This window comes from Marinobacterium jannaschii DSM 6295 (genome assembly GCF_000620085.1).
In the GTDB taxonomy this organism is placed as follows: Bacteria; Pseudomonadota; Gammaproteobacteria; order Pseudomonadales; family Balneatricaceae; genus Pontibacterium; species Pontibacterium jannaschii.
Genome location: NZ_JHVJ01000019.1, coordinates 55922 through 113237, shown reverse-complemented (window position 1 = coordinate 113237; position 57316 = coordinate 55922). Strand labels below are relative to the sequence as shown.

Annotated in this window: 50 protein-coding genes (1 of these 50 only partly in view); 29 read left to right on the top strand and 21 right to left on the bottom strand. The window is 56.5% G+C overall.

Going from position 1 to position 57316, the window contains the following annotated elements:
• Nucleotide 1: 1 nt before the first annotated feature.
• From Q354_RS0111645 to Q354_RS0111635, 3 genes are all read right to left on the bottom strand, one after another.
• Entirely contained in the window at nt 2–571 is a 570-nt protein-coding gene (locus tag Q354_RS0111645; protein ID WP_245601037.1) for a P-loop NTPase family protein, read from the bottom strand.
• 71 nt (nt 572–642) lie between these two features.
• Nucleotides 643–1680, bottom strand: a complete 1038-nt coding sequence (locus Q354_RS0111640) for a TRAP transporter substrate-binding protein (protein ID WP_245601036.1) — start codon at nt 1678–1680, stop codon at nt 643–645.
• A gap of 321 nt (nt 1681–2001) precedes the next feature.
• Nucleotides 2002–2577 (bottom strand): hypothetical protein, encoded by a 576-nt coding sequence (locus tag Q354_RS0111635; protein ID WP_027857748.1) that lies wholly within the window; start codon nt 2575–2577, stop codon nt 2002–2004.
• Between the two features lie 512 nt (nt 2578–3089).
• Between Q354_RS0111635 and Q354_RS0111630 the strand changes: the two genes are divergently transcribed.
• The 6 genes from Q354_RS0111630 to Q354_RS0111605 all read left to right on the top strand — a co-directional run bounded on the left by Q354_RS0111630 (nt 3090) and on the right by Q354_RS0111605 (nt 7751).
• Nucleotides 3090–3665 carry a hypothetical protein gene (locus Q354_RS0111630; protein WP_027857747.1) on the top strand — a complete coding sequence of 192 codons (576 nt, stop codon included), beginning with the start codon at nt 3090–3092 and terminating at the stop codon, nt 3663–3665.
• Between the two features lie 81 nt (nt 3666–3746).
• Nucleotides 3747–4244 carry a MarR family winged helix-turn-helix transcriptional regulator gene (locus Q354_RS0111625; RefSeq protein WP_281174724.1) on the top strand — a complete coding sequence of 166 codons (498 nt, stop codon included), beginning with the start codon at nt 3747–3749 and terminating at the stop codon, nt 4242–4244.
• A gap of 102 nt (nt 4245–4346) precedes the next feature.
• Nucleotides 4347–4769 carry an organic hydroperoxide resistance protein gene (locus Q354_RS0111620; RefSeq protein ID WP_027857745.1) on the top strand — a complete coding sequence of 141 codons (423 nt, stop codon included), beginning with the start codon at nt 4347–4349 and terminating at the stop codon, nt 4767–4769.
• Nucleotides 4770–5118: 349 nt separating this feature from the next.
• Nucleotides 5119–5337 (top strand): hypothetical protein, encoded by a 219-nt coding sequence (locus tag Q354_RS28240; protein WP_156948302.1) that lies wholly within the window; start codon nt 5119–5121, stop codon nt 5335–5337.
• 157 nt (nt 5338–5494) lie between these two features.
• Nucleotides 5495–5719: a DUF2798 domain-containing protein gene (locus Q354_RS0111610; protein ID WP_036229606.1), complete on the top strand. Its 225-nt coding sequence runs from the start codon at nt 5495–5497 to the stop codon at nt 5717–5719.
• A 160-nt stretch (nt 5720–5879) separates the two neighbouring features.
• The gene (locus tag Q354_RS0111605; protein ID WP_027857742.1) at nt 5880–7751 is read left to right on the top strand and encodes a di-heme-cytochrome C peroxidase; all 1872 of its coding nucleotides are present in this window, start codon (nt 5880–5882) and stop codon (nt 7749–7751) included.
• A gap of 92 nt (nt 7752–7843) precedes the next feature.
• Here Q354_RS0111605 and Q354_RS0111600 read toward each other — a convergent pair whose 3' ends face one another.
• From Q354_RS0111600 to Q354_RS0111585, 3 genes are all read right to left on the bottom strand, one after another.
• Nucleotides 7844–8470 (bottom strand): trimeric intracellular cation channel family protein, encoded by a 627-nt coding sequence (locus Q354_RS0111600; protein ID WP_027857741.1) that lies wholly within the window; start codon nt 8468–8470, stop codon nt 7844–7846.
• A gap of 287 nt (nt 8471–8757) precedes the next feature.
• Nucleotides 8758–10875 (bottom strand): S8/S53 family peptidase, encoded by a 2118-nt coding sequence (locus Q354_RS0111595; RefSeq protein WP_027857740.1) that lies wholly within the window; start codon nt 10873–10875, stop codon nt 8758–8760.
• Between the two features lie 361 nt (nt 10876–11236).
• Nucleotides 11237–12010 carry a ferredoxin--NADP reductase gene (locus Q354_RS0111585; protein ID WP_027857738.1) on the bottom strand — a complete coding sequence of 258 codons (774 nt, stop codon included), beginning with the start codon at nt 12008–12010 and terminating at the stop codon, nt 11237–11239.
• A 144-nt stretch (nt 12011–12154) separates the two neighbouring features.
• Here Q354_RS0111585 and Q354_RS0111580 point away from each other — a divergent pair, with 144 nt between their 5' ends.
• Nucleotides 12155–13045, top strand: a complete 891-nt coding sequence (locus Q354_RS0111580) for a LysR family transcriptional regulator (RefSeq protein WP_027857737.1) — start codon at nt 12155–12157, stop codon at nt 13043–13045.
• An 81-nt stretch (nt 13046–13126) separates the two neighbouring features.
• On the opposite strand, the gene Q354_RS27400 is transcribed toward Q354_RS0111580, so the two are convergent.
• The 3 genes from Q354_RS27400 to Q354_RS0111565 form a co-directional block, all read right to left on the bottom strand.
• On the bottom strand, nt 13127–14425 hold the full coding sequence (locus tag Q354_RS27400; RefSeq protein ID WP_169828882.1) for a diguanylate cyclase: 1299 nt from the start codon (nt 14423–14425) through the stop codon (nt 13127–13129).
• A 288-nt stretch (nt 14426–14713) separates the two neighbouring features.
• Nucleotides 14714–15430 carry a YebC/PmpR family DNA-binding transcriptional regulator gene (locus Q354_RS0111570; RefSeq protein WP_027857736.1) on the bottom strand — a complete coding sequence of 239 codons (717 nt, stop codon included), beginning with the start codon at nt 15428–15430 and terminating at the stop codon, nt 14714–14716.
• Nucleotides 15431–15517: 87 nt separating this feature from the next.
• On the bottom strand, nt 15518–17500 hold the full coding sequence (locus Q354_RS0111565) for a HAMP domain-containing methyl-accepting chemotaxis protein (protein ID WP_169828881.1): 1983 nt from the start codon (nt 17498–17500) through the stop codon (nt 15518–15520).
• A gap of 310 nt (nt 17501–17810) precedes the next feature.
• On the opposite strand from Q354_RS0111565, the gene Q354_RS0111560 reads away from it, so the two are divergent.
• The 10 genes from Q354_RS0111560 to Q354_RS0111515 all read left to right on the top strand — a co-directional run bounded on the left by Q354_RS0111560 (nt 17811) and on the right by Q354_RS0111515 (nt 29894).
• Nucleotides 17811–19685 carry a DUF294 nucleotidyltransferase-like domain-containing protein gene (locus Q354_RS0111560; RefSeq protein ID WP_322786146.1) on the top strand — a complete coding sequence of 625 codons (1875 nt, stop codon included), beginning with the start codon at nt 17811–17813 and terminating at the stop codon, nt 19683–19685.
• 17 nt (nt 19686–19702) lie between these two features.
• Nucleotides 19703–20449 (top strand): 3'-5' exonuclease, encoded by a 747-nt coding sequence (locus Q354_RS0111555; RefSeq protein ID WP_027857733.1) that lies wholly within the window; start codon nt 19703–19705, stop codon nt 20447–20449.
• Nucleotides 20450–20746: 297 nt separating this feature from the next.
• Nucleotides 20747–22621, top strand: coding sequence for a methyl-accepting chemotaxis protein (locus Q354_RS0111550; RefSeq protein ID WP_027857732.1), 1875 nt, complete (start codon nt 20747–20749; stop codon nt 22619–22621).
• A 145-nt stretch (nt 22622–22766) separates the two neighbouring features.
• A complete protein-coding gene (locus Q354_RS25545) occupies nt 22767–23696 on the top strand; it encodes a pseudouridine synthase (protein ID WP_051560079.1) in 930 nt (309 codons plus the stop codon).
• A gap of 91 nt (nt 23697–23787) precedes the next feature.
• A complete protein-coding gene (locus Q354_RS0111540; protein WP_027857731.1) occupies nt 23788–24006 on the top strand; it encodes a pentapeptide repeat-containing protein in 219 nt (72 codons plus the stop codon).
• Nucleotides 24007–24171: 165 nt separating this feature from the next.
• The gene (locus Q354_RS0111535; protein WP_027857730.1) at nt 24172–25758 is read left to right on the top strand and encodes a methyl-accepting chemotaxis protein; all 1587 of its coding nucleotides are present in this window, start codon (nt 24172–24174) and stop codon (nt 25756–25758) included.
• A gap of 188 nt (nt 25759–25946) precedes the next feature.
• Nucleotides 25947–27119 (top strand): MFS transporter, encoded by a 1173-nt coding sequence (locus Q354_RS0111530; RefSeq protein WP_027857729.1) that lies wholly within the window; start codon nt 25947–25949, stop codon nt 27117–27119.
• Between the two features lie 351 nt (nt 27120–27470).
• Nucleotides 27471–28757 carry an NAD(P)/FAD-dependent oxidoreductase gene (locus tag Q354_RS0111525; protein WP_027857728.1) on the top strand — a complete coding sequence of 429 codons (1287 nt, stop codon included), beginning with the start codon at nt 27471–27473 and terminating at the stop codon, nt 28755–28757.
• Nucleotides 28758–28908: 151 nt separating this feature from the next.
• Nucleotides 28909–29382, top strand: a complete 474-nt coding sequence (locus Q354_RS0111520) for a peroxiredoxin (RefSeq protein WP_027857727.1) — start codon at nt 28909–28911, stop codon at nt 29380–29382.
• A gap of 158 nt (nt 29383–29540) precedes the next feature.
• Nucleotides 29541–29894, top strand: coding sequence for a potassium channel family protein (locus tag Q354_RS0111515; RefSeq protein ID WP_027857726.1), 354 nt, complete (start codon nt 29541–29543; stop codon nt 29892–29894).
• A gap of 58 nt (nt 29895–29952) precedes the next feature.
• On the opposite strand, the gene Q354_RS0111510 is transcribed toward Q354_RS0111515, so the two are convergent.
• Entirely contained in the window at nt 29953–30516 is a 564-nt protein-coding gene (locus tag Q354_RS0111510; RefSeq protein ID WP_027857725.1) for an OsmC family protein, read from the bottom strand.
• A gap of 130 nt (nt 30517–30646) precedes the next feature.
• Here Q354_RS0111510 and Q354_RS25540 point away from each other — a divergent pair, with 130 nt between their 5' ends.
• Together Q354_RS25540 and rnr are read left to right on the top strand one after the other, a co-directional pair.
• Nucleotides 30647–31657 (top strand): GlxA family transcriptional regulator, encoded by a 1011-nt coding sequence (locus Q354_RS25540; RefSeq protein WP_036229535.1) that lies wholly within the window; start codon nt 30647–30649, stop codon nt 31655–31657.
• Between the two features lie 465 nt (nt 31658–32122).
• A complete protein-coding gene (gene rnr / locus Q354_RS25535; RefSeq protein ID WP_051560078.1) occupies nt 32123–34438 on the top strand; it encodes a ribonuclease R in 2316 nt (771 codons plus the stop codon).
• A gap of 98 nt (nt 34439–34536) precedes the next feature.
• Here the strand turns inward: rnr and Q354_RS25530 are convergent, their stop codons facing one another.
• Together Q354_RS25530 and Q354_RS25525 are read right to left on the bottom strand one after the other, a co-directional pair.
• Nucleotides 34537–37686: an efflux RND transporter permease subunit gene (locus tag Q354_RS25530; protein ID WP_245601035.1), complete on the bottom strand. Its 3150-nt coding sequence runs from the start codon at nt 37684–37686 to the stop codon at nt 34537–34539.
• Nucleotides 37683–38864 (bottom strand): efflux RND transporter periplasmic adaptor subunit, encoded by a 1182-nt coding sequence (locus tag Q354_RS25525; RefSeq protein ID WP_051560077.1) that lies wholly within the window; start codon nt 38862–38864, stop codon nt 37683–37685. The genes Q354_RS25530 and Q354_RS25525 overlap by 4 nt, the downstream gene beginning before the upstream one ends.
• A 98-nt stretch (nt 38865–38962) precedes the next feature.
• Here Q354_RS25525 and Q354_RS0111485 point away from each other — a divergent pair, with 98 nt between their 5' ends.
• From Q354_RS0111485 to Q354_RS0111465, 5 genes are all read left to right on the top strand, one after another.
• Nucleotides 38963–39583, top strand: a complete 621-nt coding sequence (locus tag Q354_RS0111485; RefSeq protein ID WP_027857724.1) for a TetR/AcrR family transcriptional regulator — start codon at nt 38963–38965, stop codon at nt 39581–39583.
• Nucleotides 39584–39648: 65 nt separating this feature from the next.
• Nucleotides 39649–40536 carry a 4,5-DOPA-extradiol-dioxygenase gene (gene ygiD, locus Q354_RS0111480; RefSeq protein ID WP_211252246.1) on the top strand — a complete coding sequence of 296 codons (888 nt, stop codon included), beginning with the start codon at nt 39649–39651 and terminating at the stop codon, nt 40534–40536.
• Nucleotides 40537–40550: 14 nt separating this feature from the next.
• Complete coding sequence (locus tag Q354_RS0111475) at nt 40551–41258, top strand: ABC transporter ATP-binding protein (RefSeq protein WP_084332566.1); 708 nt, start codon at nt 40551–40553, stop codon at nt 41256–41258.
• Nucleotides 41258–43786, top strand: a complete 2529-nt coding sequence (locus tag Q354_RS0111470; protein ID WP_027857721.1) for an FtsX-like permease family protein — start codon at nt 41258–41260, stop codon at nt 43784–43786. The genes Q354_RS0111475 and Q354_RS0111470 overlap by 1 nt, the downstream gene beginning before the upstream one ends.
• Nucleotides 43777–44952: a lipocalin-like domain-containing protein gene (locus Q354_RS0111465; protein ID WP_051560076.1), complete on the top strand. Its 1176-nt coding sequence runs from the start codon at nt 43777–43779 to the stop codon at nt 44950–44952. Before Q354_RS0111470 ends, Q354_RS0111465 begins: the two co-directional genes overlap by 10 nt.
• Here Q354_RS0111465 and Q354_RS25520 read toward each other — a convergent pair.
• Nucleotides 44949–45173, bottom strand: coding sequence for a DUF1127 domain-containing protein (locus tag Q354_RS25520; RefSeq protein ID WP_084332571.1), 225 nt, complete (start codon nt 45171–45173; stop codon nt 44949–44951). The genes Q354_RS0111465 and Q354_RS25520 overlap by 4 nt on opposite strands.
• Before the next feature lie 131 nt (nt 45174–45304).
• Between Q354_RS25520 and Q354_RS0111455 the strand changes: the two genes are divergently transcribed.
• On the top strand, nt 45305–46255 hold the full coding sequence (locus tag Q354_RS0111455) for a LysR substrate-binding domain-containing protein (protein WP_027857719.1): 951 nt from the start codon (nt 45305–45307) through the stop codon (nt 46253–46255).
• 54 nt (nt 46256–46309) lie between these two features.
• Entirely contained in the window at nt 46310–46537 is a 228-nt protein-coding gene (locus tag Q354_RS0111450; protein ID WP_027857718.1) for a hypothetical protein, read from the top strand.
• Between the two features lie 53 nt (nt 46538–46590).
• On the opposite strand, the gene nhaA is transcribed toward Q354_RS0111450, so the two are convergent.
• The 6 genes from nhaA to Q354_RS27395 all read right to left on the bottom strand — a co-directional run bounded on the left by nhaA (nt 46591) and on the right by Q354_RS27395 (nt 52380).
• Nucleotides 46591–47817, bottom strand: coding sequence for a Na+/H+ antiporter NhaA (gene nhaA, locus Q354_RS0111445; protein ID WP_027857717.1), 1227 nt, complete (start codon nt 47815–47817; stop codon nt 46591–46593).
• A 120-nt stretch (nt 47818–47937) separates the two neighbouring features.
• Complete coding sequence (locus Q354_RS0111440) at nt 47938–49680, bottom strand: DEAD/DEAH box helicase (RefSeq protein WP_027857716.1); 1743 nt, start codon at nt 49678–49680, stop codon at nt 47938–47940.
• A 139-nt stretch (nt 49681–49819) separates the two neighbouring features.
• The gene (locus Q354_RS25515; RefSeq protein ID WP_051560075.1) at nt 49820–50647 is read right to left on the bottom strand and encodes a hypothetical protein; all 828 of its coding nucleotides are present in this window, start codon (nt 50645–50647) and stop codon (nt 49820–49822) included.
• Nucleotides 50648–50725: 78 nt separating this feature from the next.
• Nucleotides 50726–51031: a helix-turn-helix domain-containing protein gene (locus Q354_RS0111430; RefSeq protein WP_036229530.1), complete on the bottom strand. Its 306-nt coding sequence runs from the start codon at nt 51029–51031 to the stop codon at nt 50726–50728.
• Nucleotides 51032–51104: 73 nt separating this feature from the next.
• Nucleotides 51105–51653 carry a DUF2058 domain-containing protein gene (locus Q354_RS0111425; RefSeq protein ID WP_027857714.1) on the bottom strand — a complete coding sequence of 183 codons (549 nt, stop codon included), beginning with the start codon at nt 51651–51653 and terminating at the stop codon, nt 51105–51107.
• 103 nt (nt 51654–51756) lie between these two features.
• Nucleotides 51757–52380: a DUF1614 domain-containing protein gene (locus Q354_RS27395; RefSeq protein WP_051560074.1), complete on the bottom strand. Its 624-nt coding sequence runs from the start codon at nt 52378–52380 to the stop codon at nt 51757–51759.
• A gap of 164 nt (nt 52381–52544) precedes the next feature.
• Here Q354_RS27395 and Q354_RS0111415 point away from each other — a divergent pair, with 164 nt between their 5' ends.
• Together Q354_RS0111415 and Q354_RS0111410 are read left to right on the top strand one after the other, a co-directional pair.
• Nucleotides 52545–53900: an SEL1-like repeat protein gene (locus Q354_RS0111415; RefSeq protein ID WP_169828880.1), complete on the top strand. Its 1356-nt coding sequence runs from the start codon at nt 52545–52547 to the stop codon at nt 53898–53900.
• A gap of 86 nt (nt 53901–53986) precedes the next feature.
• A complete protein-coding gene (locus tag Q354_RS0111410; protein ID WP_027857712.1) occupies nt 53987–54970 on the top strand; it encodes a serine/threonine protein kinase in 984 nt (327 codons plus the stop codon).
• 11 nt (nt 54971–54981) lie between these two features.
• Here Q354_RS0111410 and Q354_RS0111405 read toward each other — a convergent pair whose 3' ends face one another.
• Both Q354_RS0111405 and Q354_RS0111400 read right to left on the bottom strand, forming a co-directional pair.
• Nucleotides 54982–55350 (bottom strand): YbaN family protein, encoded by a 369-nt coding sequence (locus Q354_RS0111405; protein ID WP_027857711.1) that lies wholly within the window; start codon nt 55348–55350, stop codon nt 54982–54984.
• A 52-nt stretch (nt 55351–55402) separates the two neighbouring features.
• The gene (locus tag Q354_RS0111400) at nt 55403–56836 is read right to left on the bottom strand and encodes a catalase (RefSeq protein WP_027857710.1); all 1434 of its coding nucleotides are present in this window, start codon (nt 56834–56836) and stop codon (nt 55403–55405) included.
• Nucleotides 56837–57043: 207 nt separating this feature from the next.
• Between Q354_RS0111400 and Q354_RS0111395 the strand changes: the two genes are divergently transcribed.
• Nucleotides 57044–57316 carry the start of a DNA topoisomerase III gene (locus tag Q354_RS0111395; protein WP_027857709.1) on the top strand. The gene runs 1716 nt beyond the window's last position, so 273 of the gene's 1989 nt are visible here — the first part of the coding sequence; its start codon is at nt 57044–57046; the stop codon falls past the right edge of the window.

The window sequence follows — 57316 nt, the reverse complement described above, 5'->3', positions numbered from 1 at the left end:
ATTAACTCGCGTTTACTGATACGTTAGATTTAAGATCCGATAGAAATTGGTATGCCTGCCTGGGAGAAGTAATCCTGATCCTTCTGATATGCTTATATTCAGGCGATTCCATCAGGTGAGAGTAACGTTCTCGGTTTCGCTTGTAGAATTTAAAGAACCAAAAAATAATCGATTTTCGAGATAGAAATGACCGCCTGAGTGTTTCGTAATTCTCGGTACCCGGCCACAACTCCTTGCCTTCAATCGTGCGTAAGATGGTTCTTTTAAGTAGCTGGAATAAGGTTCTGCTGTAGCTGTAGTCGAGCCAGATGATGGTATCCACTTTCTGCCACTTAAGCTCATTAGTGCGGTTATAGTTACCGTCTAAGACCCAGCGAACACCTGTAATAGCAGCTTCGAGTTTCTGTATAAACTCCTCTGTTTCCGGTTCTTGCCAGTGGCGCTTCCAGTAGAGCTGATCCATCTGAATATAGGGATAGCCCAGGCACTCAGCCAGCGTCTTCGAAAAGGTCGATTTACCACTTCCGGTTGTGCCTATTACGTTTATTCTTTGCATTGCTGACTGGCTCATTCCGTTTTAATACTCCCTGTATTTGTCGGAAGAGTAACAGACTTCATGGCAGCGGTTGTACTATATCCCTTTTATTCTTCACCTGTCTTCCGGGGTAAAAACGCATGGCGTTGCCAGATCTTATAATCGGTCCTGAAAGTTGCTAGATCCTGCCAGACTTTCCTGAAAAAAGGGTCCTTTGACTCTTCGCTGACCACCTGCTGCCAGGTATCTTCAAATAGCGCCAGCATCTGCGGGCTCCAGTAGAGGTTGGTGACGCCACGCTCGTTGACGTTCTTCTGCATCGCCTGATATTGGATCGCCTCGCCCTGGGCCAGGGTGTTGGTCATCGCAGCCCTGCACAGCGCTTCCAGCGTGGCTTGCTGACTGGGGTGCATGCTCTGCCAGCTATCCTGATTGACCAGCAGCTCGATGACGCTGGCCTGTTGGTGCCAGCCGGGGAAGTAGTTGTATTTGGCGATCTTATGGAAACCCAGCATCTGGTCGATGGCGGGTTGGGAAAATTCGGTGGCATCGATAGCACCGCGTTCCAGTGCCGGGAACACCTCTGGCCCGGGAATCAGTGATACCGAGGCACCGAGTTTGCTGAACACCTTACCGCCAAGGCCATAGAAACGCAGTTTCATACCTTTCAGATCCTCGGCGCTGTTAATCGGTCGCTTAAACCAGCCGCCACTTTCCGGCGCTAGCATCGCGCAGGGAATTACTTTTACTGCATAACCCGCTTGCTGGTACATCTCCTGATACAGCGCCCGACCGTTGCCATAGTAGAGCCAGGCCATAAACTCGCCGCTCTCCGGCCCGAAGGGAACTGAGGAGAAGATATTCGCCGCCGGAATCTTCCCGGCCCAGTAACCGGCGATGGAAAAACCGGCATTCACCTTGCCGGTCGATACGGCATCCAGTATCTCAAACGGCGGCACCAGCTTTCCCGGCTCATAGGTCTTTACCTTCAGCGAACCGTTACTGATCAGCGCCGCCTGATCCGCCACCCACAGCATCGAGCTTTTAACCGCGGGCAATGCAGAGGGGAAGGCGAGGGGGACTTTTAACAGCAGCGGCTTTATCTTTTCCGCTGCCTGCAGCGACGAGATGTTCAACGAGGTCATTAAGCTGATCCCAAAGACCAGCGTCTGGCGTAGTAGACTACTTCTCCGGCTCATCCTCTACTCCTTGATCGATCGGCTGCACTTCAAGGTAGATTAGGTGTGATTGAATGAGTTCGCCAAATCAAGCACGGAAAAGGGAGGTCAAGTACTGCTATAGCAGAGAGGGCTTTAAGCAGTGTTGGTCGCCTCCTTACAGGCGCCATAACGTATACCGAATAAACCGAGTACGAAAAAAGCAGCCAATTCGGCTGCCTAAATCAATACTGGAGCGGGAGGCGCTGTCAGGTAAATACCATCACTGTACAAATGGTTGACTCACTTTCAACTAATACCTAAGAACTCTGGAATGACTTTTATAGCGACTCCAATGGCAACCTTTTCCGCTGCATTTGCAGATTTTGGAAATATTGACTTAATGGCTTTTATGTATGAACTATCATCTGTTTTAATGCTGCTATTTTTAAATTCTCTATTTAAGTGTGAGAAAGATTTAGATGTTAGTCGATACTTTCCAGGGCTAACAACTTTGATTAGTCCTTCATCAGAAAGGAACTCAATTGTTCCGTTTAGAATGGATTGCTGTTTATCATTATCGGATTTTTTATTTTCTTCCAGTTTAGTAACTTTGTCTTTTATTGGGTGGAGTTCTTTGCTTATTTCGTCTTTTGTATCTGAAACGTCCTCTTCAAAACATTCTTGAAAGGCTTCGAATGCATCTAAATGAATTTTTAGACTTTTCTCTTCGTTTTTTAATTTTTTTAGACTTTCATGTTTGTCAAAGCGAAGGTATTCTTTAGTTATTTCACTTCGATCTAAGTTGCAAGGTACGGGAAAAGACTCGAATAATATGTCAAGTATTTGGGCTGTGTACAGACTGAATTGTTCTATGTTGTTCATGATTTATTATGTGTAATGTTTTAGTGTTCTAATTGGCTGGTTTGCTCATTTAAGACTGTTTCTTTGTGGAATTAAGTTTTATTCTCAATAATAAGTCAGTGTTTTTCCCTCCATGGGGAAATGAGTAATCATATTTCGATTTTGTGAAATACTATTATCTAGCGCAGTAATTCCTGTAAGCATGTCATCATGAAACGGTTTTAACCCAAACGCAATGTGTAAGATTAGATATTTATCAAAAAAATTATCAACTGCTTAGTTAAACAAGTGTTCGTTCTATTTAAATCAGTAATAGATGAATCTGCGATTTCCTGTTTTGTCCTGAGGATTAGGCGACGAGCCGCCTTCACTGCTAAAAGGCCGCACTTCTTGCTTGTAGCTAAAAGCTATCAGCTTTCCGCTTTCTATAAATCTCTTTTTTGAACCGCTTTCGGCCCTCCCTGTGACCTACGTGATGTCCATGCAACGCAAGTTAATAACATCGCAACCGTGCCCGGCACGAGGAGATCACCATGAACACCATCAAGTCCCTGACCCTGTCTGCCCTGTTTACCGCGATTACTTTTGGTTCTGTTGCTGCCCAGGCGCAGCCGGTGGATTACCGTCTGTATAGCCCGAATATTGAGGTGAGCCAGAAGTACAAGCTGAATAAGCACACCCATATCAACAAGAATAAATACAACTGGGTGAATAAGAATTACCGCTCTGACTACCGCCAGGACAACCTGAATGCCAACCTGCATATGTTGCAGAAACGCAACTACAGCAGTGGTGTCAGCCAGGGGGCGGCCAATGTCAGCGGCAATGTAGGCAACAATATGAACCAGAAGCAGGGCGCGACAACGGTGAGTACCCGCTCCACGGATGCGCTGCGCTACCGTCATGGTGGCCTGAATATCGGCTCGCCAAGTGGGGTTGGCAGCGGCGGCCCTAAGGGTAACTTCTTTATGGATCGCAGCCAGATCGGTGGCAACCAGTCCGGCCTGCAGGCGGGGGATAACACCAGTATCCAGGCCAATAACCAGCGTCAGCATGGTCAGGCCTATACCGGCAGCCTGGATTATCTGAGCAACAGTATTAAAAAGTAATGGCTCGCTAACCTGAAAAGTCCGGTAATAAGCCTCCGCTCGCGGAGGCTTTTCTCTGTCTGCTGCGGCTAATCGCTATTTATGCTTCGGCGCATTAAAATCGGTCTCTCCTACAGTGCAATCGAGTTCTGCCTTATGCGTCACCCGGACCCGCTGGCGTTAGATAACCAGCTTTGTTTCTCCCTCTATTCCACCTCGCTGGCGATGGTGCAGCTCTATAAACCATTGCTTGAGCCGCTCGGGCTGACCTATCCCCAGTATCTGGTGATGATGATTCTCTGGGAGCGGGATGGCCTGGGATTGAAGGATATCGGGGCGCGACTGGGACAGAAGTCCGGGGCGCTGACGCCGGTGATCAAGCGTCTGGAGCAGGATGGACGGGTGACCCGGGTACGCGACAGTGTCGACGAACGCGCTTTGCTGATCCGCCTGACCGAAGAGGGCAGGGCATTGCGTGAGCAGGCGCTGGGTGTAAATAATTGCCTGACAGACCAGATGCAGATTGATATGGAGGCGATGTTTGAGTTGAAGGACGAACTGGACCGGTTGCGAGAACGCCTACTTAAATTCCAAAGATAGATTGCGCAATAATAGTTATTGCTATAACTTGTTTGTGCGAGGCCCTGTGGGCCTTTTCTTTTAATTATATAGTTATTGCGATAACTAAATCTGGAGTGTGCCATGGATATCATCTATGCAGCTGAAGTAACCTCAACCGGCGGTCGTGACGGTCGTTCTGTTTCCTCTGACGACAAGCTGAATGTAGAGCTCAGTACGCCAAAAGAGCTGGGTGGTGCGGGCGGAGCGGGTACTAACCCGGAGCAGCTGTTTGCCGCGGGTTATTCTGCCTGCTTTATCGGTGCGATCCAGTTTGTCGCAGCGGCTGAGAAGGTCCGTCTTCCGGCGACACCGGTAGTGGATGCAGTGGTAGGCATTGGTGAAAATACAGGGGGCACGGGATTCAATATCGCGGTGGTGCTGAATATCGATCTTCCGCAGATAGAGCGGGCACAGGCTGAGGCACTAGTGGAAAAAGCGCACCGGGTTTGCCCCTATTCCAACGCCACCCGCGGCAATGTTGAGGTAACCCTGAAGCTGAAGTAAGCCGCTTCGCTATGCTCCGGCGCTATGAGGTAGGCTGCGGCGCTATGAGTCAAGATCCCGCAAAATTCGATGCTCTTGGTGTCAGGCTGCTCACCGGACACGCCGAAGCCAGATGTGCTGATCATGATGCGCTCTGCGCCGGGTATGAGCACGTGAGGGCCTCACTGAAGCGCTGCCAGCCTATGCTCTTTGTCTGGCCGCCGTACCTGAAATGCTTGCGGCACTTGCACGGGTGCTGTTTACGCCCATATACTGTATGAAAATACAGTATATGGGCAATGGGGATACTATGGCCATCAGGACAGTGCATCAGGTCATCAACAGAAAAGGCCTGGTTATCGGAGAGTATATGGATCTCAAGCTAGCCAAAGAGATGGATAACCGCACCGACGTGCTTTATTACGTCGCCGAGCTGATCGAAGCGCAGGGTGTGAAGGAGACTGAGGCTGAGAAGATCGCCGAGGCGCTGCTGGATGACGCTGTACGCGCTGAACTGGTGAACAGACTGAAATCGGTGAAAGACCTGCCGCCGGCGGATGCCTCTGATAAGGCGGTGACGGCGGATTAACATTGCCCGTCGCGGGACCGGGTGGTCGCGGGGCGTTGAAGGCGGATGCCGGCAGGCGTGGCTTTGCGGCAACAATAGATTGCGTTTTTTGCCCTGTCAGCCGACCGTAGGGCCGGTTAAGCTGGCCGATATCAGCAAATTCACTCCGGAGTCCGTTATGCCAATACGCCAACGTTTAATCCAGTCCGCACTGATGTCTCTGGTGCTTTGCGTGCTGATGACCTGCTGGATCACCTTTCTGAACCTGGGGATGAGCGCTGACTTCCTGGCCCGGTGGGGCAAGGCGTTCCTGCTGGCCTGGCCGGCGGCATTTGTCATCGCGTTCTCGATGGGGCCGGGGGTAATGAAACTGACCCAGCGGATTGAAAAGACGCTGGGCTGAAGCTGGGTTTACTAACGCTTTAAAGGCCGGCCAGCAGTAAAGGGGCGCCTGCGTTAGAAAAAATGCTGTCTGTCGATAAGAAAAAAGAACCAGATTTGAAACATTGGTTTAAAATAATGGGGTTGTTATTCCAATCTACAGACTTTGCACGGACAGCAAAATGACAAAAATAATACCCCTCGCTGCTGCGGTCACGGCTGCTTCGGCTCTCCTCGCCGGTTGCAGTGCTTTCAATTCTGACAATGAAAATCACAGCCATATTACCGATATAGCCCGAATCCAACCTGCCGGAGCGATCCCGCAGCGGGTCGGGCTGGATCAGGGCTGGAACGATGAAACCCGCTGGAACTTCTGGTTTACCAGTCAGGGCGCCCGGATTATCCCTTACAACTGGTTTACCTGGCTGGAACAGGCGGACAGCACCGAGTTGTTCCGTAGTACTGATCATATGGAATCCCTGCGTTACCTGCCGGTGGCGTCGGCGGCATCAAACCCTGCCGGCCTGCCGATCGGTTTTGCGCTGGATGAGGATGATAAGACCGGTGAGGCCTGGGTGGGCCTGACCTGTGCAGCCTGTCATACTAATCAGATTGATTACAACGGCACTAAGATGCTGATCGAAGGTGCGCCGACCCTGGGCAACTTCGTGCTGTTCTTCAGCCAGCTGGTTGATGCGCTGAATGCTACCAACATGGATGACGCCAAGTTCGAGCGATTTGCCCGCAATGTGCTGGGTAACGAGTACGATCCGGAGCGCGCCAGCGACCTGCGCCAGAACCTGGGCGAGATCGCCCTGGCATCCGCCGAGCGGCGCATGGTCAACGACCTGCCTGCGGGCTATGACTCTGATTTCACCAGCTACGCCCGCCTGGATGCCTTTGGCAATATCCAGAACGCCGGCAGCGCCTTTGCCCTGCATGACCTGAACAATCGCAATACACCGAATGCACCGGTGTCCTACCCGTTCCTGTGGGGGACTCACCAGTCTGATGTGGTGCAGTGGAACGCTTCGGCCCCGAATACACCGGTGGTCGGCCCGCTGGTGCGCAATATCGGTGAGGTGGTGGGGGTCTTTGGCGGCCTGAGTATCGAGGAAGCGCCGTTCTGGCAGCGTCTTTGGGGCAAGCAGACCCGCTATTCATCCAGTGTCGATATGATCGGCCTGGGCCATCTGGAGTCCTGGGTGAAAACCCTGCGCTCGCCAGCCTGGCCGCAGCAGTACCTGCCGGTGGTAGATGCGGTTAAAGCAGCCGAAGGTGCGGCACTTTACCAGCAGCAGTGCGCCTCCTGTCATCAGGTGATCCCGCGTGCCAAAGAGGGCGAGAAGTATATTGCGGTGAAGACGCCGGTGGCTGAGGTCGGTACCGATCCGGCAACGGCCTGGAATGCCGTTTACCATCAGGCTAAATCGCTGGTGCTGGAAGGGGAGAAGAGCAAGATCATCGCTGGCAGCAAGTTCGAGTCGACTACCGATGCCATCAGCATTCCGGTAAACGGGGTGATCGGCATGGTGCTTAAAGAGCCGGGTAAGGCGCTGAAAGCCGGTCTGATGCCGATGCGTGCGGGTGAGAAGGGCAACAAAACCCTGAAAAACCCGGCAGAGGATAAGAGCCTTGAACAGCACCTGAAGGATCATATCGAGGCACGGCAGCAACTGATTGCCGGAGAGGTTGCCAGCAGTGGTGCGGCGGGCAACAAGATCAATGGTCTCGACCTGACCGGACTGGTCTACAAGGCGCGTCCGCTTAACGGCATCTGGGCCACGGCACCTTTCCTGCACAACGGTTCTGTGCCGAGCCTGTGGCAGCTGCTGCAGAAACCGGAACAGCGCGTTACGGAGTTCTGGGTCGGCAGTCGTGAGCTGGACCCGGTGAATGTGGGCTTTGTGACGGCAGAGGGATTGTCTGAATTCCGTGTCACCGATGACACGGGCCGTATCCAGCCGGGTAACTCCAACCGTGGACATCGCTATGGCACCGATCTCAGCGATGCCCAGAAATGGGCGCTGGTGGAGTATATGAAGACGCTCTGATCGTGCTCGATCCGCTGTAACCGGTTAGCAGAAGCTAGTGCAAAAGAAGAACCCGGCCATCTGGCCGGGTTCTTCTTTATCGGTTGCAGGGGTCAGCCCTTCTTGTAGGGGTTCGGCAGCTTGATATTGAAGATGATCGCCAGCGCCCTTAACACAAAGGCCACCAGAAAGCCGCCGATCAGGTCATAGCTGTAGGGCAGGCCGGTGGTGCTGAGGGCGAAGTAGACCACAGATCCGGCCAGTGCCGTGGTGATATACAGCTCCTCATTCATCAATGTCAGGTTACTGCCACAGAGCACGTCACGGGCAATACCGCCGAAGGTGGCGGTCATGACTCCCATGCAGATCGCAATCAGCGGCGTTGTACCGAATTTCAGTGCGATCTCGGTACCGACCACGGCAAACAGGGCCAGGCCCACGGCATCCATCCAGATCAGTGCCCGCGTCCGTGATGCCAGTTTTGGCGCTATAAAGTAGGTGATCGCCGAGGCGCTCAGGCAGATAACGATCCATACCGGTTCGCGTATCCAGAATACCGGTACATTTCCCAGCAACACATCGCGCAGGGTGCCGCCGCCAAGCCCGGTTGCGGTGCCGATCAGCATAAAACCGAGGATATCCATTTTCTGGCGTGCCGCATCCAGTGCCCCCGAAATGGCGAATACCGCGACGGCAGACAATCCCATAATGTTCACCACAGCGGTGATATCGAATGGCATATATTTCTTTCCTAACACTCTTTTCAGAACATGATTCAGTTGCGGGGATTGTAGTAGAAACTGTTATGAAAAGGTCGGTTTTAGTGCAACAAATGGCTGGGAAAAGCCGTACGGAAGTGACAGGTCTGCTGCTATGCCTACCCGGCTACAGGCCCGGCCTGTCGTCGGGGCTTGCGGTTATCTTTTTACCCCGGATTCTGAGGACGATGCAGACCGCTCCGACAGCTTAATAGCCAATCCGCTGTGGCAGCCCGGTTGGGCTGCACTTAAGTCCGTCGACCCGGATATCAGGTGTCTGCACGTTTTGAGATAAGGTTTTCGATAACCGCGTGAAATGTTCGGGAATACTGCTTGCCGTACCTGTCCCGCAGTTCATCGATAAGCCGGTCCCTGGCTGCAATGCACTCCTTGGCGTCGGTTTCGGTGGCGAAGCAGCTGTTAACCTGGTCATAGAGAGCGCTTAGCCGGGTGCTGGTGGCGATGATCTGTTCCGCCTCGGTCGCCAGCATATCCACGTAAACCCAGGTTTGTCGGGCGCCACCGGTCACCAGATCGGAGCTCAGCAGGGTGTCGCTGAGCCAGCGAAAGCCGATGCGGGAGCGGGGGCGGCGGATCAGGGTTCCCTCCAACCCGGGATGCTGCGGCCCCGGCTTATAACTGATCGAAAGCATATCGTTTGCCTTGACCGGTCCCTCGCCAACCTCTTCTACCGACATGCCGTTTCGGTGCTTGCGGGCACTTTGCAACATCGCCTGATAGACCGCCTCGGTCTTTTTCCAGGATCGCCACTCCTCCTCGCTGAACTGGTCCCGCATGGCGTTTAACCACAGTGAGGCCGCCGCCGCTGCCTGAGGCGTGGTACTGGACGTTCCGGCGCCATTCTGACGGAAATAGGGTTGATCCGGACGGGTCGAAAGCGAATGCGTCACGTTCGGGCCGTAACCGCTGACGACATGGTTCTGCATGGCGTAGGCTGGGCCATAGCTGCCGCGCATGGACCAGTTGGCCACGTGCTCCGGGATCTGCAACAGATTCCAGTCCAGCATGCGTGTCCAGTCCGGTGAGCGGCCATAGCTGTTGCCGTCATGGGTAATACCGGCAACGCCCATCACCTGTGAGTAGCGCGCCGGGAAAACGATGGTGTTGCCGAGGATCTTCCAGCCGGTGATCGGTATCTGGAAGAAATCGCCGGTGGCGGCAAAAACAGCGACACCGCTGTTATAGGCTTTGTGAATGGCATTGCGCTGGGCGATGGAGGGCAGGCCGCCAGCGCTGATGGAGACCACATCGACTTGCTGCTGAACTGCGCAGTCGATAGCGGCAGTCATACGTTTTGGCAGCAGATGAATCACAGAGCGCTTGGCGATGCGATACGCCACCACCTTCGAAAGCGGGTCGCCACCGATGGGTTCTTTCACTATCTGGCCGGTTTCGGGGTCTCTGTAGCTCAGGTTGTCTCCGGCTAATACAGACAGCATTCGCTGGCCATGTCCGGCTTTGTCGGGTCGAGCCTTCATATAGGTGCCGAACTGGCCACAGCGCCCGCCATTACTGAAATCAATAGAATGGTATTCATCCAGGTTGCGGGGGCTGTATGCATCGCTACTGCTGTATCCGGTATCAAGATGGGCAATGGTGACGCTGGGTGTCTGGCCTTTTAACTGCTGGGCTACTTGCTTGCGGGCACGGGTGAGCTGGGTGAAGTTATCGCCTTTGTGCCACAACGGCGGGCCGCTGCTCCACACCTTGGAGGGCTGTTTGACTGAATGTCCTGTCACCGCCGGTTCTTCCTGCTCTGCCGCCTCCGATCCGCTTTGCTGTCGCTTTAGCTTAGCCAGATCGGTGTAGATGAAATCAGGTTCTACCAGTACCGGCCAGTCATCCTCCGGGCTGAGTTGTTGGGATATCGTTTCACGATAGGCATGGGCTTTATCCCAGGGATGAATGCTGAGGGCAGTCATCCTGTCTCCAGACTTTTCAACACCCTGTTCAGCGTGGCCGCTGAACAGCGCCTTGCTGGCATTCAGGTCATCGATGGTAAACCACTGGATTCTGGTCGCTACGGTGTTATCGGTAGATTTCTCAACGCGATTATCCGGCGCGGCGGCAAAGTCGTAGCCGGTTTCGATAAAGGGCGTGAAGATTTCATCCGGGCTGAACAGTTTATTGCCCGCGGAGGAGGCTTTAAGCTTTTGGCTGGCTTCTGCCGGTAATCCCAGGCTAAAGGTGGGGCGGAGCTTACCCTCGTTCTGCTCAGTTAACCTGACGGCATTATCTTCTGTGTCACCGGGGAAGCTGATCGGTTTCTCATCCGGCGTAGAAAAGAGGCTGCAGCCACTGAGGCTGATGCTGGCGCAGATCAGGCTGCTGCGAAAGACAGGGTGACTAAATAGGCGGCTGTTCATGGTTGGCAATCACTCCCTGATTGGGCTGTACGCTGCTGCATATGGCAAGGCGCGTTATAAAGGCCAAGGTTGGCGATATTCGTCCCGGTTATTAGTTGTTTTTATGACAGCTGTTTTTGTGATAACCGGGTTAAAATCTGTACAAATCTTGCCAGACTGGCTGAGTGAACGCACGGGGAAATCGACCGTGTTTTTACAACAGAGTAAATCTAAAGCCGGAATTGTGGCTGTATCCGTTCAGCCGATCCTTGCGGGCAATGCCCGGTCCGGTATCAGAAAAGGGGAGCAGCCAAGGGGAGACAGTTTGAGTGAGGAGCGGTTGGAGCCTGCGGGGACAGGCTCCGGGGTGAGGGCTTAAAGCTTAGCGTTCTACAAAAGCCCGCTCGATAACATAGTGACCAAAGTCACCCTGCCGGGCTTCGATAAAGCCCATATCATCGAGGATCTGGCAGGTATCTTTCAGCATGCTGGGGCTGCCGCAGATCATAAAACGATCCTCTTCCGGGTTCAGGGCGGGCAGGCCGAGGTCGTCGGTGAGTTTGCCGCTCTGCATCAGTTCGGTGATGCGTCCCTGGGTGTGGAACGGCTCTCTGGTGACGGTTGGATAATAGACCAGCTTGTCACTGACCAGGTCGCCGAAGTACTCGTTGTTAGGCAGGTGCTCACGGATGATCTCGGCGTAGGCCAGCTCGGACGTATAACGCACGCCGTGGGTCAGGATCACCTGATCGTACTGTTCGTAGATCTCGGGGTCTTTGATGATACTGAGAAACGGTGCCAGTCCGGTGCCGGTGCTGATCAGGTAGAGGCGCTTGCCCGGCAGCAGATGGTCATTAATCAGGGTGCCAGTGGGTTTGCGGCTGATCAGGATCTGGTCGCCCGGTTTGATCTGCTGCAGCTTTGAGGTCAGCGGGCCATCCGGCACCTTGATGCTGAAAAACTCCAGCTGATCTTCATAGTTGGCACTGGCGATACTGTAGGCACGCATCAGCTTTTTACCCTCATGCTCCAGCCCGATCATGGTGAAGTGTCCGTTCTTAAAACGAAAGCCCGGGTCGCGGCTGGTGGTAAAGCTGAACAGGGTATCATTCCAGTGGTGGACGCTGAGTACCTCTTCACTGCCGATATTTGCCATGGTGATCTCTCTGACTAAAAAATATACCTTATATTCTAAAAGGTAATAAAAAACTGAATATTTATTCCTTGGAAATGAGGTTAGTCCCGGTTAGCTTAGTGGTAAAGCTACTTATACAGATAAGCTTAATCGGAAATAGCGATTATGAAATATACCCTGAGGCAGTTGGAAGTCTTTCTGGCGGTTGCACATCACAGCAATATCACCCGGGCGGCCGAAAGCCTGGCAATGTCTCAGTCGGCTGCCAGCGGTGCCTTGCGTGATCTTGAGGCACAGTTTGATATCCGGCTGTTTGATCGGGTCGGTAAGCGTTTGCAGATTAATGAACTGGGACGATTGCTGCGCCCCAAGGCAATGGCACTGGTCGAGCAGGCGCGGCAGTTGCAGCAGGATATGACGCGGCATGATGGCGTGGGCGAGCTGCATATCGGTGCGACCCTGACCATCGGCAACTATCTGGCAGTTAACCTGATGGCCCGCTATATGGAGCGGTACCCGCAGGCAAAGCTGGATCTTCAGGTGGCTAACACTTCGGCAATTGTCTCGCGGGTGGCTAACTTTGAGCTGGATGTGGGGCTGATCGAAGGGGAGGTGCAGCATCCGGACCTTGAGATCATCCCCTGGCTGCAGGATGAACTGATGCTGTTTGCTGCGCCGGGTGATCCGCTGGCGGGGCGATGGCCGCTGAGTGACAGCGATCTGAAATCGGCCCGTTGGATCGTCCGGGAGCAGGGTTCTGGCACCCGGCAGGCATTTGACCGGGCGCTGCATGGCTTGCTGCCGGATCTGAATATCGTGCTGGAGCTGGAGCAGTCTGAGGCGATCAAGCGTGCGGTGGCGGCCGGGCTGGGAATTGGCTGTCTGTCTCATATTGCTCTGCGCGATGAGTTCCGGCGTGAGGCGCTGGTACCCCTGCGGGCCGGCGGGCGGGACTTCAGTCGCCAGCTGTATCTGATAGTAAATAAGCATAAATACCGCAGCGCCGGGATAAGCCGATGGCTTGAGCTGTGCCAGCAACTGGAGCAGGAAGACTGACGGTTAACGGTAAACCAGGCTACCAGCTCTCAGTTGCCATGTAGGGCTTCGGGACGTAAAAGCGGTGATTAGAGGTGGGTATCAGGCGGTCTGGCGGACTTCGTCCGGCTTAACGCTCTGGATACGGTTTCGCCCACTGTTCTTTGCTATATACAGGGCATGATCTGCAACGCGCACTATATCCTGCACGCGTCCTAAATCAGACTGACTACTGTGATAGAGTCCGACACTGACCGTGATGTTTATCGGGCTGCCTTCGAAATTAAAGTTGTGCTGTGCGATGGTTTTACGCAGCTTCTCGAGTATAAATAGCGCCTCACTATGTTTTACCCTGTTTAAGACCAGTACAAACTCTTCACCCCCGGCCCGGTAAAGGTGGTCGTACTCGCGTATGATCGCTGTCATGAGAGTGGCCAGCTCTTTCAATACATAATCGCCTGCCGGGTGACCAAAGGTATCATTGACCTCTTTGAACCAGTCAACATCAATGATGCTTAGCGCAAAAGGTACATGGTTTTTTTCGCTCGCTTCAATCAGACCCTCTACATCAGTTTCAAGAGTCAGTCTGTTCTTGAGCTTGGTTAATGGGTCGATCGTGGCGATTTCTTTCAGTTTTTTGTTGGCGATTTCCAGTTTGATCGTACGCAGCTCAACCATCTCTTCCAGGTTTTCCAGCGTACGTGCCTGAGCCTTCTGGGCGGATACGACAATTGCCACCATCGGCCTGAAAATAAGCAGGACTTCCAGTAACAGCGCGACCAAGGTGGCGATCCAAACAATCAGTTCCAGATCTTCGATTTTCTCTAGACGTTGTTCGCCCTCAACCTGATACTGCTTAACGACTGTATTCAGGTCCTGCAGCAGTTGTTCTGAAACGCTATCGATCCGTTTAAGGTAAGTACGCCTGGCGTCGTTATCGGTGATGCTCTGAATCTTTTGGGCAATATCCAGGTAACGGTTAACACGACCATAAAGATTCATCTCACCAAAATACATCTCACGCATTGGAATTGATAAATCGACAGTCATGCTGTCTGAGAGTATTCCCGAAGACAGCTGCCTGTTGGCTGTGCGCATATCGATGATATTTTGTTTCATCAGCGATATAGCTTCAGGCGGGAGGGGGCTTTCGGCCAGCTTTGCCTGGTGAAAGCGATGCGCATCCAATGCGACATGCTGGCTCAGCATACGTTGCCTCCCTGAAAGGTTAACAATGTAAGCCGTGGCTTCTGAATCTGATAGTGCAGACTGCAGTGTGTAATATGCGGACGTGGACAGAAGAGCGATAATCAGGATTGCAAGCAGGTAACGCCAGGTAGTGGAGTGATAAATACCTTGATCACTACTGTGTTTCAACTTCATGCCGCTTATATCCTGCAATATCTTAATTGGCGGGCATGTTAGCAGCCGCCTTTTTGAATGATATTGTTTTAAATCAGCTAAACAGGTTATTGAAAGTCTCCGCCGGTTCTGTTTTTAAAAGATCGGATGCCGTTATCCAGGTTTTTAACCTGCCTTTCTGCCTGATCTTCAGGCTATAGAGCTATGCCTGTTTATATCGTACAAACACAAAGAACCCAGCCGTTTGGCTGGGTTCTTTGTGTCTCGCCATGCCTATGAAAGGTATATGGCGTGCTATCCGGCGCTTATTCTGGCGCGGGTAACCTTTTACAGTTCGGCGTTATGATAAACGTTCTGGACATCGTCCAGGTCGTTCAGCATATCCATGAACTTCTCGAACATCGCCACGTCGTCGCCGGTCACCGGAGTCATGGTCTGTGGCAGGAACTGGATTTCGTCGACTTCGAAATCGATATCTGCGAACGCTTCCTGCAAGGCATTGCGGGTTTTGGCGTACTCGGTGTGCGGCGCAAAAACCGTCACATTGCCATCTTCGCATTCGATATCGGTGACATCGACATCGGCCATCATCAGTGCTTCCAGTACCGCTTCCTCGTCATCGCCTTTGAATACGAAGATAGCGCTGTGGTCGAACATATGCGCCACGCTGCCGGAGTTACCGATCTTGCTCTTGGTTTTGGTGAAGCAGTTGCGGACGTCACCAAAGGTACGGTTTGGGTTGTCGGTCAGGCAGTCAATGATCGCCATGCAGTTGCCCGGGCCGAAACCTTCGTAACGGGCGCGGGAAAAATCTTCACCGCCGCCGCCTTTGGCTTTGTCGATGGCTTTGTCGATGACATGGCCGGGAACCTGGTCTTTCTTGGCGCGATCGATCAGGCCGCGCAGGGCCAGGTTTCCGTCCGGTTCAACACCACCAGATTTTGCGCAGACGTAGATTTCACGGCTGTATTTACTGTACAGCTTGGCGTTAGCGTCTGACGTTTTCGCCATAGATTCTTTGCGGTTCTGGTAGGCTCTGCCCATTACGTTATCCCATCCTCAGTGAATAAGGCGGAAATTTTACAGCTAAGTAATTCCTCTGGGAACCGTGAATTAAGCCGCGATCTCGGGTCAGACGGTAAAGCGGCCGATCAGCTGCTGTTGCTGATGCGATATCTGCAGCAGCGTCCGGCTGTGTGCCGAAGCCTGCTCGGCCCCTTCCGACGTGGCACTGGACTCGGCATTGACCTGTTCCAGGGTGCGTGCCATCTCCTCCACCGCCTGGCTTTGCTGGCTGGTGGCCTCGGTGATCTGGGTGCTCATCTCCCGGATATTGCTGATCGCCTGTTTCATCTCGCCCAGGGCCTGACGTGAACTCTGGGCGGTGCTGACGCAGGTGGCGCTGTTGCCGACACTCTGCTGCATCACCGTCACCACTTCGGAGATACTCTTTTGCATATTCTCGACCATGCTCTGGATCTCAAAGGTGGAGTTCTGGGTGCGGCTGGCCAGTTCGCGGACTTCGTCGGCGACCACGGCAAAGCCGCGTCCCTGTTCTCCGGCGCGGGCGGCTTCAATCGCCGCGTTCAGGGCCAGCAGGTTGGTTTGTTCGGCAATACCGCCAATGGTCTCCAGAATGCTGCCAATCTGCTGGCTGTAATTGTTCAGCTGATCGCTCAGACTAACGGCCTGGCCGATCTCCCGCGCCTGTTGCTCGATGCTGCTCAGTGTCTGCGCAACGTGCGCGTCGGCATCGACACCGAGTTGTTCGCAATGGCGCACGGCATCCAGCGTTGTATGGGCAAACTGACTGACTTCGCGCACCATCGACTCCATCTGTTCAGAGGCGGTGGCGGTAATCGCCAGTTGTTCGCTCTGCTTGTTCATGGCGCTATGGGTCTGTTCGCTCTGTGAGGCATTGCTTTTTGCCACCTGGTCCAGCTGCTCAGAACCCTGATTGATCTCTTCCAGGATGTCGTGCAGGTTGGCGACCACATTGTTCAGGGCGCGGCCCAGTTCGCCGAATTCATCCTTACGGCTCTCATCAAAGCTGGTGCGCATATCTCCCTGGGCTACCCGTCCGAGCTTCTGCACCATAGCCGACAGGGGTTTATGGATGCTGCGTACGGTATAGATGGCGATCAGCAGTGCCAGAATAACGTTGGCGACCAGCAGCGCCAGAATCAGGTTCTGGGTGAGCTGGGAGCTGCCATCGCTGTCGACCTGAACCTGGCGCGCCTGGCTCAGGGTGGCGTCTATAAAGGATTCGGCCAGTTGACGGGCTTCGGTCTGGTACTGCAGGGTTTTAGTCAGCAGCTGGCTCTGTTGCTGGCCGCTGAGATAGGACTGCTTGATCAGGCTGACCATGCCGTTGTCGCTGTAGAGTTCGCTGACCAGGTCATCCACCAGTCGACTGATCCGGCGCGCGGCAGGGTCGACGGCGATCAGTGCTTTCAGGCTTTGCTGCAGTTGCCCCCGGCTTTCCAGCAGTGAGGCCTCCAGCTGTGGGAAGTCGAGATTCTGGCGGTAGTTGATCAGCTGGCTGCGGTGGCTGTTGGCGACCCGCATAAATGACCGGACCCGGGTGAGTCGTTCTGCATTCTGTTGCCTGCTGAGGTATTTCTGTCCCCAGGTGTTCAGGGTGTCGGTCTTGCGGCGGTAGCCGCTCTCCTTTTGACGCAGGCGTTCATCCAGCATCAGGCGGGACTGATGTAACTTCATCACCTGCTGGGCCGTTTCGGCAAAGGCGGTTTTGGTGCTCATGCTGTCGCTGAGTAGCTGCTGCTGCCGGGGTGTAAGCTGATACTGCTCTGCCAGCTGGTTAAGGCGTTCTCCAAACTGGTCGACCTGCAGGCTGAACTGCTGCTGCAGCCGCTGACGGGCCTTGGCATCATTGTCCTCAGCCATAAACCCCAGTAATGCAAGGTTGGCCTGTTGCAGGGTGATCATCTGCTTAAGGCTGCCGACGACGGTGGGCAGGGATTGTGTCGTGACCTGATCCAGCCCGGCCTTGATATGGCGGGCGCCCCAGATACCCCCGGAGCCGACCAGCAGTATGGAAAGCACCAGAAAAGCAAAACCCGCGGCGATTTTATGGGAGACCTTAAGCTGCATCTGCATACCCCTGTCTGTAAACTTCTTGTGACACTAAGCAATCCGTTTGACTGAAACAATACGAAACGCCGGGTTTTTCCCTGCTGGTACTATGGCTATTGGGGTTCTGGTGCCATCTGGGTGGGTGATGTTTTTATTGACCGTTTGTTTTGCCAGGGATGGGACAGGTCAGTGGCTATCGGTGGGAAGCCTGTTCAGGGCGTGATTGGCTAAGCAGTCCCCTTTGACTGCTTTAAACTGTTAAGGTTGCGCCCCTTATACCCGATTGCGGTGTTTCCTGCGGGATCGCCGTACCACTGTTGAGCAATAGATGAGAACCGCTATGGAAGCAGAGCAGATTGAGATTCTGGGATTTCTCAGCCAGTTTGAGCCCTTTAGCAATATGCCTGAGGAAACGCTGGAGAGTGTTGCCAGACAAATTGAAGTGTCCTACTACCGGGCGGGTTCCCAGATCTATGACTATGGCGACGAGATCCATGACCTGTGCATGATCCGCAGTGGTGCGGTCGAGGTATACCGCCGGAGCGGAAAGCTGCATGACCGGCTCAGTGAAGGTGATCTGTTCGGACAGATGGGCCTCTTGATGAAAAACCGCGTACCGCTGCCATCACGGGCGCTGGAAGATACTCTGATCTATTTTATCCCTGAAGCGGTGTTTACCGAGCTGTTTGAGGAATTTCCCTCCTTTGCCGACTTTGTCGAAGTGCAGGACCGCACCCGGCTGAGTAAGGTGGTTTCTGACAAGGAGGATATGAACGATCTCACCACGGCCAAAGTCACGACGCTGATTAACCGTGAGCCGGTGATGCTGGAAGCCACGGCGACCATCCAGCGCGCTGCCGAGATGATGACTACAGAGGGAGTCTCCTCGCTGCTGATCACCGATGCGGACAAGCCGCAGGACCGGGAAGAGGATCTGGTGATCGGTATCATTACCGACCGCGACCTGCGAACCCGGGTGCTGGCGATCGCCTTGCCGCTGGATACGCCGGTATCCGAAATTATGTCGTCGAACCTGGTCACACTGGATGACAACGCCTACGTTTTTGAGGCGATGTTAGCGATGCTGCGCTACAACCTGCATCACCTGCCGATACTGCGACATAACCGCCCGATCGGTGTTATCGCCCTGTCCGACATCGTGCGATACGAGTCCCAGAGCAGCCTGTACATGGTGAGCGGGATCTTCCGCGCACAGAATGTCGAAGAGCTCTCCGCCATGTCCGAGGAGGTGAAGTCCTGTTTCCAGCGCATGGTGCAGGAGGATGCCAACTCCCATATGATCGGCAGCGCGATGGCGGTGATCGGCCGCAGCTTTAAGCAGCGCCTGTGTGAACTGGCAGAGGAGCAGTTCGGTGAGCCGCCGGTGCCCTATTGCTTCCTGGCGCTGGGATCGATGGCACGGGACGAGCAGCTGATCGTGACCGATCAGGACAATGCGCTGATTCTGGACGATCAGTTCCGCCCAGAGCTGCACGACGAGTACTTCGTCAAACTTTCCGCTTTTGTCTCCGACGGCCTGGCGCAGTGTGGCTACAGCTACTGTAAGGGCGAGATTATGGCTACCAACCCGACCTGGCGTAAGACCCGCAGTGAATGGGAGCGCTGTTTCGCCGACTGGATCGACAATCCGGATGCCGAAGCGCTGCTGAATTGCTCGATCTTCTTCGATCTTGATGGCGTCTGGGGCGAAACCAGCTGGGCCGAGCAGCTCTATCGCTTTATCGTGTTGCGTGCCCGGGGCAATAAGCGCTTCCTGGCATGTCTCGCCCGTAACGCCCTCAACCGCACGCCGCCTCTGGGCTTCTTCAAGAATTTCGTGATGGAGCAGGATGGCCGCCACAACAACTCCATCAACCTGAAACGGCGGGGCACCGCTCCGCTGGCGGATGTGATCCGTGTCCATGCGCTGGCTGCCGGGTCGACCGCGCAAAACTCCTTTGAGCGCCTGAATGATGTGATTGAGGCGGATATCCTGCCTCATGGCCGGGGACCGGACCTGCGCGATGCGCTGGAGTTTATCTCGCTGGTACGCATCCGCCACCAGGCGCTGGATCTGGAGGAGGGGCGGGAGCCGGACAACAATATTGAGCCGGAGAATATGTCCGAGTTTGAACGCCGGAACCTGAAAGACGCTTTCCAGATCCTCAGTAACGCCCAGAAACTGCTGAAATTCCGCTACTAAGCACAGGGAGTCAAAAGATGTTCAGAGCCTTACTGAACCGTCGTAAAGACCGTCTGGCACTGGCAGGCGACCGGGATGACTGGCCCCGGGAATTTGCCCGGCTGGAGCAGGATGCGGTGGATTTCAGGCTGCGAAACTTCTACGAAGCGGGGGTGGTCGATGCCGATACGCCGCTGAAGGATGTGCCGTTTGTCGCCATGGATTTTGAAACCACCGGACTGAACCCGGCCCGGGACGATATTGTCAGCGTGGGGCTGGTGCCGTTCAGTCTCGACCGGATTCGTTGCCGGGAGTCGCGCCACTGGATCGTTAATCCACGTCAGCCGCTGGCTGAGCAGTCGGTAGTAATACACGGCATTACGCACTCAGATGTCAGCAATGCGCCGGACCTGATGCGTATTCTGGAACTGCTGCTGGAGTCGCTGGCCGGTAAGGTGGTGGTGGTGCATTACCGCCGTATCGAGCGGGAATTTCTCAATACTGCCATGCAGGCCCGGCTGGCAGAGGGGATCAGCTTTCCGGTGGTGGATACCATGGATCTGGAAGCCCGGCTGCATCGCACCGGCCGCTCTGGCTTTGTCGCCCGCTTAAAAGGCGATAAGCCGGTTTCGATCCGCCTGGCGGACAGCCGCACCCGCTATGGGCTGCCGTACTATCAGCCCCATCACGCCCTCACCGACGCGCTGGCAACTGCAGAGTTACTGCAGGCACAGATTGCCAACCGCTTCACTCCCGAAACCCCGATCAGCGAGATCTGGCGCTGACCGGGGCGGCCTGAAACCGGCTCGAAATCAATTCAACCCGGGCCATTGGTGGCGAGAGCAATGGCCTGAAGTTTGATACGGCTCAAAGTTCATCGTTACAGATTGTTAACACAGTTTTACAGGTTGTTTATACCCGTTGACAGTAAAGGGTACTAAAGTATAGTGGACGTGTGATTACCTTAAATTGGTAATACCAATTTACCAATAAAAGAGGCATCACAGGGACTCTGTAGCAGAGGCTGAATTTCAGCCTGACGGCTTCAGGTTTTATCCCCATACAAGAAAAAGAACAGTCAAATGCCGCAGTTAACTTTCAAGCAACGCCTGATACTGGTGGTGGTCATCACACTGGTGGGTATTCTCTCCTTAGGCGCCGTGGCGATCTCCAGCCTGGTGCAGCTTAATCACTCCGCCGAGCGGGTAGACCAGCTCAACGTCACCGTCGAAACCCTGTCTTCACTGCAACTGGCAATACTGAAGCAGGAAAGTAAGCTCAGCCGGCTTAAGCCTTCAGAACAGCAGGTGTTCCATCAGGCGCTTGATGAACTGGCGCGCAGTTACAGCGACAAGCTGGACAGGGTGATCGCCTATTCAGACGAAGAGCGCAGCTACCTCGAAGATATCAAACGTCAGTTCCATAGCCTGCAGGCAGCGCTGGGAGAGCAGCTGAAGCAGCGCGAAGCTCTGGGCCTGAATGAAGAGATGGGGCTGTTGAAAGTGCTGAACGCCAGAGCCGGCGAACTGAATGAGAAAATAGCTGGCTTCAGTAGCTTCCTGCGACCGTTGATTGAAGCGCGGCAGCAGGAAAAGGCCTTTCTGCTTACCCCGACGGCAAGCCAGCGTGAAGCGCTGATGGCCAAGTCCGATCGGGTCGCAGCAGTGGTTAAAGAGGCTGACTTTTACGATGCCTTCGGCGATGCCATAGAAGCCTGGCAGGCGGTGTTACGTCAGGTTGCTGAGACAGCGACCCGGGTCCAGGCCGGCGAGTTGGATCTGCTGGAGCAGGAGTATCAGTTTGAGGAACTGTCGACGCAGGCGACTGATTTTATCCGCCAGCAACTGGCAACCGCACGGGCGGAATCTGAATCCGATACGCTGCTGGCAAAGTGGACGCTGGTCGCGGTCTCGGTGGGGATGGCGCTGGGTGTTTCATTGATCCTGGCGCTGACCGGTATTGGTGCAGTCCGCAGCCTTGAGCGCATATCCCGCCAGATGTCTCAGGTGGCCTCCGGCAATCTGAGTGACCGGATCGCTGTCGGTAACAGTAAGGATGAATTCAGTGAGCTGGCTTCAACCACCAACGATATGACCGGCGAACTGCACCAGCTGATCGGCCAGGTGGTCGAAAGCCAGCAGGTGCTGCAGACTCAGTCCGGTGAGCTGGTGGCCTCGGTACAGACGATTGCCGATAACAATGCCCGGGTGTCCGATCAGTCAAATACTCTGGCGAGCGCTACGGAGCAGATCAGCGCCACGGCCGCCGATATCGCCGGCAACGTGGAAAGTATGCAACGTGATGCAGAAAGCGCTTACAGTGCAGCCCTGAGCGGCCGGGAGACGATATTGTCGGCGATGTCCAGCCTGACCAGCACCGCAGCGGTGGTAGAGCAGGCGACCGATCAGTTGGGTATGCTGCAGCAACACTCGCAGGAGATCGATAAGGTGATCGAGATGATCAATGACCTGGCCGATCAGACTAATCTGCTGGCGCTCAACGCTGCGATCGAAGCGGCCCGTGCCGGTGAGGCCGGACGCGGCTTCTCAGTGGTGGCGGATGAGGTTCGCACCCTGGCTGAGCGCACCGTCTCGGCGACGGCGGATATCACCCAGACCGTCCGGGCGATGCAGAAACAGACCCTGTCGGTGATCGACGTTATGGATGCCAGCAAGCAGAGCATCGATCAGGTGAAACAGCAGGGCGGTGAAGCCCAGCAGGCGGTACAGCAGATCGAAGACCAGACCAGCCGGGCTTCCGATACCAGCACCATGATCGTTACCGCCGTGGCTGAGGTGGCAGATACCACCCGTCAGATGGCGATCAGCATGGACGAGATTGCCAGTGGCGTCGAGCGTAACAGTGATGCCAGCCAGCTGATTGTCGAAGCCAGTGACAGCCTGCGCCTGCGTGCCGAGGCACTGGGTGAGATGAGTGCCCGCTTCCGACTGTCCTGATAATTCGGTTATCAGCTCAGCGCTATTACCAGCCCCGCCCGGAGATATCCGGGCGGGGTTTTTCGTTTTAGCTGGGGTATTATAGGCCGCGCCGGCAGCGCTTCTGTCTGCCGGCGGCCTGATCGAACTGCTGCCGGAACCTCCTATGGCTATTGCCCCTAAACCCTCCTATGTTGTTATTCCCGCCGACACGGCTGTCACCCTGACCGTGGTTGATTTCCTGATTGCACGCTTTGGCGCTATACCCGAAGCCGTGTGGCGCCAGCGGGTCAGTGATGGCAAGGTGCACTGGCGGGACGGCTCCAGGGTAACGGCGGCGTGCTGCTGCCGGCCGCAGCAGCGGGTTTGTTATTACCGTGAAGTAGAAACGGAACCGGACATCCCGTTTCAGGAGCAGATCCTGTTCGAGGATGAACATATTCTGGTGGCCGACAAACCCCACTTCCTGCCGGTGACACCCGGCGGCAACTATGTGCGCCAGTGTCTGCTGTACCGGCTGAAGGAGCGCACCGGTATTGATGCACTGCAGCCGATCCACCGGATTGACCGCGATACCGCCGGCGTGGTGGTATTCAGTAAGGTAGAAGCCGAGCGTGGGCAGTACCAGCGCATGTTTATCGATGGTGATGTGATGAAGAGGTACTTCGCTATTGCTGAAGTCCCGTCGGATGTCACTGAAGGGCGGCAGTGGCGGGTGGAAAACCGTATGGTGAAAGCGCAACAGAACTTTCGCATGCGTGTCACCGAAGGGGAGGTAAACGCCCGTTCGACCGTCGCCTGTGTTGCCACTGAAGCAGGCCTTGGCCTGTTTGACCTGAGTCCGTTGAGTGGCAAAACCCATCAGTTGCGGGTGCATATGAGTTGTTTGAATCTGGCGCTGCTTCATGACCGTTACTACCCGGACCTGCTGCCTAAGGCAGAACTGGATTTCGAGCACCCGATGCAGCTTCTCTCGCGCCATATCAGTTTTACCGATCCGGTTACCGGCGAATCCCGCCACTTCGATACGACCCGGGTACTGGCCGCAGGCTTTGCACAGCGACAGCGTGAGATTATCGCCTCAGAGACCGCCTGACAGATGGGAGCCGGGCGGCTGAAACTGCGACGGGAGCTGGCAAATTATCCGGTAAACACCTATTTTTAAACGAAAACAGGGAGATCAGACGATGAGCAGCATAGATCATACTGATATGAAGGAAACCCGTTTCGAGCAGGTCGACCTTAAGGCCAGTCAGTTCAATGCAGTCAGCCTCCGGCAAGCGGTCATCAGCCATTCCGACCTGAGCGGTCTGAGTATTACGGAGTGTGACCTGAGCGGCATGACCATCGACGGAATTGAGGTCGAGGAGCTGCTGAAGTTTTATACCCGTTACGCCGCAAAGTAGTACTTTTTTCGTAGCATGGATATCAAATGTCCGTTTGAAACAAGACTGATTTGTCTGCGTTGCTTGATGTAAATCAAAGGTTTGTATCGATGTTAAAGCCGGCCATTTTTTAATCAGTGTTTGATGCTATGGTCTTGGCTTAAGTGGTAGTCGAGACATGAAAACATGAAACGGAATTTGCCTGTTACACAACAAGAACAAGTCTATGCAGACAACAGCAACATCCTCTCCCGTACCGACCTGAAAGGTCGTATCACCTACGTCAACGAAGACTTTGAAAAAATCAGCGGTTTTGATAGCGAAGAACTGATTGGTCAGAGTCACAATATCGTCCGCCACCCGGATATGCCACCGGCAGCCTTTGCCGACCTCTGGCAGACCGTTCAATCAGGTGAATCCTGGATGGGAGTGGTTAAAAACCGTTGCAAGAATGGCGATCACTACTGGGTTGACGCATTTGTCACGCCGGTATCCCGCGGTGGTGAAGTGAAGGAGTTTCAGTCGGTGCGCAGCAAGCCGACGCCGGAAGTGGTGGCACGGGCTGAGGCGCTCTACGACCGCCTGGCGGATGGTAAGACTCCCCGCAGCCTGAACAAGCGCAGCTGGCCATTGCTGTGGAAAATCTCCGCTTTGTCGACACTGCTACCGTTGCTGGCCGCCGCGATCTTTCTGCTGACCGAGAGCCCACTTATCCAGGGATGTTTGTTGCTGTTACTGACCGTTCTGGCGGCTGCCGTCGGCTGGAAACTGCTGGAGCCGCTGGATAAGGTGGTCAAGCAATCCAGAAAGATATCGGACTCCCGCCTGGCGCGTTACGTCTATACCGGTCGCCACGATGAGGCGGGGCAGCTGCAGCTGGCGCTAAAGATGGCAAGTTCGGAGACTGCGGCACTGATCGGCAGTGTCGCAGATACATCGAAGGTGCTGGATGGCAATGTCGCCAGTATGAGTTCCTCGGTAGAACATTCACGCAACGGGGCCGAGCAGCAGTTTGCCGAGACCGACACTGTGGCTTCTGCGGTCAACGAGATGAGCAGCAGCATCCAGGATGTGGCCGCCAATGCACTGCAGGCTTCGGATGCGGCAGGTGACGGCCGCGAGCAGGTAGAGCAGGGTAAGCGCGAGGTTGATCTCAGTGTCGATGAGATCGGCTATCTGAAAACCGAACTGGACGCCGCCGGTAAGGTGATCGCAGCAGTCGAAGAAAACAGTAACAGCATCGCGACTATCGTCGATGTTATTCAGGATATCGCAGAGCAGACCAATCTGCTGGCGCTGAACGCGGCGATCGAGGCCGCCCGTGCCGGTGACAGTGGGCGGGGGTTTGCGGTAGTGGCGGATGAAGTGCGCACACTGGCGACCCGGACCCGCAACTCCACCGAAGAGATCAACGAGATGATCAGTCGCCTGCAGAAAGCCTCGGCCAAAGCTGTCGCCGCGATGGAAGCGGGGACAGAGCGGGCCGACAAGTGCCTGGCCCAGGGCACCCAGGCGGTGGATTCGCTTAACCGAATCAATCAGGCGATCCAGATTATCAGTGATATGAATACCCAGATTGCGGCCGCCGTAGAGCAGCAGAGCACCGTGGCCGAGGAGATCAACCGCAGTGTGGTCTCGATACGTACCATGTCCGAAGACTCACTGGAAGATGTTGAAAGCAGTGCCCGTGCCAGCATGGAAATGGGGGTTATGTCTTCCAGCCTGCGCGAACTCTCCGGGCACTTCTGGGAAGCTAATATCAACCGGCACTGAACCTCTTCAGCAAACTCCGTCAGGAGTCCCTTCAAAGCCGGCCTTGTGCCGGCTTTCTTTATTCTTAGCGGCTTTGCTTTCATTGCTGGCGGAGGTGCTCGACAGGCCCCCGGTCAGTGAGCGTAGAATAGCGCTTTACGGAGCTTTATTAGCTATCTCTTATTTTTGCTTTCTGCCGAGGAAAAGGAATGAATCGAAGTGTACTGCTGCTGGCGTTGTGTCAGGCGCTGCTGGTGACCGGCAATATCCTGCTGGTGGCAGTGAACGGACTGATTGGTAAGCAACTGGCGCCGTCCGAGGCACTGATCACCCTACCGGTAGCGTTTCAGTTTATCGGCCTGATGATGGCGACCATCCCGGCGTCGCTGATCATGAAAAAGACCGGCCGGCGCAAGGGCTTTTATCTGGGCAACAGTATCGGTATCGGTGGCGCGCTGTTAAGTGTCTTTGCCCTGACACTGGAGCATTTCTGGCTGTTCAGTATCGGTACCCTGTTGCTGGGTGTCGGGATCGGTTTTGGCACCCTGTATCGTTTTGCCGCGGTAGAGGCCTGTGAGCCGGGTCAGCAGGGTAAGGCGATCTCGCTGGTGATGGCCGGAGGGGTACTGGCGGCTTTCCTCGGGCCTCAGATGGCGATTCATAGCCGGGAATGGTTTCCTGATCAGTCGTTTGTCGGCGCTTTCTCGGCCCTGGTGGTGCTGTATTGCATCGCACTGGCACTGATTACGCTGGTGCGCTTTGAAGAAGCCGATCCTCAGGAGGCGGCGGGCCCGCAGCGACCGATGAAGGAGATCCTGCTACAGCCGACGTTTATCAGCGCGGTTGTGGCTGGCATGGTTGGTTATACCGTGATGGTGCTGCTGATGACCGCCACACCGCTGGCGATGGTCAATTGCGGTTTCAGTTTTGAAAGTGCAGCCATGGTGATCGAATGGCATGTGCTGGGGATGTTTGTGCCCTCTTTCTTTACCGGGCACCTGATCGCCCGCGTGGGTGTGCGGCCGGTGATTCAGGCCGGTGGAGTACTGATGCTGGCCTGTATTCTGATCAACCTCAATGGCATCAGTGAATGGCACTTCCGTTCGGCGTTGTTGCTGTTGGGCGTGGGCTGGAACTTTATGTTTATCGGCGCGACCCAGCTGGTGGTGGGGACTTACACACCGGCAGAGAAGGCCAAGACCCAGGCCGCAAATGAGTTCCTGGTTTTCAGTATGTCGACCCTGGCGGCGATGAGTGCCGGCTGGCTGGAAGCCGGGGGCGGCTGGGCCGCGACCAATGCACTGATGATTCCGGTGGTGCTGTGGGCGATGGCGACGGTGTGGTTTTTCCGCCAGCGTAAGCCGGTCGAAGTGACCGCCTGAGCCGCAATAACCGTTACTGCCTATCACCTGAAGCTGCAGTTTCAGGTGATAGGCTGAAGCGGGGGCATTGATGGATGGCTCTGCTGCGCCTCTCTGCCATATTCCCCAAGCCCGGCAATCGGTCACTTCGAAGCCCGGGCGTCAGTCAGACTATCCCGGTCACTCTGATCCAAAGTATGAGTTTAGATCATACGACTTGGCCTATTTTCTCAGTTTCATTCATCTCAGAAACGCCTATACTGGTGCCGTCTGCGACTATAGTCGCAGCCTTAATCAGAAAGACCTCAGGTGCTATGGGATTGCTCTTCGGTTGCAGGAGATCAATCCCATAACACTATTGAGGATTTAACCGTGCAGAAAATCGTGATTGTAGGAGGCGGGGCAGGTGGCCTTGAGCTGGCGAGTCAGCTGGGGCGCAAGCTGGGTAAAAAGAAGAAAGCCGAGATTATTCTGGTCGACCAGAATCCATCCCATATCTGGAAACCCCTGTTGCACGAAGTGGCAACCGGGTCGCTCGATACCAGTACTGACGGCGTGGTTTATCACGCCCATGCAGCGCGTCATGGCTACCGCTTTATTCTTGGCCGCTTCGAGCAGCTGGATGCGCAGCGCAAGGTGATCCGGCTGGCGCCGACGTTTGATGACCGTAACCAGCCGCTGCTGCCGGAACGGGAGCTCAACTACGATATGTTGGTATTGGGTATCGGCAGTGTCAGCAATGATTTTGGTACTCCAGGAGTGCAGGATCACTGTTACTTTCTGGATTCTCATGCCCAGGCGGAGCGTTTTCACCAGTCGCTGCTGAGCCAGTTTGTACGTATTGATCAGCATAGCGGCGGGGTGCTGAAGATCGCTATCGTAGGCGCTGGCGCTACCGGCGTAGAGCTGTCCGCCGAACTGCATCATGTGACGGACCTGCTGAAACGCTATGGTATGCCCAATATGACGCCGCAGCAGCTGAAGGTCACCCTGATTGAAGCCGGGCCGCGTATCCTTCCGGCATTACCGGTACGTATCTCTGACTCCGCCTGGCGGGAGCTGTCGCGGATGGGCGTCGAGGTGCGGGAAAATACCCGTATCAGCCGTGCCACCGACACGGGCTTTGTGACTGCAGAGGATCAGCTGATTGAGGCGGACCTGATGATCTGGGCCGCCGGTGTTAAAGCGCCCGATTATGTGAAGGAGCTGGGTGTTTTTGAGCTGAACCGTGCCAACCAGATTCTGGCGAAGCCAACACTGCAGAGCAGTGTCGATGAGGATATCTATGTACTGGGCGACTGCTGTGGCTTCCAGCAGGAAGACGGCAGCTGGGTACCGCCCCGGGCACAGTCTGCGCACCAGATGGCTTCACAGATTCAGGCCAATATCATCCGCCGCCTGAAGGGGCAGGCGCAGCAGCCTTTCAGTTACAAGGATCATGGTTCACTGGTCAGCCTCAGCCGGTTCAGTACCGTCGGCAGCCTGATGGGTAACCTGACCAGCAAGAGCATGTTTGTTGAGGGGCATCTGGCCCGCCTGATGTATATCTCACTCTATCGCATGCACCAGATTGCCATCCATGGCTGGGGCAAGGCGGCACTGATCTATGTCGCGGAGACCATCAACAAGGTGGTGCGCCCGAAGATGAAGCTGCACTGATCCGAGTGTCGGACCAGTATGGCGAAAGGCATGGCTCAGCCATGCCTTTTTCAGTTTAAGCCGGGTCAAACTGAACCCTTACGCAGGGCAGGTATTTGCCTGCAGAGACCGGTGCTACACTTAGCGGCACTAACAGATAGGGAGACACAAGATGATCAAGGTTGGCGATAAGATTCCGGCAGTAAAGCTTACTGTTGCAGCGGCATCGGGCCATGAGGCCCGGGCGGCGGACGAACTGTTTGCCGGTAAGAAAGTAGTTCTGTTTGCCCTGCCAGGTGCTTTCACCCCGACATGTTCAGCGGCTCACCTGCCGGGCTATGTGGTGGAAGCGGACAACTTCAAAGCCAAAGGCGTCGATATGATCGCCTGCCTGTCTGTCAACGATGCTTTCGTGATGCAGGCCTGGGGCGAGCAGCAGAACGCCGAGCATATCACTATGCTGGCTGACGGCGGCGCGGCCTTTACTAAGGCACTGGGACTGGAGATGGAGACCGGAGACTTCGGTGGCACCCGTTCCAAGCGCTATGCGATGGTGATCGAAAACGGTGAAGTGACGCTGCTGAATGTCGAAGAGCCAAAAACCTTCGAGGTTTCCAAGGCCGAAGTGATCCTGCAGGCGCTCTGAGCCGCCGCGATTGCACGACCCCTGAACCCTGCCTGTCGGCAGGGTTTTTTATGGCGCTGTAGCGTGCTGCTAAACTTAACCTCGCCCCTGAACTTATCGTCCAGAGCGCTATCGTCGTGCGCTTACGGGGCACCTGTGTCTGTAGCCGGAAAGAGTCTATGGCCTTTACCTTCACCTTTATTCAGTTGTTTGCCTGGGGCGTCTATCTGATTGCACCCTTGCTGGGCTTTTTCCTGCTGATTGTGCTTTCGCTTGGCCTGATTGTCGGAAGAATTGAAGGCTGGAGCCGTTTTGATGCACTTTACTGGGCTTTCATTACCGCGTTCACCGTAGGTTATGGTGATATGCGGCCATTGAAACGCTGGTCGCGGGTGTTGTCAGTGGTGATAGCCCTGCATGGCATCCTGCTGACGGGCCTGCTGGTGGCGGTGACGGTGCAAACCTCAACCAAGGCGTTTGAAATGCATATCGATCCGGCAGAACTGAAACGTATCGAGCAGCAGCTGCGCTGAGCACTGGCGGTCTGTGCCGGCCAGCGCGACCTGAAGCCGCCGCTGGCAGGCTGCCTGATCAGCGAATTGTCATGCTCAGTTCGACCGGCAGAGAGCGTGACACCATCTCGTATACCGGTGAGAAGCTGACGCATTCGCGCAGATCGGATTCGCTGGCGCCGGATTCTATCTCCATGTTGACTCTGATCTGGCTGTAGCCCTTGGGCACGTCGTCGCTCAGTCCGAGGAAGCCCCGCAGATCGAGATCGCCTTCAAGGCGGGTCGCTACGGATTTTACCTCCAGGCCCCGCGCGGCTGCGTGATAAACCATGCTGGTGGTCATACAGCCGACCAGGGCATGTAGCAGATACTCGACCGGATTCGCCCCCTTATCGGTGCCCAGCAGCATCGGCGGCTCATCGGCATCCAATACAAATGGCACACTACGGGAGCGGTCTGTGTCGCCGCAGCCATAGAACTCCTTGATGGCGGTGCGGTTGTGTCCACAGGTCAGCCACTGGTTATCGGCGCTGAAGCGGAACTTAGCCAGATCCGGCTGCTGTTTCACGGCTTCGACGGTGTTGATCAGGTCATCCACGTTCACGCCATTGAGGATGGTTGGGGTGGTTGCATGTTCTAACATTGTTCTGACCTCCGTACGGTGAATCGGTTGGCTTTGTTATTAAGCTGATCCTATTGTCCGGCGTGTTCTAAGCTGTTGTAAGAAGCATTCCTGCCACTATCGGGCCATTTGTGCCAGCGGAGGAGAGCGGATGAAGCAGAAGGCTATCAGGGTGTTATTTCTAGCAGTGCCTGAGACGGCAGGGTCCTCCCTATACGGCATGCTGGATGTGCTGGCTGCTGCCGGTAACGTCTGGCAGACCCTGGTCAGGAGCGAGCCGCTGCCAGCCCTGTTTACACCGCAGATTGTCTCGCTCGAACGTCAGGCGTTTAAATGCGGGAACAATATTCCGGTGTTGCCGGACCATTCCATCGCGGACTGTCCCGGCAGCGATATCCTGATTATTCCCGAACTCTGGCTGGGGCCTGACGAAAACCTGCATGGCCGCTATCCGCAGCTGATGCAGTTTATCCGCGATCAGTATGAGCAGGGCTGCTATCTCTACTCGGCCTGTTCCGGCTCGTTGCTGCTGGCTGAGAGTGGCTTGTTGAATGGCCGTCGCGCGACCTCTCACTGGGGGTATGAGCAGCTGTTTCGCGCCCAGTATCCGGATGTCGATTTTCAGCCGGAGCCGATCCTCTGTTTTGCCGATGACAGTGGCCGGGTGGTGACGGCCGGAGGCACCAGTTCATGGCATGATCTGGTGATCCATATTATCTCCCGACATGGCAGTCCGGCTGAGGCGATGCGGATCAGCAAGGTCTACCTGCTGAAGTGGCATGATGAGGGGCAGTTGCCTTATAAACCGCTGGTGAACCAGACCCTGCACAGCGATGCCCAGATCAGCGAAGCAGAGCGCTGGCTGGAAGAGCATTACCTGCGCCATGATGCTATCGACAGCTTGATCGGTTACCTCGATATTCCGGAGCGAACCCTGAAACGGCGTTTTAAGGCCATTACCGGAGAATCATTGCTCGAACGGATTCAGAACCTGCGGGTCGAAAATGCCAAGCGTGCGCTGGAAGGCTCCCACTGCTCCATTGATGAGATCTCGGCCGACAACGGCTATGAAGATGCCGGTTTCTTTCGTCGGCTGTTTAAACGTCTGACCGGATTATCGCCCAGCCAGTATCGCAAGATGTTTGGACGTGGCGATCGTTAGCCGGCGCAGCCCCGGCTGCCAAAAAGCCGCAACCCAGTCAATTGTTTGACTTGCTCCCGGAATCGCTATAGTCTGACTCGCAGCCCGAGAGAAAGGCTTTTACCCGCACGCTCCATTTCGTTGCATCACACCGATCCCCGTCCTGAAGTCTCTGAGTTCGAGTCTGTCTTTTTGCTTTTCCAGCTCCCCGGCATCTGGCTATTGTCATATTGAGGATGCATCCTATCAAGACTGCGCATCCTGACGATGGCACTGGTATTTCCGGGTTTGATATTTGTCGGAGAAAGCAGGGATTTATTCCGGGTGTTTAGTTTGAATTGAACACCCATTTGTTTTTTATTCATCCGGCTATCGCCGGGTGATGCCAGCCAGCAGCTGTTGCCGTGTTTTTCCGGGTCTGTCGCGACAGGCCAGTTTTCGGGTTATCGGATGTCATGTTCTTGGCGGCTTGTATAAGAAGATATCATGCGCAAAGCAGCAGTACCGTCATCTGACGCTTCAGATAAACCAACCTACAGTCATCCGATTCCGGACCGCGAATTCATTATGGGCCTGCTGGGCGACAGCGCCGAGCCGCTGAACCGCGAACAGCTTGCCCGAATGATGAAGCTTAACCTGGATGAGGAAAAAGAAGGCCTGCGCCGCCGCCTGCGGGCGATGGAGAGGGATGGCCAGATCGCCTATCAGCATCGTCAGGGTTTCACGCTGATCCGTGAGGATGAGCTGATCTCCGGCCGGGTGATCGGTCATCCGGATGGCTTCGGCTTCCTGGCAACTGACGAAGCGGGCGATGACCTTTTCCTGTCTGATAACCAGATGCTGACGCTGTTCGACGGCGACCGGGTTCAGGTGCGTGTCAGCGGTGTCGATCGCCGCGGGCGTCGCGAGGCCGCGCTGGTAAAAGTGCTGGAGCGAAACACCGCTCAGCTGGTTGGCCTGCTACAGGAAGAGGACAACGCCTTCTTCCTGCAGCCGGAGAACCGCAGGATCGCCCATGAGATCGATATCGATCGTGACGAACTGAATGGCGCTAAGCCGGGGCAGTACGTTGCTGTCGAGATTACTGAATACCCGAGCGCGCGCTACAACGCCGCAGGTCGTGTCGTTGAGTTGCTGGGCGATGCGATGGCTCCGGGGATGGAGATTGATGTCGCGATCCGCAGCCATGATATCCCGCATCGCTGGCCTGATGGCGTAGTCCGGTCGGCTGAAGAGATGGGGCATGAGGTGGCCGAAGCGGACAAGCAGCACCGTGCCGATCTGCGACACCTGCCGTTTGTCACCATCGACGGTGAAGATGCACGGGACTTCGATGACGCAGTGTACTGCGAAAGCGCGAAGGGCGGCGGCTGGAAACTGTTTGTTGCCATCGCCGATGTCTCTCATTATGTCCTGCCGGATAGCCTGCTCGATCAGGAGGCGCAGAAACGCGGTACCTCGGTGTACTTCCCGGGACGCGTAGTGCCGATGCTGCCAGAAGCGCTGTCCAACGGCCTGTGCTCACTGAATCCGAAGGTCGACCGCCTGGTGATGGTGTGTGAGATGGCGATCAGTGCCAGTGGCAAGATGACCGACTACAAGTTTTCCGAAGGGGTGATCCACTCCCATGCGCGCCTGACCTATAACCAGGTGAACGCGATGCTGAACGCACCGAAATCCACCACGGGTAAGAAGATGGCCCAGCGCCATCAGGCGATCATGGCGGATATCGAAACCCTGCATAAACTCTACGGCGCACTGAGCATTGCCCGAGGTAAGCGCGGATCGATCGATTTCGAGACCAAAGAGGTGACGTTCAAGTTCACCGAATGCCGCAAGATCGATCAGATTATGCCGGTAGTGCGTAACGATGCGCACAAGATGATCGAAGAGTTTATGCTCTGTGCCAACGTGGCGACGGCCCGCTTCCTGGAGAAACTGAAGCTGCCTGCACTGTTCCGTGTCCATGACGGCCCGCGTGATAAGAAACTCTCTAATCTGCGCGCCTTCCTCGGCGAGCGGGGGCTGACCCTGGGGGGCGGAGAGAAACCGGCCACCGCTGACTACGATCGCCTGATGAGCAGTATCGAAGGCCGTGACGATGCCGATATTATCCGTACCATGATGCTGCGCTCACTGAGCCAGGCAGAGTACAGTCCGGATAACCAGGGCCATTTTGGTCTGGCTTACTCCGCCTATGCTCACTTTACCTCACCGATCCGTCGCTATCCTGACCTGCTGGTACACCGTGCGATTCGTTCGGTGATCCGTAAGCGTGAAAGTGGCAATCCGCTACGCCGGGTACTGAAGCGTCTGACCGGTATCGGTGGTGATCCGGTTCAGCGCGTGAAAAGCGCCGCCCGACTCGATCCGGGTACCAGCTATCCGTACGATCTGGCGACGATGGCGAACTTTGCACAACACTGTTCTCAGGTGTCACGCCGTGCCGATAAGGCCAGCTGGGATGTGGAAGCCTGGCTCAAATGTGAGTTTATGCAGGGCTATGTCGGTGAAACCTTCAGCGGTACCGTCGCCAGCGTAGCTTCGTTTGGTCTCTTCATTGAGCTGGATGAGTCGCAGATCGAAGGTCTGGTGCATATCTCCACCCTGAAGGACGATTACTACAACTTTGATGCAGGCAAACAGCGCCTGATCGGAGAGCGCAGTAATGCAGGATTTGGCCTCGGCGACCGGGTAAAGGTACGCGTGGTACGGGTCGATATGGAACAGCGCAAGATCGAATTTGAGATGCTCGGATCTGGCGGCGGTCATAAGAAAAAGCGTAAGTCCCGCTCACGCTAGACCGCTGACAATGCCGCTTCACTGATGCCGGTAAGCGGTGCAGAGATAAAAAGGGCCTGCTGAAAAGCAGGCCCTTTTGCGTTTACAGGGCCGGATTGTCAGGCCGCGTGTTGCAGGGGCAGAGGCGCAGTATGACCCGGCAGCGCTTTGATCTCCTCTGCCTGGCCACTGAGTTCGAACGGGCGTCTGGCGCTCATCAGACGGAATGCGGCCGGTACAAAGTAGAAGGACAGCAGTGTTGTCATCAGAGTACCGCCGGCAATCGCTACTGCGAATGGCGGCCAGAATCCGCCCCCGGCCAGTATCAGCGGCAGAAAGCCGCCAACCGTGGTGATGGTGGTCGAACTGATATGGCGTGAGCAGCTGACAACCGCCGCTACGATGGCATCGCGATCGCCATAGATCGCCGCCGGATCAGCCTTAAGCTCGGCCAGAATCACAATCGCAGCATTGATGGCCAGCCCCATCAGGCCGAGCAGGCCGATAATCACGGTAAAGCCGAACGGATAGCTGAACAGGTAGACACTGAGCAGGCCCAGACCGACCGACTGGAAAGCCGCCAGGAAAATCAGCAGGCTCATGCGGAAAGAGTTGAACGACAGCACCACGGTGGTGACCAGCAGGGTCGCGATTACCCCAATACTGGCCAGCAGGTTACCCACCGCATTGTTACGTTTGGCAGACTCGCCGCCGAACTCCATGCTGTAGCCATTTGGCAGGCTAAAGCCAGCCGCTTCCAGCCGCTGCCTGAACCGGCTCAGTACGGCGGCCGGAAGTACCCCTGCCTCCAGGTATCCCTCCACGGTATTGATTCTTTCGCCGTCACGGCGGGGAATAGCACCGCGGCTGGGCTTCAGCTCCGGAGTGGCCAGCGCCATCAGCGGCAGGTTACGCTCTGCACCGGGCACGCTGATGCTGAGGTTAGCCAGGTCTTCCAGGTTCCGGCGCTGTTCATCGCCCACCCGCACCCGGATCGGAATGGATTCGGTCGACTCCAGTACCGATCCCTGTAATACCCCTTCCAGGCTGTGATTGAGCTGACTGGCGATACCCGTCAGGCTGAGGTCGCTGAGGCGGGCCTGAGCTTCGTCCACATTCAGCCATACCTTGGGCGTAGCCGGTTGCAGGGTGGCCCGGGTGTGAATGACCTGGGCGGTACCTGCCAGTACCCGGCGGGCCTCGGCACCCAGCTGTTTCAGCTGATCCAGGTTAGGACCATACAGGCGCAGTTCGATCGGGGCATTAAACGGCGGTCCCTGTTCCAGCTTGCGCACCAGAATCTGTGCTTCCGGCAGGGCATCGTCCAGCTGGGCCTGCAGTTGTGGAATCATCCGGTTGGCGGCCTGGAAGTCGCTGGCGGTGATCATGCCCTGGGCATAGCCCGGCGTATTGCGCTGGGTAGGGACCAGGTTGTAGTAGAACGAGGGGGCCGGGTTGCCGATAAACCAGCGAACATTATGAATCTCCTGCTGCTCGCGGAGGATCTCGCTGACCCTCTCGGTAGCCGCCCGGGTGTTTTCGATACCACTCTGGGGCGACATATAAAGCTCGATCTGGAACATATCCCGGTCTGAGGCGGGGAAGAACTGCTCAGTCAGTTTTCCTGCGGCCATAAAGCCGCTCAGGGGCAGGGCAAATACCAGCAGGATGCTGAGCAGCGGGTAGCGCAGGCTCAGTTTCAGTGAGTTGCTGAACAGCCGTGCCAGTTTCGGAAACTCGATGCCGCTGCGATACCAGTGTGTGTCAGCTTGGTTGCCGGGGTGCAGGAAACGGCCGGACAGGGCCGAGACGATCAGGTGCGAGACAAGGTAGGAGCCGAGCAGCGAAAAGATCACACTCAACGCGATACCGCCGACAAATTCGCCGGCAGGGCCAGGCATCAGCACGATCGGCATAAACGCCAGCACGGTGGTGATGGTCGATCCCAGCAGCGGCAGCCAGAGGTGGCGCAGGGAGTGCAGGATCGCTGTCGCGCTCGATTCTCCCTGGCGTTTACGCTGCTGGATTCCATCCGCCATGACGATGGCGTTATCCACCATAATACCCAGCGCCACCACCAGACCGGTGACAGACATCTGGTGGATCGGCAGGCCGAAGTAGTTCATGCAGCTGAGGGTGAACAGCATGGTCAGGGGCAGTGAGAGTGCGACGATCAGGGCGGCGCGCCAGCCCAGGGTAAACAGCAGTACCGCCGAGATCAGGGCGAAGCCCAGCAACAGGTTTTGCATCAGGTCCTGCAGGCGGGTTTCGGTGTAACGGTTCTGGTCGAACAGCACTTCCAGTGTTACGTTGGCGGGTAGCTCTGCCTCAAAGCGGCGCACCGCGTCAGTGACGTTCCGGCTCCACTGATCAATACGCAGGTCATTCAGCATCCGCGCGGCCACCACCACTGAGGTCGCGCCATCGACCACCGCGATCTCGCGTGCAGGCCAGCGCAGCTGATAGCTGATATCGGCGATATCTTCCAGCCGCAGCAGGGCCTGACTGTCGTTGTGCTGCAGCGGGATGCGACGGATACGGTCGAGCGAGTCCAGCTCCCCGGCGACTTCGATCTGCATCCGGCTTCCGGGGCTGTTCAGCTCCCCGGCACTGACCTTGGCATCAGCCTGGCCGATCAGGCCGGCGACAGTGGCGGCGCTGATCTGAAGCTGGCCGGCCAGGTCTGGCTCAAGCTGTACCCGGATCTCCTCCTCGGGTTCTCCATGCAGCTCGACAAAGTCCGTACCGGAAACCTGCTGCAGCCGCACTTTCAACTCTTCGGCATAGCGTCGCAACACCGCCATATCGGCCTCGCTTTCATGCTGCCATTTCACCGCGATCAGGGTAGTGAACGCATAGCCGTGGTCGTCATCCAGTGAAGGGGGGCGGGCACCGGCGGGCAGCTCGGGTTGCAGGTCATTCAGCAGGTCGCGAACGCGGGACCAGACCGGCGCGGTATCATAGATCTCGTCTTTCAGCTCGACTTTGACACTGCTGACGCCGGGCTTCGAAGTTGATGTGAGGTGCTTGATAGCCGCCAGTTTGCGTAACCTGGCTTCAATTTTCTCACTGACCAGCGCTTCAACACGCTCGGCACTGGCCCCGGGGAAGTGGGTGATAATACTGGCGTTGCGGTTGGTGATACGTGGATCTTCTGTTCGCGGCAAGGTGCTGAATGCACCCAGTCCGGCAACAATCAGTACTGCGATCATCAGGCTCAGCAGGCGGCCGTTGGTTACCAGGGCGCGGATCAGGCGGTTACTTTTCATGGCGCGACTCCCGGCAGGGTATTCAGTGCCAGCGGCGTTTCAGACGGAATTCTGACCTGCTGTCCCGGCACCAGGCGGTGCAGGCCGCTGGCAAGAATCATTTCACCGGCATCCAGTGCGCCGCTGACGTACACCTGGCTTTCGGTGGCGTGTAACACCCGTACATTGCGCTGCTCCAGCCGGTAGAGGGTTTCGTGACTGTTGAAAACCGCCGGGGTAAGGCGGTACACCGTCCACATACCACGGATGCCATCGGTAATCGCCGACAGGGGGATCCAGTATCCGGGCTGCTGAAAGGACTCGGTAAGATGCAGCTGAACCAGTTGGCCGTTAACGGCTGCGGCTTCCGGCGGCAGGGCGAAACGCACCTGCACGGTGCGGGTGACCGGATCGATCTCCGGACTCTGTCCGAGAATATTCAGTGGCAGCGGCTGACCAGCCAGCTTCAGGTAACTGTCCTCCCGGTTCAGGGCGTCCAGCATGCGGATAGGAACACCGACTTCCACCTCAGCGCTGCCCTGTTGTAACAGCTGGAAAACGGAGGCTCCGGCATTGACGACGACCCCCTGATCAATGAAGCGCTGGCTGATACGGCCGTCAAACGGTGCCAGCAGGCGGGTTTTATCGAGACGACTCTGGTTGGCGTCCAGCGCGGCCAGAGTGCGCAGACGGCTGGCGAGCTGTACCTTGCGCTCGGCCTGCAGTTCGTCCAGCTGCTGGTCTGAGCTGAAACCGCGCTTTTTCAGCGAGCGGATACGCTTCAGGTTGTTATCGGTCAGTTCCAGTCGCGCATTGACCTCGCGTAGCTGTGCCCTGAGTTCCTTGCGCTCGATCTGCAGCAGGCTGTCATCCTGTGTGGCAAGCAGGCTGCCCTGGCTGACCCGGTCGCCCTCGTCGACAAGCAGCTTGTTCAGTTTTCCCGCCTGCTCAAACCCCAGGGCTGCGTTTTGTTTTACCTGCACCCGGCCGGTGAGGCGGCGCTTCACCTGATAGTGCTGCTGTTGTTCCAGCCGCAACGGTTCTGCCATATGGTGGTACACTGACGCGGCTGCATCAGCTTGCTGGGCGCCATTTACCTGGTCGCAGCCACTGATGGTAAGCGTTGAAATTAACAGCAGAGCAAAAGGCAGGGCGTATGAGGTCGCTGCCGGACGGATGGAAGAGGGCCGTACGTTCATGCTGAGATTCCTGTTGAATTTGTACTAAAATGGACGAGTGAGTCTAGTTTAGGTTTGTAAAACTGGACTGTCCAGTTTGATTTTGTTTTGAGGTTAGAATGACAAAGCCAAGATCCCGAAGTGAGGAGAAGCGTTTACTGATTCAGAACGCTGCCACTGAGTTGTTTTGTGAGCAGGGCTTCGCTTCAACCAGCATGGATCAGGTGGCGAAGGCCGCCGGTGTATCCAAGCAGACGGTGTACAGCCATTTTGGGAATAAAGATGACCTGTTTACAGCGGCAATCCGTGCCAAATGTGTCTCTTTCGAGGTGGACAGCATAGAGCTCTCTGCCGGCCGCAGCGTGGCCGAGGTATTACTCGATATGGCCAACCGGTTTGTCGAAATGATCCTGTCTGAGGCCGCTATGCAGGTGCACCGGACCTGTGTGACAGAGGCGCCGAGCAACCCCCAGGTGAGCCGGCTTTTCTACGATGCCGGGCCAGAGCGGGTCATTGAAGAGGTCGGCCGGGTTTTACAGCAGCTGTCAGAACGCGGTGATTTGCAGATTGAGAATCATCACTTCGCTGCGGTACAGTTTCTGAAAATGGTGCAGGGCGAGGCCCGCATGCGTGAGGAGTACAACATCGAGCCTCGCACCAGTCAGGCAGAGATCGATGCCTATCTGAAAAGCTGCGTGGCGATGTTTATCCGGGGCTACAGTCCGCGCCAGGATTCATAACTGATTAGCTGGCGGGCGGCTGAAGCTGTCGTGACAGGGCGGGGTCCGCTATCAGGGAGTGATCGATGAAACGCAGAGATCTAATAACCGCGCTGGCGGCAATGATGGCTTCCGGGGCGGCACTGGGAGGGCGCAGTTCAATCGATAAACTGGTGGATATTGCCCGCCAGCTGCCGTCGTCCGCCCCGGCACCGGCCCTGTTTATCGGTCATGGCTCACCCATCTATGCCATCACCCCGAATCCCTTTGCCGACAGCTGGTATAAGCTGGGCCTGCATCTACCAAGGCCGAGTGCGATTGTCGTGATATCGGCGCACTGGCTGACGCCGGGGCAGACCATGCTGACGGCGATGTCCCGGCCGGAAACTATCCATGACTTTTACGGCTTTCCCAAGGCGTTGCATAACAAGCAGTATCCGGCCCCCGGCTCACCGGCCCTGGCCGAGGGTATTGCCGACGCGATCCGCCAGCCGGATATCTGGCTGGATGAATCGGAGTGGGGGCTGGATCACGGCACCTGGTCGGTGCTGAGCCAGATGTATCCGGTGCCCAATATTCCGGTGATCCAGCTCAGCCTGGATACCACTCAAAGTCATCAGTTTCACTTTAACCTCGGACGCAAGCTGCGCTTCCTGCGCCAGCGCGGCGTGATGATCATTGGCAGCGGTAACCTGGTACATAACCTCCGGGAAACCCGGCGGGATAATAAGATCTACGGCTGGGCTGAGGAGTTTGATCGCAGGATTGCGGGTTTCCTGCGAGATGGCAACTGGCAGGCGGCGGTCGATTTCCGCGAGCTGGGCAAGCTCTCCTACCTGGCCCATCCCACTGAAGAGCATTACCTGCCGCTGCTTTACACCCTGGGCGCGGCCAGAGAACAGGACCAGCTGCACTTCTTTAACGAAGCGCTGGTGGAGGGGGCGATCTCCATGCGCTCGCTGCTGCTTAGCTGACCGGATGAGCCTGAATGGCTCAGGCGACCGATACCCGACAAGGAGTGCTGATGATATTGCTGCAGGCGACTGACCTCTGCCACAGCTACAGTACCGGCGACCAGCAGGTGCCGGTATTGAGCGGACTGAATCTCACCCTGCATCGCGGAGAGGTGGTGATGCTGCTTGGCCCCAGCGGGTCGGGTAAGTCCAGTTTACTGAACCTGCTGGCCGGTATCGAACGGCCGCAGCAGGGATCGGTAAAGATTCAGGGCGAGGAGCTGCTGAGCCTGAGTGAGTCCGCCCGAACCCGTTTCCGACGCCGCCATATCGGTGTGATCTATCAGTTTTTCAACCTGATTCCGACCCTGACCGTTGCCGAAAACCTGCTGCTGCCGTTGTCGCTGAATGGTCGCCGGGCTGAAAAAGGCCGCGCTGAAGCGTTCCTGCACCGGCTGGGAATGAAGGACAAGGCGACGCGTTTCCCCGACCAGCTCTCTGGTGGCGAACAACAGCGGGTCGCTATCTGCCGCGCGATGATCCATCAGCCTATGCTACTGCTGGCCGATGAACCGACCGGCAGCCTTGATGCTGATACTGCGGCGGGGGTGATGGAGCTGCTGTTGCAACAGGTTCGGGCAGAGGGCAGTACCCTGCTGATGGTGACCCACAGTGAAGCGCTGACCCGGCATGCCGACCGGGTGTTAACCATGCGGCGCGGTCGGCTGGAGGAGACAGGCTGATGCTGGCCCGGGCCAGCCTGCGTCATTTCAGCCAGCATCCCTGGCAGCTGGTGCTGTTGTTGCTGGGGATTATGCTGGGGGTGGCCGTGGTTGCGGCGATCGCCATTACCAGTGACAGCGCCCGTCACAGCTTCCTGCTGGCCGAGAAGCAGATTTATGGTGAAGCAACTCACCGGGTGGTCGCTGACCGGCCGATCGATCAGGCGCTCTATACCCGGCTGCAACGCCACCCGGCGGACTGGCCGATGGCGCCGCAGATTCACAGCCGGGTTCGTGCAATGCCTGCGGATCACAGTCGTGGGGGCATGCTGCTGCGCCTGCTAGGCGTCGACCCGTTGCGTGAGTCGACTTTCCGCCCCAATGGCGCTCAGCTGGTACAGGCCGATCTGGGTTTCAGCCGTTTACAGCAGGATAGGGTTGCCCTGTTGTCTGCATCTGTCGCCACCGAGCTGGGACTGAAAACCAATGACCGGCTGTCGCTGAGTACCACGCATGGTCCGGCTGAGGTCAGGATCGCCGGCTTGCTGGATGACCAAGACAAGCCGCAGCTGCGTAACCTGTTGCTGATGGATATTGGTCAGGCTCAGCAGCTGCTGCGGCTGGATTCACAGATCAGCTCGATCGATTTAAAACTGCGTGATAACGAACGGGAGGCGGTCAGGGCTCTGTTGCCGCCAGCGGTGCGACTGGAAGCCACCGCCTTGAGTGATGCCCGTGACGCCCGGCTGACCCAGTCCTTCTTTTTCAATCTGCGGGCGCTGAGCCTGCTGGCGCTGGTGATCGGCCTGTTTCTGGTATTTAACAGCGTCTGGTTTTCATTGCAGCAGCGCCAGCCGGTGTATGCCCAGTTTCGTGCGCTGGGGCTGGAGGGCGCTGTGCTGCAGCGCTATCTGCTGCTGGAAGTGACCCTGATCGCCACCATCGCCTCATGTGCCGGGGTGATACTGGGGGCGGTGTTGGCCAGCAGCCTGCTGGAACGGGTGCTGGGGTCAGTTGCTGAGCTGTATGGCACCCGCGCCGTGCCGGATCTGCTGCTGGAGGGGAAACAGCTGTTGCTGATGGTGATCACCGGCGTCGGCGGCAGCCTGCTGGCCGCCGCCTGGCCCTGCTACCGTATTGGCCGTACGCCACCCCGGGGGCTGATGCAGCTGAGCCAGCAGGAATATCAATTGCAAGGTTTGTCCGCCCGCAGCGGCTGGATCGCCGGGCTGCTGCTGTTAGTGGCGCTGATGATCCTGCTGCTATCAGAACAGAGTCTGATGCTGATCTATCTCGCCGTGACGGCACTGTTGCTGGCCGGTGCCCTGATCCTGCCACTTTTACTCCGCTGTCTGGCTCAGCTGCTGGCGAGGGCGCTGCAATCGCTGGGGCATCCCCTGTGGCAGATGATTCCACGGGATATCAGCCGCAGCCTGAGCCGTACCGGTATCGCCGCTATGGCGCTGATGATCGCGGTGGCGGCCACGGTAGGCATGAGCAGTATGGTCGGCAGCTTCCGCCAATCGGTGCAGTTGTGGCTGGAGGCACGGCTCAATGCCGATCTCTATGTTACTCAGCAGCAGGATATCCCCGGTCAGCGCGGCGGTCTGTCAGCGCAACTGATTGGTCAGCTGGAAGCGCTGCCGGGGATTGCCACGCGTGCAAGCCTGAGCCGGGTGAAGTTGCAATTGCAGGGGCAGGCCGCCTGGCTCTACGCCAGTGAGTTTCCATCGCCGATGCACAGTGCCTATCGTTTCCGTCGCGGAGAGGATGCTCAGATCTGGCAGCAGCTGGCGCAGGGGGCGGTGGTGATCAGCGAGCCGCTGGCCAGCCGCCTGCAGCTGAAGGAGGGGCAGGCGCTGCTGCTGAACACGCCGCAAGGCGCGCAATCGTTCCTGATTGCCGGGGTTTACTATGATTTCGGCAGTATTGGCGGGCGCTTGATGATGACGCGTGCCAGCCTCCAGCGTTTCTGGGGTGAAGTTAAACCCTATAGCCTGGCACTCTATCTGCAGCCTGAGGACGGCCGGGTGTCAAGCCGGCAACTGGAAGCGTTCCGTGGCCTGATACAGCAGCGCCTGATCGATGAAGACCTGCAGCTGATCGAAGCACAGCAGATATTGCAGCGATCGATCGAGGTGTTCGAGCGAACCTTTCTGGTCACCGATCTGCTGCGGTTGATGACCGTGCTGGTGGCCTTCATCGGTATTCTCAGTAGCCTGATGGCGTTACAGCTGTCACGACAACATGAAGTCAGTCTGCTGAAAGCGCTGGGGTTCAGCCGTCGCGAGCTGATCGCGCTGCTGTTAGGCCAGTCACTGTTGCTGGGGCTGATTGCAGGACTCTTTGCCATCCCGCTGGGTGAGCTGCTGGGCTGGATTCTGACAGAAGAGGTACAGTTGCGAGCCTTCGGCTGGAGCATTCCCTACCTGATCGACTGGCAAAACTGGCCCGGCGCCCTGGGGCTGGCACTACTGGCTGCGCTGCTGGCGTCGATCTGGCCGGCCTGGCGCTTTGCCCGCCTCAGGGGGATTCGCCGATGGGAATGATCTACCGTTTTCTGGCCGGGCTGCTGGCAGTGGCGATCCTGGTGTCGATGCTGTCTCTGTTCATCACTGATGAGGCAGGGCAGACCGCGGATACGGCCTTTGATCTGGGCGACTTCCTGGGTGATGCCGGCAGCGACGATGCTTTCCGCAAAGCCCGGCCCGACTACCGTATAGCCTTGCCACGGGATCACCTTGCCCATCCCGGGTTTCGCAGCGAGTGGTGGTATCTCAATGGCAACCTGCAGCGCCAGGATGACCCCCGGCAGCGCTACGGATTTAACTTCACTATCTTTCGCCAGGCGCTGGCGCCTGAGTCAGCGGAGGAAAATCCCTGGCTGAGGCCGCAGTTCTATATGGGACATCTGGCGATCGCGGATTTTGCAACTGGAGAGCACCGCAGCAGCGAGCGCTTTGCCCGTGCCGGGCCGGGAATAGCCGGTACCGCCGGCCAGCCACTGCGAGTCTGGCTGGATAACTGGCAGCTGACGGCCGACCGTGATGAAAGCCTGTTTCCGGCCCTGCTGGAGGCGCGGGACCGCAGTTGTGACTGCGGCTACCGGCTGCAGATTGAGGCGCTGAAGGTTCCGGCCTTTCAGGGTAAGGATGGCTATAGTCCGAAGCGTCAGGAGCCAGGGTTTGCGTCGCATTATTACTCCTTTACCCGCTTGCGGGTTCATGGTGAGCTGTGGCTGGGACCGGAAACCATTCCGGTGTCAGGCAGTGCCTGGTATGACCATGAATGGGCCAGCAATACCCTGGCGGATTACCAGCAGGGCTGGGACTGGTTCAGCCTGCAGCTGGAGGATGGGCGTGATCTGATGTTTATCCGTCTGCGCAGTCGGCTGCCGGGCCGGCGTGATTTCGATCAGCTGAGCGTGGTTGATCAGACAGGACAGCGGATTGACCGGCCGGGTGATAGCGCCGAGCTGGTGGCGACCGATTACTGGGTTACGGATGACGGGGTTCGTTATCCGGTGAGCTGGCAGCTCCGGGTGCCTTCACAGGGGCTGGATCTGGTTATCCGTGCCCGCCAGCCAGAGCAGGAGATGCGCCACAGTATGCGTTACTGGGAAGGCGCAGTCTCCATCGCAGGCAGCCATCCTGGCCAGGGCTATGTTGAACTGACCGGTTATGCCGGTAACAGCGCTGAAAATGCCAGCCGCTAGTCACGCCAGAACGGCTTTTCTGCTTCCCGCAGGGCATCGGCGCGGCTGATGCCAATATCCTTCAGCATATGTGAATCCAGCCGTGTCAGCTGGCGACGTGATTGGTAGTTCCGCAGCCAGTGTTTAACCCTTTCTCCGATACGGCAGCCGTAGTGGCTGACCAGTAAACTTAAACTAACTTCATTTTTCTGGGCTTTGCAGCATGTAGTTGAAGACAGCATCTCAATACCTCCCGGTGCCATTGATTTGATGGGAGCGCTCACCAGGTTGAGTACAAGTCTGGACTCGCTGAGGCATTTCGACAAACGATATAAATTTCTTTATGGTTAAGAAAAACTTAATTGGTGTCGTGATGGATAGCAAAGAGGCAAGGCTACCGCCATTAAAGTCCTTGCGGGTGTTTCAGATCGCAGCAGAGCAGGGCAGCTTTAAGCTGGCGGCGGAGAAACTGAACGTGACGCAGGCCGCCGTCAGCCAGCAGATCCGCCAGCTGGAGGCTTTTATTGAGGTTGAGCTGTTTCGGCGCCTCAGTCGGGAGGTCCGGCTTACGGCGGAAGGGGAGCAGTTACTGCCCTATGTCCAGCGAGGCTTCGGGGCTTTCCTTGAAGGGATGCAGGTGCTTTCGCGTGATCCGAATCCCAACCGGCTGACGATCACCACCGTGCCGAGTTTTGCCGGTAGCTGGCTGGTACCCAAGCTGGGCCTGTTTCAGCAACGACATCCGGAAATCAGCTGCCATCTCTCGCTGTCGCATGCGATCGAAAACTTCAGTGACGGCGTTAATGATATCGGGGTACGCTTCGGACGCGGCAACTATCCCGGGCTGGAGGCTAAGCAGTTCTCGCGCGATTTCAATGTGCCGCTGTGCCATCCGTTGCTACTACAGCAGCTCGGTGGCGAGCCGGGTGCCATTGGTCGGCTGCCATTGCTGATCGATGATTCGCCTGAGCTGGACCGGATGCTGCGGCAGTTTCACGCGATTTTCGACAACAAATGCTGTGGTCCGACCACCAACCTGACCATCTCCGATTCCAATATGCTGGTCGATGCGGCCCTCAGTGGGCAGGGACTGGCATTGGTGCGCTTCAGCCTGGCCTATGAACTGATAGAGCGCGGCCAGCTGGTTTGCCCGCTGCCGGTCTACTGGCATTCACCCTATTCCTACTATCTGGTTGCACCAAAAGGGCACTTCAGTCGCCCCAAAGTGGAGCAGTTTGAAGCCTGGATAATGGAAGAAACGGCGGGGATCGAACGCGCCTGGGAACGTTTCAGGCAGCAACGGGGACTAAAGTGTATTGACTGATCAGGGGCTACACTAAAGCAGACATTCAAGGCCGGAATTCCGGCGGGAGGCGCTATGCAGCTGCAACAGATGCGTGAGATGGTGGCCTGTCACCAGATCAGGGAGGGGATACTGAAGCCTGCAACTGAAGGGAATGGCTGGCTGGTGGGTATCGAGGACCGTGACGGTGTCCAGCATGCGCTGACTGATCATGGCGGCCATGAAAAGCTCTACCACTCGATCGACATTGCCACAGAAACCCTGCGGGATATGGGAGTCGATGCAATCAAAGTGGTGGAGTAGGGCTGTAAGATCTGCCCGCAGCCTTCAGGATACGGGCAGATCAGGACGGCAGTTTAGTGCTGGGAGCTGGCCTTGGAGGCTTTAGTATCTGCCTTTTTCGGCAGGTACTTGTTCAGAATCAGGTAGCCCAGTACGCCTGACACGAGCGAGCCGAGGATAATACCGAGACGCTCGTCAAACTGACGGTCAATGGTGGTTTCCTCGAATGCCAGCGAGCCGATAAACAGACTCATGGTAAAACCGATACCGCAGAGCGCTGCCGTACCGTAAAGCGTACGCCAGTCCATGCCGTTTGGCAGCTTGCTCATGCCGAGCTTAATCGCCAGCCAGCAGAAACCAAATACCCCCACCTGTTTACCCACAAACAGGCCCAAAGCGATACCCAGCGGCACGCCGTGGGCGAGCTGATCCATGCCGATTCCCGACAGGTTCAGGCCCGCATTGGCAAAGGCAAATACCGGCAGTACCAGGAAGGCGACCATGGAGTGCAGGTCATGCTCCAGGCTTTTCAGTGGAGAGTAGCCCAGCGTTACGCGGGACTTCATCGGGATAAACATTGCCAGGATGATACCGGCGAGGGTGGCGTGGACGCCGGATTTCAGCAGGGCAATCCACATCACCACGCCGACAGTGATATACAGGCTGCGTGATTCCTGATGGGTCCGGTGCAGGATAAACAGTGTAGCGATACAGGCTGCCGCGATAATCAGTGCGGTGGCAGAGATTTTGGCCGTGTAGAAGAAAGCGATAATCAGGATCGCGCCAATATCGTCAAAGATCGCCAGCGAGGTGAGGAAGATCTTGATGCTGACCGGCACGCGGGAGCCGAGTAACGCCAATACACCCAATGCAAATGCGATATCGGTCGCGGCAGGTATGGCCCAGCCCTGAATCGCCAGAGGATCGTCCAGGTTAAATGCCACGTAAATCATGGCAGGTACGGCCATACCGCCGATTGCGCCGACGCCAGGCAAGACTACATCGCGCAGATTGGACAGTTCACCTTCAATCACTTCCCGCTTCAGCTCAAGGCCAACCAGGAAGAAGAAGACTGCCATCAGGCCATCGTTGATCCAAAGCAGCAGAGGCTTGGCGATTTGCAGGGCACCAAACCTGATTTCTACCGGAGTGCTCAGCAGCCGGTCGTAATAGACGCTTAGCGCCGAATTGGCGCAGATGACCGCGAGAATGGCCGCCAGAATCAGGATGATTCCGCCAGCTGCTTCCGTCTTAAAGAAACGGGATATATAGCTGTCAAGTAAATCAGACGAGTTGCTCATTAGGTTCCTTCGTAAGCTTTTAGTTGCTAGCTTTAGCCGTCGAAAACAGAAACTAGCAGTTTTCGCGCCAATAAACGACCATGAAATTTACCGGTGTTACGGTCGGCGATTTTATGATCTCTATAACTGATTTGCTTTTCGATAGTGTCCTTCATAGTCAAATAGTTTCTCTCGTACCCGCCAGTGATGACCCGCCTTGCGGGCAATCACAAAATCTGGAGCCTTAAACTGCAGCTGTAACTCCAGTACCTCATCCAGCTTACTGAAAGTCCGGGGCTGTTCGCCGTTGCCAAAGCGACGGCCGTATTGCTCGTTAAAGGCTTTAACAGCCCCCGCCTTGCTGAAATCAAAGCTCTCTGCCAGTTCATCGCCCTGTTCATCATAATAGGTGATGCGCAGGCGACCCTCTCTTTCTGCAAAAGTCATACCGGCACAGCGGATTACCAGTGCATCCCTGAGTTTAAGCGCAGCTTTCAGTTGATCGTCCGGATCGATAATGGGCTTTCCACATTGGTGGCAGCGGCGGGCGGCGATATCGTTCTCTGCATTGCAGTGCGGGCACTCCTTAAAGCGGAAGCGGTACTCACACTGCTGCTTGCGGCCCTGATCGTTTTCCTCAAAGCCCTGGCAGCGGCGACCGAAGTGTTCGATCACCTGGCCCTCTTCATCTTTCTTGCCCCAGAAGATATTGGCAAATTCGCACAGGGGACAGAATACCTGGACCGGCTCGCTGTCGGAGGAGGGCTTGCTGGTGCCGATCTCAGGATAAAACAGATCGAAACCATTGCCGGCGTAATCGATCACCAGGCAATCCTTCTTGCCTTCAGCGAGGCGAAGGCCGCGGCCAACGATCTGCTGGTAGAGGCTGACTGACTGGGTCGGGCGCAGAATAGCGATCAGGTCGACATGGGGGGCATCGAAGCCGGTGGTCAGCACCGCTACATTCACCAGGTAGTGCAGTTGGCGCTGTTTAAAGCGATTGATCAGGCTGTCGCGTTCCGGCCCCGGCGTATCGCCGGTGACCAGCGCGGTGCGTTCAGCGGGCAGGTAACTGGTGATTTCACGGGCATGGTCCACGGTGGCGGCGAAGATCATCACGCCCTGGCGTTGTTCGCCCAGCTCTGCGATCTGTTCGGTAATGGCCTTAGTGACACGGGGGTGTTTTACCAGCAGCTCGTTAACGGCGGTTTCGCTGTACTCGCCGTGGCGGTTGGTCGCCAGGCCGGAGAAGTCATACTGGGCAATCGGCGCATCGACCATCTCGGGGGGTGTCAGATGCTTTTTGCGAATCATATAGCGCAGCGGCAGTTCATAGATACAGCTGACGAAAGGCGGTTCGATGCCGTCTCTGACGAAGCCGTGGTGGTGATACTTATAGATCCAGCCCATTCCCATCCGGTAGGGTGTGGCGGTCAGCCCCAGGACTTTCAGTCCCGGGTTATGCTTCTTCAGCTGGCCGATAATCTTGCCGTACTGCGAGTCCTGGTCGCCGCTGACGCGGTGGCATTCATCGATGATCAGCAACGAATACTGGTCGGCGAAGGCCGCCAGGTTGCGTGATACCGACTGGACACTGGCAAAGGTGACCTGGTGTTGTGTTTCCTTCTGTTTCAGCCCGGCAGAGAAAATCCCGGCATTCAGCCCATATGCCTGATACTTGCTGTGATTCTGCTCGACCAGCTCTTTTACATGCGCCAGTACCAGTATTTTGCGCCGTGCCAGTCGTGCCAGTTCGGCGATCACCAGGCTCTTTCCCGCACCGGTGGGCAATACAATTACGGCGGCATCGTCAGTTTTACGGAAGTGGCGCAGGGTGGCGTCAACAGCGTCTTGCTGGTAGTCACGCAGGGTGAAGGCGGTCATCAGTTTGTTTCTGGCTAGCTGGGATGCCGATTGCAGCAAAAGCCAGACGGGAGTTCAAGCGCTGATAGTGTGTAGCGGACATAAAACAGCCCCGGCTCGTAGGAGACCGGGGCTTTAAGGTACAACAAGGAAGAATTTCTTACTCAGCGTCGGCAAATAGCTCGGACAGCATAGATGACAAGTTGGAGCTGTTCTGATCGTATTTATCTTGCTGCTCTTTGTCGGCTTCCCTGTACCGCAGGTCTTGCTGCACCAGATTATCGAGCAGTTGCTGACCTACGTCGAAAGCGTCCTGCATAAAGCTTAGTCCAGGACGACTGACTGCATCCTGAACGCCATTCATCATATGTCCCAGACGGCGGCCTGCGCCAGCCGCCGGGTCGCTCTGTTCCTGAACCTGCTGATAGGCTGCCACGGCGCTGTAGCTTTCCGAGCGGGTCATGTTCAGGTTCATGGAAGAGAGTTCGTCGCGGTTAATCTCCAGTTCGCTGGCCTGATCGAAGGCAGCCTGGAGGTCGCCGTCAAAGAAGTCGCTGGCGATCTCGCCGATCTCTTTCACCAGGCTATCGATCGCCTTCAGTTCATCTTCGTCCAGCTCACCTTCGACACTGAAACGGTAGTCACTGCTTTCACTGCGATCGATGCTGAAGGAGATTGCACTGCCATCGGCGCCTGCAGTGGCACCAAAGCTGGCTTCATAGGCACTGTCATGGGCAAAGTTGATGGTCACGCTGTCGCCGTCTTTGGTCTTCAACTCCAGCGAGAAGCTCTCGGCCAGCGAGTAGCGCTCTGCGGCCAGCATATCGGTGCGGCGACCCTGCGCCGGTGCGTTCTTTTCAGCTTCCTGGAGCTTCTCCAGCATTGCCTGCTGCGGATCGACTTTCGGCTCCTCCGGCTGTTTAGCCTGGGCCTGAAGGTTGCCGCTGATCTGGCTGCTATAGCTTTCGCTGCTGTGCAAATTGATCATGGGAGTCCCTGCCGTTAAAAGGTGTTTCCCCTGTTAACGGCGCGGGGGGCGAGAGCTTTAAGGTTTTTTTCCGGGTTTTTACCCGGCCTCGGTGCTGATTTCCAACGCCTGTTCGATCTGCGGCAGGTTGGCGCTGATCCATTCAGGGCGGATCGGTCCCCAGCTTTCCAGCACATAGAAGCCTGCGTTGTGGCGGCCGCCTTCAATTTGCTGAAAGTGCAGTGAAATGCCGATATCAGACATATCTTTCAGGGTGTCCTGAATTGTACGGCGCGGCATGCCGGTCAGTTTCTGCAAAGAGGTGGCACTGTGCTCTTCCTGAGTGACCAGCCAGCCCAGATAGAGTTTGCGGTAGAACGCCCGTTGTTGTTTGGTTACTTCCATGGTCACTTCCTATAAGGGTGATAGCAAAAAGCCCCGAGCGTGAGCAACGGGGCTTTCTAAATGGGACGGCTGATTACCACATCAGGTCGTCAGGAATCTGGTAATCCGCGTACGGATCGTCCTCTTCCGGCGCTTCTTCCGGCGTTATACGGATAACCGCCTTGGGATCGACCATCTCGATACGCTCTGCGATCACATCCGGGATCAGGTCAAAGCTTTCTCCCACCGGGGCGATGGCGATATGGCCGCGGGCCAGCTGGTTTAGCTGATCGTCGGTAACGTAGATCTTCTTGATCTTCCGATCGACGACGAAGTTGTAGGCGGTTTCTGCCTTGGCAGGGATCTCAATACGGTTCTGCTGAATCCACTGCTTAATCTGAGCAAGACGTGATTTCTGCTCTTTTTCCGCTTCGCGCTGACGGTTCAGCTCACGATCCTTCTCCAGCTTTTCGAGCCGGGCTTTTTCCAGCGCCTGTTTACGCTCATCTTCCATCTGCTGACCCGCTTTACGGGCAGTCTTGGCTTTTTTGGCGCTTTGACGCTGTTGTTCGGCGGCCTTGTTGGCGCGCTTTTTATCCGTCAGGCCTGCTTTTAAAAGTTGGTCTTTCAGTGAACCTGCCATTGTCCTTCACTCAGGGTAGATCGAAAAACGGCACTATAACATAACTGGATCACAACTAGGGCAGGGGCAGTATAAGCAAGGGGAACTGAAGTGCTACGCAAGTTCAGGCGTAGCCGTGCAGTCGCAGCGCCTCGGCAGTAAACATCGCCAGTAAGCCGCTGAGGAATACTGCATCCAGCAAGCCTCCGCCGCCGATCAGGATGGTTTCGTGATTACGTGCCTTGAGTTGGTTCAGCTGTGGCAGGTGCATCAGGTCGCCCCCGATCAGAGTGCCCAGTACCGCCGCGATATAGGCCTGAACCAGGTAGTCGGGACTGTCGATCAGCAGTACGCCCAGGGCCGAGCAGAATACCGCTCCGAAGATATAAACAACGAAGCCGCGCCGTCGCTCAACCCGGGTCAGGGGGTAAACCACCAGGGTGACGCACAGTGTCAGCAGCAGCGTCGGGAGTATGGCTACCGGATAGCTGTGAATCAGATAGATTACGAAGCCCAGCGGAACCAGCGCACCACCCAGGTTGATCCCCAGCCGCAGTTGCCCTTCATCATGGAAATCGAGAGAAAACAACTGGATACTCAACAGGCTGCCGAGTGTGGCAAAGAGCATGGCGATGGCAATATCCTGTTGGCTGAGCTGAAGTTTGGCGAGGACACTCTGGATCGCCCCGAGGTGGAAGAAAATCAGAAACAGTAATAGGGTAAGGGCGTGATTCAGGTATCGGCTCATAAGGCTTCCTTTGCAGTGACCTGAATGCAGTATAGTTGAGCCGGTCGGGAGTCGGTTGCGGTCCCGCCTGAATCTGCCGCCGCGGTCTGATGCCGCAGAATTGAATTTAAGCCATGCCAGGGCCGCGCCGTGGCATGGACAGACAGAGACACCAGGGAACAGGTATGAGAGTCAGCAGAGGTTTTGTCGCGGTATTTTGTGGCCTGATGGCGCTTAACAGCCATGCCGCCGATGACTGCCTGAAAGCCTATAACGCGGCGAAATATGAGGACGCCGCGACCCACTGTAAGGTTGCCGCCGCGGCGGGTGATGCTGAAGCGATGTTTCGTATGGCCAGTCTCTATGCTGTAGGCAATGGTGTGCCGCAGAAGCCTGAGATGGCCGTTGCCTGGCTGAAAGAGGCCTACAGGCGTTCGCATGAAGAGGCCGGCTATAACCTCGCGGTGGCGATGCTTCAGGGGATCGGTACCGAGCAGGACAAACTGGAAGCCCGTCTCCTGCTGACCCGTCTGGCTTCCGACGGCTATGCCAGGGCGCAACGGGAACTGGGATTGCTGTTTCTGGACGGGGTTGCCGGTGATAAGGATGAGGAAACTGCCCGCTCGCTGTTTCAGGCGGCGTCGGAGCAGGGGGACATAGCGGCCAAATGGCATCTGGCAGACTATCTGTTACAGCGTGACGGCGCCACGCCGGAGGCGATGGACTGGCTGCGTTCGGCGGCCGGGGCGGGGGATCTGAATGCCCAGCTACAGCTTGGCTCGCTGTCTGAAGCTGATCAGCCGGAAAAGGCCGAACACTGGTATCGACAGGCGGTACGTCAGGGGTCCGGTGTAGGCATGTACCGGCTGGCTTTCTTGCTGACTCACGGTCCGGACTCCCAGCGTAATCTTAAGCTGGCAGACAGTCTGGCTCGTGAGGCTGTGCGCCGGCATGTTGAGTCGTCAGAAACGCTGTTTAGCCAGATTCAGCAGAAAAAACAGCAACAGCTGCAGGCGGCGAAACGGGCCGTGGAAAAAGCCGAACAGGCTGCTGACCTTAATACCGCTAGCCCCGCAAAGCCGCTGCCGGCTGAGCGTTTACAGGCGAAAACAGCGTTGCCGTCAGCCCCGTCGTCACAGGCCCGGACTGCTACAGTAGAGGCTGCCCGTAGCAGCGCAGATCGTGGCGTCGATCAGACATCCTGCGGCGAGCGGCAGTATGGGCGGGAGAAGGATGCCTGCTGGTGGCAGCAGCGCAGCCGTAAGCACTATACCCTGCAGCTGGGGGCATATCGATCCGGCACCGGCCTGGGCAAGTTTATCCGCGCCAGCGGACTGGTGGATGGACTGTCGGTGACGGTTCACTGTGCCGGTGGTCGCAACCTGAAGATCCTCACCTATGGCCTCTATGCCAGTGAAGAGTCCGCAATGATGGCGCGACAGGCTCTGCCTGCATCGGTCCAGCGGGCCAGGCCCTGGCTGCGTACCATTGCAGGTCTGCAAAAGGCAGTTCCCTGTGAGGACAAGCTCGCAGCCCGCTAAATCAGGGCGTTTGACTGTAATTGCTTTGTCCCGGCCTCTGGCAGCGGTATCCTTGTGTCATTACTCAGATGCCACAGAGATACCGGATGAGCGAAAACACCCACCCGTTTGAGACCCTGACACCCGATTTTGTGATGGATGCCGTTGAAGCCCATGGCTTCTGGTGTGACGGTCGTACGTTCCCGCTGAACAGCTACGAGAACCGGGTTTACCAGATCGGCATCGAAGAGCAGCAACCGGTCATTGCCAAGTTTTATCGTCCGGCGCGCTGGAGCAATGAACAGATCCTTGAAGAGCATCAGTTCTGTTTTGAGCTGCAGGAACAGGAACTGCCGGTCGTTGCGCCGCTGATTCACAATGGCGAAAGCCTGTTCGAGCATCAGGGGTTCCGGTTTGCACTGTTTCCGCGTAAGGGCGGTCATGCTCCGGAGTTGGATAACCCCGATAATCTCTTCCTGCTGGGACGCCTGATGGGGCGGATTCACCTCGCCGGTGCCGCCAGTGAGTTTAAACATCGCCCGCGTATCGACGTACAGAGTTTCGGCTATAACAGTGTGCAGCTGATCAGCGAGCACTTCATCCCGATGGGACTAAAGACCGCCTACGATACCCTGACCCGCGACCTGCTGGCGGCGATTGAAGCGCGTATAGCGGAAGCGGGCGATATTCGTTATATCCGTGTTCATGGCGACTGCCATATTGGCAATATGCTCTGGCGCGATGAGATGGCTCACTTTGTCGACTTTGACGATACCCGTATGGCTCCGGCAATTCAGGATCTGTGGATGCTGCTCTCCGGTGACCGGGCGGAACAGACCTCCCAGCTGTCTGAGATTGTCGATGGCTACAACGAGTTCGGGGACTTCAGGTTGCGTGAGTTGCAGCTGATCGAGCCACTGCGCACCCTGCGCATGCTGAACTACGCCGCCTGGATCGCCCGCCGCTGGGAAGACCCGGCATTTCCGATGGCATTCCCCTGGTTTAATACCGAACGCTACTGGAGCGAGCATATCCTCGAATTGCGCGAGCAGCTGTCGGCCCTGCAGGAGCCGCCCCTGGCCCTGATGTAGTCAGGGCAGCGTCAGGGCAGGGGTGCCCCTGTCTGGCGCAGCCTGTAAACCATTACGCAGCCGGCCAGTAGCAGTATCACCAGCACCGCTTTCAACAGCAGTCCCGGTAGCAGCATCAGGGACACCGTCGCTGAGACCAGCATCGACAGGATAGCGATCCTGACCGCCGGGGCCGGAATGCGGCGATGCTGCTCCCAGCTGCCGATTATGCCGCCAAGCAGTACTGAGCCTCGCATCCTGCGGTAGAAAGCAGGAGAGGAGCGGGCGAAGCACCAGGCTGCCAGCAGAACGAAGCAGGTGGTAGGCAGCAAGGGAACAAAAGCACCGATCAGGCCGAATACCAGCGAGAGCGCCCCCGTCAGTTGATAGATGATCTTCATAACGACCTCCTGCACAGGCGGCGCAGTCTTTGCTGCGCCGAATGCTTGTCAGTTACAGCGCTGAAAGGGCCTGCCTGATACCCGCACCATAGGCCGGATCAGCCTGTTCGCAATGTCGGATATGGCGCTGCTGAATCTCCTCGCTGGCCGCACTGAGCGATCGCGCCGTGTTATCAAACAGTGCCTGCTGTTGTGCTGCGGTCATCAACCGGAACAGATCACCGGCCTGTGAAAAGTAGTCATTGTCCTCGCGGTGATCCCAGTGTCCGGCGGCACCCGTAACCGCTAGAGCGGGTTCTGCAAATTCCGCCTGCTGTTGCCACTCTCCCTGGCTGTTGGGTTCATAGCCGATGCTGCTGCCAAAGTTACCATCGGTTCGCATTGCGCCATCGCGGTGGTAACTATGCACCGGGCAACGGGGGGCGTTCACCGGGATCTGGTGGTGATTGACGCCCAGCCGGTAGCGCTGGGCATCGCCATAGGCAAACAGCCGGCCCTGCAGCATCTTATCGGGTGAGAAGCCGATGCCGGGCACCACGTTGGCCGGATTAAAGGCCGATTGCTCAACTTCGGCAAAGAAGTTTTCCGGGTTACGGTTCAGTTCCATTATGCCCACTTCAATCAGCGGGTAATCGGCCTGCGGCCATACCTTAGTCAGGTCGAACGGATTGAAGGCACTGCTGTTAGCCTGCTCCTCGGTCATTACCTGGATACAGAGCCGCCAGGCGGGGTATTCCTGCCGCTCGATTGCCTCATACAGGTCGCGCTGGTGGCTTTCGCGATCCTGACCGATCAGTGTTTCGGCCTCTGCATCGCTGAGGTTTTTGATGCCCTGCATCGATTTGAAGTGAAACTTCACCCAGCTGCGTTCGCCAGCCGTGTTGATCAGGCTGAAGGTGTGGCTGCCGAAACCATGCATATGACGGTAGCTGGCGGGGATGCCCCGGTCACTCATCACAATCGTGATCTGGTGCAGCGCTTCCGGCAGCGAGGTCCAGAAATCCCAGTTATTCTGTGCGCTGCGCATATTGGTGCGCGGGTCGCGCTTGACCGCATGATTGAGGTCGGGAAATTTAAGCGGGTCCCTGAGGAAAAACACCGGGGTATTGTTGCCGACCAGATCCCAGTTGCCTTCATCGGTGTAGAATTTTACTGCAAAGCCCCGGATATCCCGCTCTGCATCAGCCGCGCCCCGTTCGCCCGCTACTGTGGTGAAACGGGCGAACAGTTCGGTTTGCTTGCCGACTTCCGCGAAAATGGCCGCCCGGGTGTAACGGCTGATATCCCGGGTGACGGTAAAGCGGCCGTAGGCACCCGAACCTTTGGCGTGCATCCTTCGTTCGGGAATGACCTCGCGGTCGAAGTGGGCCAGTTTTTCCAGAAACCAGACATCCTGCAGCAGTTGCGGCCCGCGTGGGCCGGCTGTCATCACATTCTGGTTGTCAGCGACGGGGCAGCCAGCCGCGGTGGTGAGTTTCTTAGTCATGATGCTCTCCGGTACTTGAGGTGACCGTCTCAGCCTAGGAAAAACTTTCTGATTGTTGAAATTAATTAAAAGTATAGAGTCGATAGCTATAGTGTTTGAGGTTCGGCGGGACAGGATATTTCTCCCTGCAATACTGGTGTTGATCGCCTGAATGGGATAACTTTACTGGCTGTTTATACAGTAAAATTATCCGGTTCCTGATTCAGCATGATTCTTTATATCGCCGAAAAACCCAGCCTGGGCCGCGCTATCGCGGACGTCCTGCCTAAGCCTCACAAAAAGGAGGAGGGAGCGATCCGTGCCGCCAACGGCGATGTGGTGACCTGGTGTATCGGACACCTGTTGGAACAGGCCGAGCCGGATGCTTACGACCCGGCTTTTAAGCAATGGAAGCTGGAGCATCTGCCGATTGAGCCGGAGCAATGGCAGTTGGCGCCGAAGCCCAAGACCCGCTCCCAGCTGAGTGTGATCCGCAAGCTG

Excerpts from the sequence above, each read along its gene's own strand:
- Q354_RS0111645 (WP_245601037.1), bottom strand. The coding sequence starts at position 571 with ATGAGCCAGTCAGCAATGCAAAGAATAAACGTAATAGGCACAACCGGA.
- Q354_RS0111640 (WP_245601036.1), bottom strand. The coding sequence starts at position 1,680 with ATGACCTCGTTGAACATCTCGTCGCTGCAGGCAGCGGAAAAGATAAAG.
- Q354_RS0111635 (WP_027857748.1), bottom strand. The coding sequence starts at position 2,577 with ATGAACAACATAGAACAATTCAGTCTGTACACAGCCCAAATACTTGAC.
- Q354_RS0111630 (WP_027857747.1), top strand. The coding sequence starts at position 3,090 with ATGAACACCATCAAGTCCCTGACCCTGTCTGCCCTGTTTACCGCGATT.
- Q354_RS0111625 (WP_281174724.1), top strand. The coding sequence starts at position 3,747 with ATGCTTCGGCGCATTAAAATCGGTCTCTCCTACAGTGCAATCGAGTTC.
- Q354_RS0111620 (WP_027857745.1), top strand. The coding sequence starts at position 4,347 with ATGGATATCATCTATGCAGCTGAAGTAACCTCAACCGGCGGTCGTGAC.
- Q354_RS28240 (WP_156948302.1), top strand. The coding sequence starts at position 5,119 with ATGGATCTCAAGCTAGCCAAAGAGATGGATAACCGCACCGACGTGCTT.
- Q354_RS0111610 (WP_036229606.1), top strand. The coding sequence starts at position 5,495 with ATGCCAATACGCCAACGTTTAATCCAGTCCGCACTGATGTCTCTGGTG.
- Q354_RS0111605 (WP_027857742.1), top strand. The coding sequence starts at position 5,880 with ATGACAAAAATAATACCCCTCGCTGCTGCGGTCACGGCTGCTTCGGCT.
- Q354_RS0111600 (WP_027857741.1), bottom strand. The coding sequence starts at position 8,470 with ATGCCATTCGATATCACCGCTGTGGTGAACATTATGGGATTGTCTGCC.
- Q354_RS0111595 (WP_027857740.1), bottom strand. The coding sequence starts at position 10,875 with ATGAACAGCCGCCTATTTAGTCACCCTGTCTTTCGCAGCAGCCTGATC.
- Q354_RS0111585 (WP_027857738.1), bottom strand. The coding sequence starts at position 12,010 with ATGGCAAATATCGGCAGTGAAGAGGTACTCAGCGTCCACCACTGGAAT.
- Q354_RS0111580 (WP_027857737.1), top strand. The coding sequence starts at position 12,155 with ATGAAATATACCCTGAGGCAGTTGGAAGTCTTTCTGGCGGTTGCACAT.
- Q354_RS0111570 (WP_027857736.1), bottom strand. The coding sequence starts at position 15,430 with ATGGGCAGAGCCTACCAGAACCGCAAAGAATCTATGGCGAAAACGTCA.
- Q354_RS0111565 (WP_169828881.1), bottom strand. The coding sequence starts at position 17,500 with ATGCAGCTTAAGGTCTCCCATAAAATCGCCGCGGGTTTTGCTTTTCTG.
- Q354_RS0111560 (WP_322786146.1), top strand. The coding sequence starts at position 17,811 with ATGAGAACCGCTATGGAAGCAGAGCAGATTGAGATTCTGGGATTTCTC.
- Q354_RS0111555 (WP_027857733.1), top strand. The coding sequence starts at position 19,703 with ATGTTCAGAGCCTTACTGAACCGTCGTAAAGACCGTCTGGCACTGGCA.
- Q354_RS0111550 (WP_027857732.1), top strand. The coding sequence starts at position 20,747 with ATGCCGCAGTTAACTTTCAAGCAACGCCTGATACTGGTGGTGGTCATC.
- Q354_RS25545 (WP_051560079.1), top strand. The coding sequence starts at position 22,767 with ATGGCTATTGCCCCTAAACCCTCCTATGTTGTTATTCCCGCCGACACG.
- Q354_RS0111540 (WP_027857731.1), top strand. The coding sequence starts at position 23,788 with ATGAGCAGCATAGATCATACTGATATGAAGGAAACCCGTTTCGAGCAG.
- Q354_RS0111535 (WP_027857730.1), top strand. The coding sequence starts at position 24,172 with ATGAAACGGAATTTGCCTGTTACACAACAAGAACAAGTCTATGCAGAC.
- Q354_RS0111530 (WP_027857729.1), top strand. The coding sequence starts at position 25,947 with ATGAATCGAAGTGTACTGCTGCTGGCGTTGTGTCAGGCGCTGCTGGTG.
- Q354_RS0111520 (WP_027857727.1), top strand. The coding sequence starts at position 28,909 with ATGATCAAGGTTGGCGATAAGATTCCGGCAGTAAAGCTTACTGTTGCA.
- Q354_RS0111515 (WP_027857726.1), top strand. The coding sequence starts at position 29,541 with ATGGCCTTTACCTTCACCTTTATTCAGTTGTTTGCCTGGGGCGTCTAT.
- Q354_RS0111510 (WP_027857725.1), bottom strand. The coding sequence starts at position 30,516 with ATGTTAGAACATGCAACCACCCCAACCATCCTCAATGGCGTGAACGTG.
- Q354_RS25540 (WP_036229535.1), top strand. The coding sequence starts at position 30,647 with ATGAAGCAGAAGGCTATCAGGGTGTTATTTCTAGCAGTGCCTGAGACG.
- rnr (WP_051560078.1), top strand. The coding sequence starts at position 32,123 with ATGCGCAAAGCAGCAGTACCGTCATCTGACGCTTCAGATAAACCAACC.
- Q354_RS25530 (WP_245601035.1), bottom strand. The coding sequence starts at position 37,686 with ATGAAAAGTAACCGCCTGATCCGCGCCCTGGTAACCAACGGCCGCCTG.
- Q354_RS25525 (WP_051560077.1), bottom strand. The coding sequence starts at position 38,864 with ATGAACGTACGGCCCTCTTCCATCCGTCCGGCAGCGACCTCATACGCC.
- Q354_RS0111485 (WP_027857724.1), top strand. The coding sequence starts at position 38,963 with ATGACAAAGCCAAGATCCCGAAGTGAGGAGAAGCGTTTACTGATTCAG.
- ygiD (WP_211252246.1), top strand. The coding sequence starts at position 39,649 with ATGAAACGCAGAGATCTAATAACCGCGCTGGCGGCAATGATGGCTTCC.
- Q354_RS0111475 (WP_084332566.1), top strand. The coding sequence starts at position 40,551 with ATGGCTCAGGCGACCGATACCCGACAAGGAGTGCTGATGATATTGCTG.
- Q354_RS0111470 (WP_027857721.1), top strand. The coding sequence starts at position 41,258 with ATGCTGGCCCGGGCCAGCCTGCGTCATTTCAGCCAGCATCCCTGGCAG.
- Q354_RS0111465 (WP_051560076.1), top strand. The coding sequence starts at position 43,777 with ATGGGAATGATCTACCGTTTTCTGGCCGGGCTGCTGGCAGTGGCGATC.
- Q354_RS25520 (WP_084332571.1), bottom strand. The coding sequence starts at position 45,173 with ATGCTGTCTTCAACTACATGCTGCAAAGCCCAGAAAAATGAAGTTAGT.
- Q354_RS0111455 (WP_027857719.1), top strand. The coding sequence starts at position 45,305 with ATGGATAGCAAAGAGGCAAGGCTACCGCCATTAAAGTCCTTGCGGGTG.
- Q354_RS0111450 (WP_027857718.1), top strand. The coding sequence starts at position 46,310 with ATGCAGCTGCAACAGATGCGTGAGATGGTGGCCTGTCACCAGATCAGG.
- nhaA (WP_027857717.1), bottom strand. The coding sequence starts at position 47,817 with ATGAGCAACTCGTCTGATTTACTTGACAGCTATATATCCCGTTTCTTT.
- Q354_RS0111440 (WP_027857716.1), bottom strand. The coding sequence starts at position 49,680 with ATGACCGCCTTCACCCTGCGTGACTACCAGCAAGACGCTGTTGACGCC.
- Q354_RS25515 (WP_051560075.1), bottom strand. The coding sequence starts at position 50,647 with ATGATCAATTTGCACAGCAGCGAAAGCTATAGCAGCCAGATCAGCGGC.
- Q354_RS0111430 (WP_036229530.1), bottom strand. The coding sequence starts at position 51,031 with ATGGAAGTAACCAAACAACAACGGGCGTTCTACCGCAAACTCTATCTG.
- Q354_RS0111425 (WP_027857714.1), bottom strand. The coding sequence starts at position 51,653 with ATGGCAGGTTCACTGAAAGACCAACTTTTAAAAGCAGGCCTGACGGAT.
- Q354_RS27395 (WP_051560074.1), bottom strand. The coding sequence starts at position 52,380 with ATGAGCCGATACCTGAATCACGCCCTTACCCTATTACTGTTTCTGATT.
- Q354_RS0111415 (WP_169828880.1), top strand. The coding sequence starts at position 52,545 with ATGAGAGTCAGCAGAGGTTTTGTCGCGGTATTTTGTGGCCTGATGGCG.
- Q354_RS0111410 (WP_027857712.1), top strand. The coding sequence starts at position 53,987 with ATGAGCGAAAACACCCACCCGTTTGAGACCCTGACACCCGATTTTGTG.
- Q354_RS0111405 (WP_027857711.1), bottom strand. The coding sequence starts at position 55,350 with ATGAAGATCATCTATCAACTGACGGGGGCGCTCTCGCTGGTATTCGGC.
- Q354_RS0111400 (WP_027857710.1), bottom strand. The coding sequence starts at position 56,836 with ATGACTAAGAAACTCACCACCGCGGCTGGCTGCCCCGTCGCTGACAAC.